55 protein-coding genes and 1 pseudogene (1 of these 56 only partly in view) are annotated in these 55,863 nt (G+C 55.7%); 30 read left to right on the top strand and 26 right to left on the bottom strand.

Features of this window, described 5'->3' with window-relative positions:
- Nucleotides 1-1,085, top strand: the 3' portion of a protein-coding gene (locus DEO48_RS02140) for an EAL domain-containing protein (RefSeq protein WP_109844219.1). 379 nt of this gene lie to the left of the window's left edge; 1,085 of the gene's 1,464 nt are visible here — the last part of the coding sequence; the start codon falls outside the window, past its left edge; it ends in the stop codon at nt 1,083-1,085.
- Between the two features lie 29 nt (nt 1,086-1,114).
- Here the strand turns inward: DEO48_RS02140 and DEO48_RS02135 are convergent, their stop codons facing one another.
- The 3 genes from DEO48_RS02135 to DEO48_RS02125 form a co-directional block, all read right to left on the bottom strand.
- Entirely contained in the window at nt 1,115-1,387 is a 273-nt protein-coding gene (locus DEO48_RS02135) for a YqjD family protein (protein WP_023311651.1), read from the bottom strand.
- 119 nt (nt 1,388-1,506) lie between these two features.
- Nucleotides 1,507-2,175, bottom strand: coding sequence for an epoxyqueuosine reductase QueH (locus DEO48_RS02130; RefSeq protein WP_109844218.1), 669 nt, complete (start codon nt 2,173-2,175; stop codon nt 1,507-1,509).
- Nucleotides 2,176-2,299: 124 nt separating this feature from the next.
- Complete coding sequence (locus DEO48_RS02125) at nt 2,300-2,776, bottom strand: GNAT family N-acetyltransferase (protein ID WP_023311653.1); 477 nt, start codon at nt 2,774-2,776, stop codon at nt 2,300-2,302.
- A 78-nt stretch (nt 2,777-2,854) separates the two neighbouring features.
- Here DEO48_RS02125 and DEO48_RS02120 point away from each other — a divergent pair, with 78 nt between their 5' ends.
- Complete coding sequence (locus DEO48_RS02120) at nt 2,855-3,817, top strand: LysR family transcriptional regulator (protein ID WP_109844217.1); 963 nt, start codon at nt 2,855-2,857, stop codon at nt 3,815-3,817.
- A gap of 139 nt (nt 3,818-3,956) precedes the next feature.
- Nucleotides 3,957-4,850, top strand: a complete 894-nt coding sequence (locus DEO48_RS02115; RefSeq protein ID WP_109844216.1) for a LysR family transcriptional regulator — start codon at nt 3,957-3,959, stop codon at nt 4,848-4,850.
- A gap of 5 nt (nt 4,851-4,855) precedes the next feature.
- On the opposite strand, the gene DEO48_RS02110 is transcribed toward DEO48_RS02115, so the two are convergent.
- The 3 genes from DEO48_RS02110 to DEO48_RS02100 form a co-directional block, all read right to left on the bottom strand.
- Nucleotides 4,856-5,446, bottom strand: coding sequence for a LysE family translocator (locus tag DEO48_RS02110; protein ID WP_109844215.1), 591 nt, complete (start codon nt 5,444-5,446; stop codon nt 4,856-4,858).
- 224 nt (nt 5,447-5,670) lie between these two features.
- Nucleotides 5,671-6,537, bottom strand: a complete 867-nt coding sequence (locus tag DEO48_RS02105; RefSeq protein WP_109844214.1) for a GyrI-like domain-containing protein — start codon at nt 6,535-6,537, stop codon at nt 5,671-5,673.
- Nucleotides 6,538-6,908: 371 nt separating this feature from the next.
- Entirely contained in the window at nt 6,909-7,823 is a 915-nt protein-coding gene (locus DEO48_RS02100) for a LysR family transcriptional regulator (protein WP_109844213.1), read from the bottom strand.
- A 169-nt stretch (nt 7,824-7,992) separates the two neighbouring features.
- Between DEO48_RS02100 and DEO48_RS02095 the strand changes: the two genes are divergently transcribed.
- From DEO48_RS02095 to DEO48_RS02070, 6 genes are all read left to right on the top strand, one after another.
- Nucleotides 7,993-9,315: an amidohydrolase family protein gene (locus DEO48_RS02095; protein WP_109844212.1), complete on the top strand. Its 1,323-nt coding sequence runs from the start codon at nt 7,993-7,995 to the stop codon at nt 9,313-9,315.
- A 66-nt stretch (nt 9,316-9,381) separates the two neighbouring features.
- A complete protein-coding gene (locus tag DEO48_RS02090; protein WP_109844211.1) occupies nt 9,382-10,581 on the top strand; it encodes an arabinose transporter in 1,200 nt (399 codons plus the stop codon).
- Nucleotides 10,582-10,636: 55 nt separating this feature from the next.
- The gene (locus DEO48_RS02085; protein ID WP_109844210.1) at nt 10,637-11,407 is read left to right on the top strand and encodes an SDR family NAD(P)-dependent oxidoreductase; all 771 of its coding nucleotides are present in this window, start codon (nt 10,637-10,639) and stop codon (nt 11,405-11,407) included.
- A gap of 101 nt (nt 11,408-11,508) precedes the next feature.
- Nucleotides 11,509-11,784, top strand: a complete 276-nt coding sequence (locus tag DEO48_RS02080) for a metal/formaldehyde-sensitive transcriptional repressor (protein ID WP_003857256.1) — start codon at nt 11,509-11,511, stop codon at nt 11,782-11,784.
- A 31-nt stretch (nt 11,785-11,815) separates the two neighbouring features.
- Nucleotides 11,816-12,934, top strand: coding sequence for an S-(hydroxymethyl)glutathione dehydrogenase/class III alcohol dehydrogenase (locus DEO48_RS02075; protein WP_109844209.1), 1,119 nt, complete (start codon nt 11,816-11,818; stop codon nt 12,932-12,934).
- Nucleotides 12,935-13,094: 160 nt separating this feature from the next.
- The gene (locus DEO48_RS02070; RefSeq protein ID WP_109844208.1) at nt 13,095-14,786 is read left to right on the top strand and encodes a methyl-accepting chemotaxis protein; all 1,692 of its coding nucleotides are present in this window, start codon (nt 13,095-13,097) and stop codon (nt 14,784-14,786) included.
- An 89-nt stretch (nt 14,787-14,875) separates the two neighbouring features.
- On the opposite strand, the gene DEO48_RS02065 is transcribed toward DEO48_RS02070, so the two are convergent.
- From DEO48_RS02065 to DEO48_RS02050, 4 genes are all read right to left on the bottom strand, one after another.
- On the bottom strand, nt 14,876-17,257 hold the full coding sequence (locus DEO48_RS02065) for a glucose/quinate/shikimate family membrane-bound PQQ-dependent dehydrogenase (RefSeq protein ID WP_109844207.1): 2,382 nt from the start codon (nt 17,255-17,257) through the stop codon (nt 14,876-14,878).
- A 255-nt stretch (nt 17,258-17,512) separates the two neighbouring features.
- A complete protein-coding gene (locus tag DEO48_RS02060) occupies nt 17,513-18,436 on the bottom strand; it encodes a LysR substrate-binding domain-containing protein (RefSeq protein WP_109844206.1) in 924 nt (307 codons plus the stop codon).
- Between the two features lie 181 nt (nt 18,437-18,617).
- Entirely contained in the window at nt 18,618-19,502 is an 885-nt protein-coding gene (locus DEO48_RS02055) for an SDR family oxidoreductase (protein WP_109844205.1), read from the bottom strand.
- A gap of 64 nt (nt 19,503-19,566) precedes the next feature.
- A complete protein-coding gene (locus tag DEO48_RS02050; protein ID WP_039262530.1) occupies nt 19,567-19,956 on the bottom strand; it encodes a YdeI family stress tolerance OB fold protein in 390 nt (129 codons plus the stop codon).
- Nucleotides 19,957-20,094: 138 nt separating this feature from the next.
- On the opposite strand from DEO48_RS02050, the gene DEO48_RS02045 reads away from it, so the two are divergent.
- From DEO48_RS02045 to DEO48_RS02030, 4 genes are read left to right on the top strand one after another with little or no spacing between them, the layout of a single operon-like run.
- Nucleotides 20,095-20,598, top strand: a complete 504-nt coding sequence (locus tag DEO48_RS02045; RefSeq protein ID WP_109844222.1) for a hypothetical protein — start codon at nt 20,095-20,097, stop codon at nt 20,596-20,598.
- A gap of 9 nt (nt 20,599-20,607) precedes the next feature.
- Nucleotides 20,608-21,054 carry a DUF421 domain-containing protein gene (locus DEO48_RS02040; RefSeq protein ID WP_023311671.1) on the top strand — a complete coding sequence of 149 codons (447 nt, stop codon included), beginning with the start codon at nt 20,608-20,610 and terminating at the stop codon, nt 21,052-21,054.
- An 11-nt stretch (nt 21,055-21,065) separates the two neighbouring features.
- Nucleotides 21,066-21,584 carry a 2-oxo-tetronate isomerase gene (locus tag DEO48_RS02035; RefSeq protein WP_109844204.1) on the top strand — a complete coding sequence of 173 codons (519 nt, stop codon included), beginning with the start codon at nt 21,066-21,068 and terminating at the stop codon, nt 21,582-21,584.
- Nucleotides 21,585-21,602: 18 nt separating this feature from the next.
- Entirely contained in the window at nt 21,603-22,589 is a 987-nt protein-coding gene (locus DEO48_RS02030) for an SDR family oxidoreductase (protein ID WP_059445520.1), read from the top strand.
- Here the strand turns inward: DEO48_RS02030 and DEO48_RS02025 are convergent, their stop codons facing one another.
- From DEO48_RS02025 to DEO48_RS01990, 8 genes are all read right to left on the bottom strand, one after another.
- The gene (locus tag DEO48_RS02025; protein WP_109844203.1) at nt 22,590-24,215 is read right to left on the bottom strand and encodes an alpha-amylase family protein; all 1,626 of its coding nucleotides are present in this window, start codon (nt 24,213-24,215) and stop codon (nt 22,590-22,592) included.
- A gap of 8 nt (nt 24,216-24,223) precedes the next feature.
- Nucleotides 24,224-25,234: a cytochrome d ubiquinol oxidase subunit II gene (gene cydB, locus DEO48_RS02020; RefSeq protein ID WP_039262523.1), complete on the bottom strand. Its 1,011-nt coding sequence runs from the start codon at nt 25,232-25,234 to the stop codon at nt 24,224-24,226.
- Nucleotides 25,234-26,637 carry a cytochrome ubiquinol oxidase subunit I gene (locus DEO48_RS02015; RefSeq protein ID WP_023311676.1) on the bottom strand — a complete coding sequence of 468 codons (1,404 nt, stop codon included), beginning with the start codon at nt 26,635-26,637 and terminating at the stop codon, nt 25,234-25,236. Before DEO48_RS02015 ends, cydB begins: the two co-directional genes overlap by 1 nt.
- Before the next feature lie 68 nt (nt 26,638-26,705).
- Nucleotides 26,706-27,578 carry a manganese catalase family protein gene (locus DEO48_RS02010; protein WP_008502274.1) on the bottom strand — a complete coding sequence of 291 codons (873 nt, stop codon included), beginning with the start codon at nt 27,576-27,578 and terminating at the stop codon, nt 26,706-26,708.
- A 15-nt stretch (nt 27,579-27,593) separates the two neighbouring features.
- Entirely contained in the window at nt 27,594-28,100 is a 507-nt protein-coding gene (locus tag DEO48_RS02005; RefSeq protein WP_024908416.1) for a ferritin-like domain-containing protein, read from the bottom strand.
- A 25-nt stretch (nt 28,101-28,125) separates the two neighbouring features.
- Entirely contained in the window at nt 28,126-28,329 is a 204-nt protein-coding gene (locus tag DEO48_RS02000; protein ID WP_008502273.1) for a hypothetical protein, read from the bottom strand.
- 23 nt (nt 28,330-28,352) lie between these two features.
- On the bottom strand, nt 28,353-28,847 hold the full coding sequence (locus DEO48_RS01995; RefSeq protein WP_109844202.1) for a ferritin-like domain-containing protein: 495 nt from the start codon (nt 28,845-28,847) through the stop codon (nt 28,353-28,355).
- Between the two features lie 94 nt (nt 28,848-28,941).
- Nucleotides 28,942-29,127, bottom strand: a complete 186-nt coding sequence (locus DEO48_RS01990) for a general stress protein (protein ID WP_004150795.1) — start codon at nt 29,125-29,127, stop codon at nt 28,942-28,944.
- Between the two features lie 527 nt (nt 29,128-29,654).
- Here DEO48_RS01990 and DEO48_RS01985 point away from each other — a divergent pair.
- On the top strand, nt 29,655-30,998 hold the full coding sequence (locus tag DEO48_RS01985; protein ID WP_109844201.1) for a VOC family protein: 1,344 nt from the start codon (nt 29,655-29,657) through the stop codon (nt 30,996-30,998).
- Between the two features lie 43 nt (nt 30,999-31,041).
- Complete coding sequence (locus DEO48_RS01980) at nt 31,042-32,547, top strand: carboxylesterase/lipase family protein (RefSeq protein ID WP_109844200.1); 1,506 nt, start codon at nt 31,042-31,044, stop codon at nt 32,545-32,547.
- Here DEO48_RS01980 and DEO48_RS01975 read toward each other — a convergent pair.
- Nucleotides 32,534-33,376 carry a LysR family transcriptional regulator gene (locus DEO48_RS01975; protein WP_109844199.1) on the bottom strand — a complete coding sequence of 281 codons (843 nt, stop codon included), beginning with the start codon at nt 33,374-33,376 and terminating at the stop codon, nt 32,534-32,536. The genes DEO48_RS01980 and DEO48_RS01975 overlap by 14 nt on opposite strands.
- 115 nt (nt 33,377-33,491) lie before the next feature.
- Between DEO48_RS01975 and DEO48_RS01970 the strand changes: the two genes are divergently transcribed.
- The 4 genes from DEO48_RS01970 to rimL all read left to right on the top strand — a co-directional run bounded on the left by DEO48_RS01970 (nt 33,492) and on the right by rimL (nt 37,949).
- Entirely contained in the window at nt 33,492-34,661 is a 1,170-nt protein-coding gene (locus DEO48_RS01970) for a pyridoxal phosphate-dependent aminotransferase (RefSeq protein WP_109844198.1), read from the top strand.
- Nucleotides 34,662-34,683: 22 nt separating this feature from the next.
- Nucleotides 34,684-35,457, top strand: a complete 774-nt coding sequence (locus DEO48_RS01965; RefSeq protein WP_025756391.1) for a transporter substrate-binding domain-containing protein — start codon at nt 34,684-34,686, stop codon at nt 35,455-35,457.
- A 242-nt stretch (nt 35,458-35,699) separates the two neighbouring features.
- Nucleotides 35,700-37,355, top strand: coding sequence for a glucan biosynthesis protein D (locus DEO48_RS01960; RefSeq protein ID WP_023311684.1), 1,656 nt, complete (start codon nt 35,700-35,702; stop codon nt 37,353-37,355).
- A gap of 45 nt (nt 37,356-37,400) precedes the next feature.
- The gene (rimL, locus tag DEO48_RS01955) at nt 37,401-37,949 is read left to right on the top strand and encodes a 50S ribosomal protein L7/L12-serine acetyltransferase (RefSeq protein WP_109844197.1); all 549 of its coding nucleotides are present in this window, start codon (nt 37,401-37,403) and stop codon (nt 37,947-37,949) included.
- On the opposite strand, the gene ydcK is transcribed toward rimL, so the two are convergent.
- Nucleotides 37,944-38,924, bottom strand: a complete 981-nt coding sequence (gene ydcK / locus DEO48_RS01950; protein WP_109844196.1) for a YdcK family protein — start codon at nt 38,922-38,924, stop codon at nt 37,944-37,946. The two genes, rimL and ydcK, sit on opposite strands and share 6 nt — an antisense overlap.
- A gap of 132 nt (nt 38,925-39,056) precedes the next feature.
- Between ydcK and tehB the strand changes: the two genes are divergently transcribed.
- Nucleotides 39,057-39,653 (top strand): tellurite resistance methyltransferase TehB, encoded by a 597-nt coding sequence (gene tehB, locus DEO48_RS01945; protein ID WP_109844221.1) that lies wholly within the window; start codon nt 39,057-39,059, stop codon nt 39,651-39,653.
- Here the strand turns inward: tehB and pepT are convergent.
- Nucleotides 39,650-40,879, bottom strand: coding sequence for a peptidase T (gene pepT, locus DEO48_RS01940; protein WP_109844195.1), 1,230 nt, complete (start codon nt 40,877-40,879; stop codon nt 39,650-39,652). The two genes, tehB and pepT, sit on opposite strands and share 4 nt — an antisense overlap.
- A 111-nt stretch (nt 40,880-40,990) precedes the next feature.
- On the opposite strand from pepT, the gene DEO48_RS01935 reads away from it, so the two are divergent.
- Together DEO48_RS01935 and DEO48_RS01930 are read left to right on the top strand one after the other, a co-directional pair.
- Nucleotides 40,991-42,586: an ABC transporter substrate-binding protein gene (locus DEO48_RS01935; protein WP_109844194.1), complete on the top strand. Its 1,596-nt coding sequence runs from the start codon at nt 40,991-40,993 to the stop codon at nt 42,584-42,586.
- Nucleotides 42,587-42,721: 135 nt separating this feature from the next.
- A complete protein-coding gene (locus DEO48_RS01930) occupies nt 42,722-43,396 on the top strand; it encodes a DUF3313 domain-containing protein (protein ID WP_023311690.1) in 675 nt (224 codons plus the stop codon).
- Between the two features lie 34 nt (nt 43,397-43,430).
- Here the strand turns inward: DEO48_RS01930 and DEO48_RS01925 are convergent, their stop codons facing one another.
- Nucleotides 43,431-44,327: a DMT family transporter gene (locus tag DEO48_RS01925; RefSeq protein ID WP_109844193.1), complete on the bottom strand. Its 897-nt coding sequence runs from the start codon at nt 44,325-44,327 to the stop codon at nt 43,431-43,433.
- 174 nt (nt 44,328-44,501) lie between these two features.
- Here DEO48_RS01925 and DEO48_RS01920 point away from each other — a divergent pair, with 174 nt between their 5' ends.
- On the top strand, nt 44,502-45,374 hold the full coding sequence (locus tag DEO48_RS01920) for a helix-turn-helix transcriptional regulator (RefSeq protein WP_109844192.1): 873 nt from the start codon (nt 44,502-44,504) through the stop codon (nt 45,372-45,374).
- Here the strand turns inward: DEO48_RS01920 and DEO48_RS01915 are convergent.
- Nucleotides 45,354-46,520: a benzoate/H(+) symporter BenE family transporter gene (locus tag DEO48_RS01915; RefSeq protein WP_109844191.1), complete on the bottom strand. Its 1,167-nt coding sequence runs from the start codon at nt 46,518-46,520 to the stop codon at nt 45,354-45,356. The two genes, DEO48_RS01920 and DEO48_RS01915, sit on opposite strands and share 21 nt — an antisense overlap.
- A gap of 92 nt (nt 46,521-46,612) precedes the next feature.
- On the opposite strand from DEO48_RS01915, the gene DEO48_RS01910 reads away from it, so the two are divergent.
- Together DEO48_RS01910 and DEO48_RS01905 are read left to right on the top strand one after the other, a co-directional pair.
- Nucleotides 46,613-47,140 (top strand): helix-turn-helix domain-containing protein, encoded by a 528-nt coding sequence (locus tag DEO48_RS01910; protein WP_109844190.1) that lies wholly within the window; start codon nt 46,613-46,615, stop codon nt 47,138-47,140.
- 80 nt (nt 47,141-47,220) lie between these two features.
- Nucleotides 47,221-49,185: a U32 family peptidase gene (locus DEO48_RS01905; RefSeq protein ID WP_109844189.1), complete on the top strand. Its 1,965-nt coding sequence runs from the start codon at nt 47,221-47,223 to the stop codon at nt 49,183-49,185.
- On the opposite strand, the gene DEO48_RS01900 is transcribed toward DEO48_RS01905, so the two are convergent.
- Nucleotides 49,186-49,416, bottom strand: coding sequence for a DUF2554 family protein (locus tag DEO48_RS01900; RefSeq protein ID WP_109844220.1), 231 nt, complete (start codon nt 49,414-49,416; stop codon nt 49,186-49,188). It lies immediately after the preceding gene.
- Between the two features lie 243 nt (nt 49,417-49,659).
- On the opposite strand from DEO48_RS01900, the gene DEO48_RS01895 reads away from it, so the two are divergent.
- The gene (locus DEO48_RS01895) at nt 49,660-50,022 is read left to right on the top strand and encodes a hypothetical protein (protein WP_109844188.1); all 363 of its coding nucleotides are present in this window, start codon (nt 49,660-49,662) and stop codon (nt 50,020-50,022) included.
- Between the two features lie 163 nt (nt 50,023-50,185).
- Here DEO48_RS01895 and DEO48_RS01890 read toward each other — a convergent pair whose 3' ends face one another.
- Nucleotides 50,186-50,722, bottom strand: a complete 537-nt coding sequence (locus tag DEO48_RS01890; protein ID WP_126787331.1) for a dihydrofolate reductase family protein — start codon at nt 50,720-50,722, stop codon at nt 50,186-50,188.
- A gap of 40 nt (nt 50,723-50,762) precedes the next feature.
- Complete coding sequence (ftrA, locus tag DEO48_RS01885) at nt 50,763-51,770, bottom strand: transcriptional regulator FtrA (RefSeq protein ID WP_109844186.1); 1,008 nt, start codon at nt 51,768-51,770, stop codon at nt 50,763-50,765.
- Nucleotides 51,771-51,843: 73 nt separating this feature from the next.
- Between ftrA and DEO48_RS01880 the strand changes: the two genes are divergently transcribed.
- The 4 genes and pseudogenes from DEO48_RS01880 to DEO48_RS01865 all read left to right on the top strand — a co-directional run.
- Nucleotides 51,844-52,257, top strand: coding sequence for a rhodanese-like domain-containing protein (locus DEO48_RS01880; RefSeq protein ID WP_063441515.1), 414 nt, complete (start codon nt 51,844-51,846; stop codon nt 52,255-52,257).
- Between the two features lie 156 nt (nt 52,258-52,413).
- Nucleotides 52,414-53,517 (top strand): cobalamin-independent methionine synthase II family protein, encoded by a 1,104-nt coding sequence (locus tag DEO48_RS01875; protein WP_109844185.1) that lies wholly within the window; start codon nt 52,414-52,416, stop codon nt 53,515-53,517.
- Between the two features lie 202 nt (nt 53,518-53,719).
- Nucleotides 53,720-54,991, top strand: coding sequence for an urea ABC transporter substrate-binding protein (urtA, locus tag DEO48_RS01870; RefSeq protein WP_109844184.1), 1,272 nt, complete (start codon nt 53,720-53,722; stop codon nt 54,989-54,991).
- A 22-nt stretch (nt 54,992-55,013) separates the two neighbouring features.
- Nucleotides 55,014-55,863 (top strand): annotated as a pseudogene (locus tag DEO48_RS01865) (urea ABC transporter permease subunit UrtB); the annotation flags it as partial.

Here is a 55,863-nt window from a genome sequence, read left to right as displayed (position 1 = left end):
TAGCCCGCGTTTCGGATGTCGTCACTGGTTCTCAAACGCACCATCATGTTTTTAAAGATCGTTCGTACTTATTACGCGATCGCTACAAGGATAATTCTTCGCAAGACAACGTAAAATGGCTAACAAAAAGAGAGATTGACGTTTTATTAAATTTCTACCGCGGCATGTCCGTAAAAGAAATGTGCGATGAAATGGGACTTTCTAATAAAACGGTTTATACGCACCGTAAGGAAGGCGTGCTGAAATTACGCTTAATTAAGCGGTGGTTACATGATTCGCACAATTTTAATGCCGAAAGAAGTATCAAGCGGCGGAGTCAAAATACGGAGTTTACGGATAAGGAAGCAGAGATTTTTAATGCATTATATAAAAAAGAGATCTTCCCTGCTTATCAGATCATTACCGATCGTGACAAAAAAGGCGTAGGCTTTGAGATACTGATCCGCTGGAATAAAAACGGTAAAATTGTGAAGCCAGCTAGTTTTCTCACGGATATTTCAAATCATGAGATATGGTTGAAAATTACCGCGCTAGTTATTCATGCCGCCGTGTCCGGGATTAATAAGTATAATGGTAAATACTATTTTTCTGTGAATATTCCGCCTCGTCTGGCTTCCGGGAATGCATTGCCTGATATGGCAAAGAAAGCTATCGACATGCTGCTCAAACCGCAGTGGGCTGAGAAGCTGGTCTTTGAATTCGCCGAAGATATTGACGTGACGAAGGACAAAAGGATCCCTGAAACCATGCGGCATTTGCGTAATACGGGGTGTCGATTGTTCCTGGATGACTGCTTCTCTAATCATCAAACTATGTTCCCGGTGCGGCAGGTGCATTTTGATGGTCTTAAGCTGGATCGGGACATCGTTGAGCATTTTGTGGCAAACGACAATGACTATAACCTGATTAAAGCGATACAGATTTATAGCGACATGACCGGAACGGACTGTATTGCGGAGGGGGTTGATAGTGAAGAAAAGTTTGAAAAATTAGTCGCGCTGGGCGTCAAAAACTTTCAGGGATATTATTTATCGCGGGCCGTAAAAGAGGAAGAGTTAGACCGCATGGTCAGGATTTTTAGCTAAGAAAAAATAAAGCCCCGAAGGGCCTTTTATTATTTTCGACCCAGCAGCAGGCCGAGAACAATACCGACCGCACCCGCTGCGACGAGGCCGGTGAGGGGATTATTTCTGACAGCTTCAGTAACGTCGGAAACGGCATCGCTGGCCTGTGCGGCATATTTTTTAGCCGCACCTTTTACCTGATGCTTTGGTGAATCGACGAATTCACCAAACTGCTGCTGCGCTGAACCTGCAAGCTCGTCAAATTTATTTTTTGCTTTATCTTCAGCAAACTGGGTGTTTTTATCAGTACCGAAATCAGACATTTTTACCTCCTTTTGTTGATAATTAAAGGATAGCCGCTCTTTCTGGATGTGGGAGACATAAGGCTAAATTCGGTACACGTCAGGGCTGTTTTCGGATATATCTCTATACCGGGAACCCGTTATTTCTCATTGTCATCCTGACCGTAATACAGTTTCCCGATACGAATCAGCGGGCGTCCCTGAGACTTACGATGCAGGTTACTGTCCCTGAGTGAATAAACGCACCCGCAGTACTCCTGCTTGTAAAACTGCTCCCGCTTGCTGATCTCAATCATGCGAGAGGAGCCGCCCTGTTTACGCCAGTTATAGTCCCAGTAAACCATACCCGGATAGCGCGCGGCAGCACGCTGGCCGCACTCATTTATCTGCTGCATGTTTTTCCAGCGGGAGATCCCCAGCGAGCTGCTGATGACGCTGAATCCATTTTCTGCCGCATAGAGCGCCGTACGCTCGAAACGCATATCGAAGCACATGGTGCAGCGGACGCCACGTTCGGGTTCCCATTCCATGCCTTTCGCGCGCTCAAACCAGTTATCGGTGTCGTAATCGGCATCAACAAACGGCACGCCGTGCTTTTCCGCAAACCGAATATTTTCCTCCTTCCGAATGAGGTATTCCTTCTGCGGATGGATATTGGGGTTGTAGAAGAAAATCGTGTAGTCAATCCCCGACGCCTGGATAGCCTCCATCACTTCACCCGAGCAGGGGGCGCAGCAGGAATGCAACAGCAACCTGTCGGCACCGTCTGGCAGGGAAAGTTGTGGGCGGATAAAAGGGGGGGTCGTCATGGCGTTCTGCAATATGTTTATGAAATTTATGGAAGGGTAGCATAAATTCAGAATCTGTTGAGGCGGGACAAAGGCAGGACAGAGCGATCCCGCAGGGCGGGATCTTCTCCGGTACCACGTGTCGCTATTCGGCAAATTTCAGCAGCGCGTCGCTATCAAGACGATAGCGAACCCATTCGGACTGCGGCAGCGCGCCTATGCTCAGGTAAAAATCAATGGCGGGCTGGTTCCAGTCCAGAACGCTCCATTCAAGGCGGCCGCACTGCCGTTTTACCGCGAGCTGCGCGATATGTTTCAGCAGCGCTCTTCCCGCGCCCTTACCGCGATAATCCGGAGAAACGTACAGGTCTTCCATATAAATCCCGTTGCGTCCAAGCCAGGTGGAGTAGCTGGTGAAGAACACGGCATAGCCGGCTATCTTTCCGTCAAACTCCGCGATCAACGCTTCGGTTTTTGTGCCTGCGCCAAAGAGCGTTTCCCGGATCTCCTCCGGCGTGGTAACCACTTCTTCCGGCGCTTTTTCATACACCGCCAGCTCGTAGATCATGGCGTATATTGCCGCTGCATCTTCGGGGCGGGCCTGACGAATGGTGATGCTCATTGTTTTTCCTGTGTTTCGATTGATGGCGTTAAGCATACGGAGTATTGTCCGAAGAATTAAGTGCAATGAAATCAACAAATGATGAATATTATGCATCCGGTACTGAGGCGTCTTGATTTAAACCTGCTGCCCGTTTTCGACGCGATTTACCGCCACCGTTCCGTTCGGCTGGCCGCTGACGAGCTGGCGATGAGCACATCGGCACTGAGCCATGCGCTGTCGCGTTTGCGCATCACCCTTAATGACCCGCTCTTTTTTCGCGAAGGGCATCGCATGTCCCCCAGCGTGTATGCCACTCAGCTTGCGCCTTCCATTGCTTCCGCATTGTCGTTCCTCAATCATGAGCTGACCCCGCAGCCGGAGTTTGACCCGGCCAGCAGTACCGAAAGCTTACAAATTGGGATTACGGACTTTACCGCGCTGTGCATTTTCCCGGCGCTGATGCACAAACTGCAGCTTGCTGCCCCGGGTTTGCGTTTCGAATTGCGCTATCTGCCGCACAGCCCGGCGCTGACGGAACTGCTGGCGGGCGAAGTGGATCTCGCGCTGGGGTTCAGCACTCAGGATGATATCCGGCACCCGGAGCTGGAAGAGATCGACTGGTTTGAAGATGAGTATGTGGTCATCAGCAACGCGCGGCGGACGCGTCTGACGCTGGAGGATTATCTCGCGGCCCGACACCTGGTGGTGACGCCATGGAATGAGAAGCAGGGCGTTCTGGACGTGCGGCTGGAACAACTGGGCTATACCCGACAAATCGCGATCAAAACGCCGTCGATGCTGAGCGCGCCGTTTATCGTTGCGGAAAGCGACCTGCTGATGGCGATCCCCCGTTTTGCCGCTGAGAAGCTGGCTGCGGCAGCGGAACTGAGGATTTTTCCTTTACCGTTTTCGATACGCACGTTTGAGGTGAAAATTTACTCGCATAAACGCAGCGGCCAGCGGGGGGCGACCCGCTGGCTTAAGGAGGAGCTGCAAACGCTGGCGCAGGCGCGTCATTCCGGGCTGTCCGGCTCCCAGGAGAGGATGTCGCCGGGTTGACACTGCAGCGCCTCGTAAAATGAGTAGAGCGCTAAAGTCCAAACGATAAAAAGAGATGCGACCGGAGAAGAAAGTACGATATCGTAACTCTATGATTAAACGCCTAGTTCGCAGGAACACCGTCGCAACAGGACGATAAATGATTGATGACATCCGTTATCTGATAGTGTTTGCAAAGATTGCTGAGGCAGGATCCATTTCAGGTGGGGCGGAAGCGTTAGGGCTTACAACCGCAACGGCAAGCGCGCATTTATCAAAGCTGGAAAAAAATCTTGGCTGCGCGTTACTGTACAGAAATACCCGTAAACTCTCTCTGACTCACGATGGCGCCAACTTGCTGGAAACGGCCAAATCGATGCTGGCGCTGTATGAGCAGGGGGTCATTGAATTTAAGCAGCGTTCGATATCAACGGCGAATAAGCTGACTCTTTCTCTTCCTGCCGTTTTTCTGAAGAGTGCGTTTACTCGCCATCTGGCCGATTTTATAAAACGTCATCCGGGCATTTTACTGAATATCTCTTATAGCGATACGCGAAGAGATATTATTGCCGACGGTATCGATGTGGCATTTCGAATCGGCGAGCTTCCGGACAGCTCTCTTAAAGCGCGCCATCTTTTTGTGCTGCCGCGCCAGGTAGTTGCGTCCCGGGAATTGCTCAGCCATTACCCGACGATTACGCATCCTGATGACCTGGCGAAAATGCCATGGATTGGACTCAATATGAGGCAGAATAACCGGGAATTCCGGCATAAAAATGGAGAAGTGGCTGTCGTAACGTATACGCCCACGGTGTATGTAGATAATGTCGAAGCCGCCTATGCCCTTGCCAGACAACAAATTGGTCTCGCAGCACCTCCTCGCTATTTAAGCGAGGAGGATGTTAAGCGCGGAGAAATGCAGGAAATACTTCCTGACTGGTCATTAGATCCGCTGAAAGTCTATGCCGTATGGCCTTCTAATATGTCGACCAGCAGTATTGCCTACAAATTGATTAATGATATTTATAACGCAATTGAGTTTCACGCGTTATAACGGGTTTAAAACGCTAAAAAGAGCATGTAACACGCCGTAATAAGCAGCAGTCCGCCCATCAACACGTTAAACATCCGGAGCTGCCGCGTGCTCCTGAGCAGCACCGATACTTTTTCTCCCATCAATGCCCATGCAGAAAGCGACAGGTAACAGACAAAAAAATAGACCGCGATAAAGACGGATGCTGTCACAGGGGTTGAGGGTTCAGAAAACATCGCAGCCCCTGATGCGCACGCGGTCCATGCTTTGGGGTTGATCCACTGCATGACAAAACCCTGAATAAAACCGGGTGAATCCGTTTTTGTTAATGACATATCGGACCGTGACGACGCTATCTTATAGCCCAGATACATGATAAATAAAGAACCGGCAATATTAAGATACCGGAAAAACACTGGATATTTTTCGATTGCAGCGTAAAAGCCGAAACATATAAAGATAAGTAATAACGTAAAACCTATCGTTGCACCGGAGACAAATGAGAAGGTCTTTCTAAAGCCGTGAACGGCACCAGACGATATAATCACCATATTAACGGGGCCAGGAGAAAATGAAAGCGTCAGTGAAAATATAAACATTGTTAAAAATACCAGCATTTTATCTCCGTGGGTTGGTTTATCTGCATTAGAGGTACTGCGACTATTAAGTTACAACTTTACTCGTCATGTGTCTGAATACTACCTTGTAACGTATGCCAGAATAAGTAGCCTTTATCTAAAGGTGTGTTTGATTTTTTGCACCGATCGCGCAGGCTGGCAGGAGACTGTAGGCCGGGCAAGCGCAATGCCACCCGGCATACATGGCGGTCAATAAGGGAGAGTCAATTTAACGGCAGGTAGATATCCGTTTGCAGCGCATGTTCTGGCACCTCGTGAATGAAGTTGAGGTAGTGGAAAAATACCGGGGCATCGCGTAGCGTTTCGCCGCTGGCCGGTAGCCAGTCGCGAAACATCGCCCACACCGTGGCGGAAATGGTATCCAGAGACCCCGTGTGACGGCCAACAGCGTAACGTCCACCGTCGATTTCGCCACTGCAAACCCCGAATTCATTTTCTGGTATCGCTTCAGAGATACTGCCGCAGATATCGAAACGAAAGGCGTCTGCGGGTGTGGTTGCCGGGTCATCCCAGGCAATGCCAAACGTACTGCTTTCGTGTACTGGCGATAAGCCCGTAGTTTTACGCCATGCAATAAATTTCGCCGCGCTGTCATTAACCCGATCCGGGCTACCACGGTGCTGCAGCATTGCCACTTGGGTCTGTGGGAAATCAACAATTTTAATTTCCATTGTTTTTTGCTCCTGGAAGGTCATTTTCGGTACGCGCTGGTGCCAGTTCAGCCAGTCCGGCTGCTGCCGAAACTGACGCGGGCTTTTTCCAAACGCGTTTCTGAAGGCGCGACTGAACGATTCAGGACTCTGGAACCCGGCATCGAGCGCAATATCAATCACCTTATCCTGAGGATTAAACGCCAGTCGCCAGGACGCACGACGCAGGCGCAACCACTGAATATAGCGATACAAAGGCTGGCCGCTAAACGCCAGGAACTGCCGGTGAAAATGATAAGGCGAACAGCAGGCTAACGCGCTGAGCAACTCCAGCGTAAGCGGTTCATCGAGATGTTGGGCGATATAGTCGCACACCGTCGTGAAGCGCTCGCGGTAAGCCGTTTTGATTTCATCGTTCATTGCATCCTCCTGATGACCTACTTTGCCTCACCGAACGGCCAAAATCCTGACCGATCTTGCTGATTATGGAGAGGGTATACTGGCGGTATATCGTTGTGCGGCAGCAATCGTTACGTCGTACCTAAGATACTGCTGAATGATGAATGAAGACTCACTTCCTGTACTTATATTAGGTTTGTCATAATCAAAATTTTCTAAGCTACAAAATTCTATGAGAGGTAATGATGGAAAAGGATTTAAAGCCAGAACAAATACTATTGAATAAGGAATAAATGAATGGGGTCATGTTTGTGAACAGACAAATTTCGTGAGTATCGCTGAGGCTATCAGCTGCTCGCCGCTAAAGTGTGGCCAACAGCTGATAGTTTTTTTCAGTTCGCTTCATGATTTGCGCAAATTTCAGCGCAAAATTCCATAAAGGCTTCGACAGCAGCGGGGGGCAGTCGACGAGATGGCCGCGTGATATACAGCGGATAGGTTTCGCCTGGCCAATCCGGGAAAAGTTCGACCAGCATTCCGTCAGCGATCAATTGCGTAACGCTGAGTGAAAGTACCTGAGCAATGCCAACACCACTTACGCAGGATTGCACCATCAGGTCTACATCGGTTGTCGTCAAATGACCATGAGTATCAATAGCCAGTACTTCGCGATCACGACGGAATTCCCACTCAAACGGTTTCCCGCGGCGAGGATCGATATACTGGATGCACTCATGCGTAACTAGTTCTTCAGGATGCTCAGGTCGACCATGCCGTTTCAGATATGCCGGTGATGCCACAGTGAGTACGCGCGTCTGAAAGAGCAATTTCGAAGAAATAGTTGAGGGGAGTTGCGGCCCGAAACGCACCGCAACATCTATACCCTCTGTCACAAGATCCCCTACGTCAGGCTGCTGCACTACTGTTAGTTCCAGTTCCGGGTGACGTTCGCGCAAAAGAGGCAGTTTCGGGGCCAAAATATAACGAGCGAAGATTGGATTAACGCTGACCCGTAATGATCCTCGTACAGCAATGGCGGCACCGGATACGTAGCTTGCCGCAACTTCAATACCTTCAAGGTGTGGCGAGGCGCGCTCATACAAAGCCCGGCCTTCGTTCGTCAGGTTCATCGTACGCGTCGTACGGTTTAGCAAGCGCACTCCGAGCCTCTCTTCAAAACGATCTATCGATCTGCTCACGCCAGAAGCGGACAGTCCCAGCACCTCGCCAGCGCGACTGAAACTACCCGCCTCGACAACTGCGGCCAACACGCTCAATCCTGACAGAAGCCTTCCGTCAAAACTCATAGAGACTCACCTTTGAATTTATTCAAATATAATTTGCATAAAACTACCTTTATCAAAAATGGTGCGCAACCTATTGTGTCAGCCAATTCGTTGCCGGGCGCTATTTTACCTGTCTCCGGCTGGGCAAACCTCGCAACGAACGGCATCACTTAACCCTGAGGAATACGAAATGACAACGACGCGCACTCTTTTTAAAGGCGGCATCATCCTTACTCTGGATGCCGATATACCCAACCTCTCCGTGGGCGATGTTCTCGTCCATGGCGACCGTATCGCAGCTGTGGGTCCGGAACTGCAGGCGGATGATGCCCTGCTGATTGATGCAGCTGGCCATATCGTTATGCCCGGCCTGGTGGATGCTCATCACCATATGTGGCTTGGCGTAATGCGCCGCATGATGCCAAATGTCGACGATCTGTTTGATTACATTGATGTGGTCGCAGAGAAACTGGGCAAACATTATCGTCCTCTGGACATGTACCTGAGTACCAGGCTCACGGCACTTGCCTCACTGGATGCCGGTATTACTACCATCATTGATGCCTGCCACAACTCGCGCAGCCCCGAGCATACTGATGCAGCATTAGATGCTCTAAAGGAAAGCGGCATCCGTGCGTTACATATGGTCGGTGCGGCAATGGATAAAGAAGCTTCATCGGCGCATTTGCCTGCCGATTTGGAGCGACTCTCGCGAAGCTGGAATACAAGTGACAGCCTTGTACACGTTGGTCTGTTTGGTCAGCTCAATCTTGACTGGTGGAAGGTCGCTCGCAAACTCGACATGCGTATTCTGACCGAATTCATCGGCGATCTCGCCAATCTCGGCCCTGAGTTTGCCACGCCGGGCGTACTGGGCACACATAACATCTTCAACCACTGTTCAAGGGTTCCTCAGGATACCTGGAAGCTCCTGGCCGATTCAGGAGTGAACATCACGGTCAATCCACGGTCGGATGCGCTATTTGGCTTCGACGATGAAAGTTTTGCCTACCAGCAGGCTGTCGATCGCGGCTTGACCCCGGCACTGGGCATTGACCTTGATACTGCCTTTGGCAGCGATATGTTCGGGGAAATGCACGCTCTGTTCGGGCAACAGCGATCGGCTATGCGCTACCGTCGCTTCCGTGGTGAGGACAATGTGCCGTCACCCATCACGGCCGAGGAGGTCCTGAAAGCGGCAACGGTTAATGGCGCGCGTGCGGCCGGTTTGGAGGACCAGATTGGCACCCTTACGCCAGGCAAGCAGGCCGACATTATCATGGTTCGCACCAGCGGAGCCGCTGTTTTCCCGGTATCTAACGTCATTGGTACCGTCGTGCAGGCGATAGAGCGGTCTGATGTAGATACCGTGATGGTGGCCGGCCAGCTTCGTAAACGTGCGGGCAAATTGATGGATATTGATCTGGCGGCGCTCAGTACAGAGATAACCGCTTCTCGTGATTACCTGCTCAACGCCAGCGGCTTTCACATCGATCTTTTTAAAGCATCCTGATGACAGAGCGGCCTGATACACCGGGCCGTTCAACCCACTTAATCATATTTCATAAAGGATAATGACATGGGAGCCCTCGCCATTAAGCGGCTCGCGGAGGATAACACCCCGCGCGTCCTGCTTCCCCGCCCGGCAACGGGCGTTATTGCCGCACTTTTCTTTGGCTATCTGGCAGTCGGACTGCCACTGCCGGTGATTCCATTGTTCATCCATGGTCATCTCGGCTTCAGCAACCTGGTGGTGGGACTGGTGGTCGGCATCCAGTTTCTGGCCACCGTCCTGACCCGCGGCTATGCCGGACGGGTTACGGACCAGCAGGGCGGTAAACGTTCTGCTCTGCAGGGAGCAATACTTTCAGCGATAGCAGGGGCGCTGTATCTGGTGGCTTCGGTAACGGATTTATCACCTGCTGCAACCCTTTGCATTGTTATCGCAGGTCGTCTGATGGCCGGTTTTGGCGAAAGTCAGTTCGTGACGGGATGTGTGTCATGGGCCATTGCCTCAGTTGGCCCTCAGCGCGCCGGTAAGTCCATGTCCTGGACCGGCATCGCGATGTTCGCGGCGCTGTCGATTGGTGCTCCTGTTGGCATGGCGTTATACCAGCATTACAGCCTCGCTATGGCGATGATTGCCTGTATTGCTGCACCGATGTTGGCCGCTCTGGTCGCATTTTGTACCACATCATATATATCGCCTGGAGGTCCGCGACTGCCATTCCATCGCGTAGTAGGGCGCATCTGGCGCGAAGGGCTGGGATTAATGCTGCAGGGCGTTGGGTTGTCAGGACTAACCGCTTTTGCCTCGCTGTACTTTGCGGCACATCACTGGCAGAACGCCGGCCTGGTGATGACTGCGTTTGGTCTGGGTTTTATTTTCGTTCGCCTCGCCCTGGGGCATCTGCCAGACCAAACAGGCGGCTATCGCGTTGCGGTTTGGTCACTGGTGGTTGAAGCGCTTGGCCAGGCAATGTTGTGGTTGGGTTCAAACGAATGGATGGCTCTTGCAGGTGCTCTGGTTACCGGTCTGGGCTGTGCACTGGTTTTCCCCGCACTGGGCGTTGAAGCCTTAAAACGTGTTCCACAAGCCAACCGCGGCAGTGCAATGGGCGCATTCGTTGCATTTCTGGATGTCGCTTATGGGATCGCCGGGCCGGTAGCTGGCCTGATCGCCGGTCAGTTTAGTTATGCCGCTGTATATCTGTCTGGTGCGGCCTGTGCGCTGCTGGGGGCGCTGATTGCGAGCGCGTCTCGCATGCAGCAATCCTGAATTAATATCCGAGCCGGCAGCGCTTGCTGTCGGTTTAATAATCTGGAGAAATTATATGTCACGCATTTTTATTTCCGGTTCGTCCACAGGCCTGGGTCTGATGGCAGCTGAACTGCTGGTTCAGCAAGGACACCAGGTTGTATTGCACGCGCGTAATGCGAACCGTGCAGAAGAGGCCCACCGTGCCTTACCCCAGGCTGAAGCCGTCGTTGTCGGTGACCTGGAGACAATTGAGGGTGCCAGGCAAACGGCATTACATGTCAACGCCCTGGGACGCTTCGATGCCGTCATCCACAATGCTGCCGTTGGCTACAATGAAGCGTATCGCGTGACCCGCGACGGGCTGCCGCATGTTTTCGCCATCAACACGCTCTCGGCTTACATCCTCACCGCGGTGATTGAACGTCCGCATCGCCTCGTCTACCTGAGTTCGGGTATGCATCATCATGCCAGGGCAAACCTGGATGATATTCTCTGGCGCAAACGTCGCTGGAATGGGGCCGACGCCTATGCGGAGAGTAAATTGCACGACGCTATGCTGGCTTTTGCTCTGGCGCGTCGCTGGCGTGATGTGCGTAGTAACAGCCTCGAGCCTGGCTGGGTGCCGACAAAGATGGGGGGGCCGCATGCCCCGGACGATATGGACCAGGCGCACCTGACCCAGGCCTGGCTTGCCGCCAGCCGTGATTCTGAGACTGACGTAACGGGGAAATATTTCTATCACATGAAGCGCATGACGGCTAATCCGCAGGCGCACGACGTCGCATTGCAGGATCGTCTCATTAATATTTGTACTGAGATTTCAGGGATAGCGCTGCCGGAGTAATACGTAACGTTAACGAAATGCGCATTAACCATAAAAAACAGAGTGTTTACATATCAAGGATAAAATAGGTACCATACCCCCCTATAGTATCAGGAGGGCGTATGCCGCATTCACCCGAAGATAAAAAACGTATTCTTACTCGCGTCCGCCGCATTCGGGGCCAGGTTGATGCCCTTGAACGCGCGCTGGAGTCGGGCGACCCCTGTCTGGCCATCCTGCAGCAAATCGCCGCCGTGCGCGGGGCTGCCAATGGCCTGATGGGCGAAATGGTTGAAATTCACCTCAAAGATGAGCTGGTGACGGGGGAAACCACGCCGGATCAGCGAGCCGTACGCATGGCAGAAGTCGGCCATTTGCTGCGCTCTTATCTAAAATAAACCCACAGACCTGACAATAAGGGAAGACAATATGAAATCTCGCGCTGCAGTTGCATTTGGTCCCGGCCAGCCGCTGAAAATCGTTGAAATCGACGTGGCACCGCCGAAGAAAGGCGAAGTGCTGATCAAAATCACCCATACCGGCGTGTGCCATACCGATGCGTTTACGCTCTCCGGTGACGATCCTGAAGGCGTTTTCCCGGCGGTACTCGGCCACGAAGGCGGCGGGATTGTGGTGGAAGTGGGCGAGGGCGTGACCAGCCTGAAGCCGGGCGATCACGTTATCCCGCTGTACACGGCGGAGTGCGGCGAGTGTAAGTTCTGTAAATCTGGTAAAACCAACCTCTGCCAGGCGGTTCGCGCTACCCAGGGGAAAGGGCTGATGCCGGACGGTACCACCCGTTTCTCCTATAACGGCGAGCCTGTTTATCACTACATGGGCACCAGCACTTTCAGCGAATACACCGTTTGTGCGGAGATCTCGCTGGCGAAGGTAAATCCGCAGGCGCCGCTGGATAAAGTCTGCCTGCTGGGCTGCGGCGTGACCACCGGTATCGGCGCGGTGCATAACACGGCAAAAGTCAAAGAGGGCGACACCGTTGCGGTGTTCGGTCTCGGCGGCATTGGTCTGGCGGTGATTCAGGGCGCGGTGCAGGCGAAAGCCGGTCGTATCATCGCGGTCGACACCAACCCGGAGAAATTCAAGCTCGCGGGTGAAATGGGCGCGACCGATTTCGTTAACCCGAAGGATCACGAAAAACCGATTCAGGATGTCATTGTTGACATGACCGATGGCGGCGTTGACTTCAGCTTCGAATGTATCGGCAACGTGAACGTGATGCGTTCCGCGCTCGAATGCTGCCACAAAGGCTGGGGCGAGAGCATCATCATTGGCGTGGCCGGCGCGGGCCAGGAGATTAAAACCCGTCCATTCCAGCTGGTCACCGGTCGCGTGTGGCGCGGTTCCGCGTTTGGCGGCGTGAAGGGCCGTACTCAGCTTCCGGGTATGGTTGAAGATGCTATGGTCGGCAAGATTCAGCTCGATCCGTTCATTACCCACCGTTTGCCGCTGGAGCAGATCAACGACGCGTTTGATCTGATGCACGAAGGAAAATCCATCCGTACCGTCATTCATTTCGGCGACAAGTAACTCTTCTGCCAGCGGTTTTTCACCGCTGGCGTTTCTTTAATAATCTTCTCTAAAGTGTGACCAGTGCGGCGTTTTTAGCCGTAATCTAAATCTCTGCCGTGCCGATGACTATTTAACAGGCGTGTTTTTACGCATCTTACCTACAAGAGAGTCGACGGTCATGGACAACACTACTTCGATGCAGGCGCAGCACAAGCTGAGCTTCTTGCATCACATCAGGCTGGTTCCGCTGTTTTCCTCCATTCTCGGTGGCATTATTCTTCTGTTCGCCTTGAGCTCGGGTCTGGCGGGGTATTTCCTGCTGCAGGCCGATAACGATCAGCAGGATGTCACATCCGAAATTCAGGTGCGTATGGGGCTGTCGAACAGCTCAAACCATCTGCGAACCGCACGTATCAATCTGATCCACGCCGGTGCGGCAAGCCGTATCGCGGAGATGGATGCGATGAAGCAGAACATCAGCGAGGCGGAAAAGCGCATTAAGCAGTCCCAGGATAGCTTTACCGCCTATATGAACCGTACGGTGCGCACCTCTTCAGACGAAGCGCTGGACGCTGACCTGAAAGCACGCTACGACGCTTATATCGCGGGCATGCAGCCGATGGTGAAATTTGCCAAAAACGGCATGTTCGAAGCGATTATCAACCACGAAAACGAAACGGCGCGTCCGCTGGATGACGCTTACAACGCCGTGCTGCTGAAGGCGATCAAGATCCGTACCGAGCGTGCCAATGCGCTGACGGCGCAGGCGCACAGCCGCACGCAGCTGGGCCTGATGTTTATGGTGGGCGCGTTTGCGCTGGCGCTGGTGCTGACGGCGATGACCTTTGTCGTGCTGCGCCGTACGGTAATCAATCCTTTGCAGCGTGCAGCGAAACGTATCGAGAATATCGCCAAAGGCGACCTGACGATGCCGGACGACGTGGCCGGGCGCAGCGAAATTGGCCGCCTGACGCGCGATCTGCAAACCATGCAGCACTCGCTTGAAAACACCGTGGGCACCGTACGTCAGGGGGCGGAGGAGATCTACCGGGGCACGAGCGAGATTTCTGCCGGTAACACCGATCTCTCTTCGCGCACCGAGCAGCAGGCCGCCGCCATTGAGCAGACCGCCGCAAGCATGGAACAGCTCACCGCGACGGTGAAACAGAATGCCGATAACGCCCATCATGCCAGCAAGCTGGCGGAAGATGCCTCCGGGAAAGCCAGCCGCGGCGGCCAGATGGTCTCCGGCGTGGTCAAAACCATGGGCAATATCTCCACCAGTTCGAAAAAAATCTCCGAGATCACCGCCGTCATCAACAGCATTGCGTTCCAGACCAATATCCTGGCGCTTAACGCGGCGGTAGAAGCGGCGCGGGCGGGCGAGCAGGGGCGCGGGTTTGCCGTGGTGGCTAGCGAAGTCCGAACCCTTGCAAGCCGCAGTGCGAATGCTGCAAAAGAGATCGAAAGCCTGATTAACGAATCGGTCTCGCTGATCGACCAGGGCTCCGGTGAAGTGGTGGCTGCCGGTAACACCATGAATGAAATCGTCGAAGCGGTTAAACGCGTGACCGACATCATGCTGGAGATTGCCGCCGCGTCCGACGAGCAGAGCCGCGGTATTGTCCAGGTGAGCCAGGCGATTTCTGAGATGGATAAAGTGACCCAGCAGAACGCCTCGCTGGTGGAAGAAGCCTCCGCGGCGGCGGCGTCTCTGGAAGAACAGGGCGCGCGTCTGACCGAGGCGGTCGGGGCGTTTCGTCTGAGCGGTGCAAAGTCGGGCCGCGCGGTGACGTCTGCGCCAGTGGCGAAGAACGCGCCGCTGCGTCCGGCGGCGACGGTTTCCGGGGATAACTGGGAGACGTTCTGAGTTGTCGGCAGTGTCGGGTGGCGCTTCGCTTACCCGACCTACAAAATCTGACCTACAAAAAAGGGACCTTTCGGTCCCTTTTTCACATCTTATTGCTTATCGGGTAACGCGTACGCGATAACGTAATCCCCGCGATCCGGAGACTGGCGGGCGCCCCCGGCGTTAATGATGATGTACTGCTTACCGGTTTTCGGCGACACGTAGGTCATCGGGCCGGACTGGCTGCCGACCGGCAGGCGGTCTTTCCAGATCTCTTTCCCGGTGGCGGTATCAAACGCGCGCAGGTAGAAATCCTGCGTGCCGGCGAAGAACAGCAGACCGGACTGGGTAGAGAGCGAAGCGCCCAGCGTCGGCATACCGATTGGGATTGGCATGTGCATACGAATGCCCAGCGGGCCGGTATCTTCCACCGTGCCGACAGGCACCTGCCACACCAGCTTGCCGGTTTTCAGGTCAACGGCCGACATGGTGCCAAACGGCGGCTTCTGGCACGGAATGCCCAGCGGCGACAGGAAGCGTTCGCGCATCGCGCCGAACGGCGTCCCGTCCATCGGTACGATGCCCATCTCGATGCCGCTGGCGTTTTTCGCCACGTTAGCGCGCGGCACCATGTAGTTTGCCAGGCCCAGGCGCATATCGTTGACGAACATCAGGCTGTTGTTCGGGTCAACGGAGACGCTGCCCCAGTTCATCCCGCCGAGTGAGCCAGGGAACTGCAGGGAACGGTCGAGACCCGGCGGGGTGAAGACGCCCTGATGGCGCATCTCTTTAAACTGAATGCGGCACAGCAGCAGGTCGACAGGCGTCGCGCCCCACATGTCGGATTCGGTCAGCGTCTGGTTGCCAATCATCGGCATGCCAACGGAATACGGCTGGGTCGGAGAGTAGCGTTCACCTTCAACGTTACCCGCCGGAACGGGGCGTTCTTCTACCTTCGCCACCGGCTTGCCGGTTTCGCGGTTAAGCATGAAGATCATGCCCTGCTTGCTGGTCTGCACCAGCACAGGCGTGGTGCCACCTTTACCGTCAGGCAGATCGTACAGCAGCGGCTGGGAAGGCAGGTCAAAGTCCCACAGGTCGTGATGGGTTGTCTGGAAATGCCAGCGCACCTGACCGGTGGTCGCGTCGACGGCGACGATCGAGGAACTGTACTTATCATCCAGCGCGGTACGTTCGCCCGCCCAGAAATCCGGGGTGGCGTTGCCGGTTGGCAGGTAGATCAGGTTCAGCTTAGCGTCGTAGGACATCGCTGACCAGACGTTCGGCGTGCCGCGGGTGTAGGTCTGGCCTTCCGGCGGCAGGCCGGTCAGGTTCGGATTACCCGGGTCCCACGCCCACGCCAGCTTACCGGTGTGCACGTCGTAGGCGCGCACCACGCCCGGCGGTTCGCCGGTTGAGTAGTTATCCGCGACGCGACCGCCGACGACGACAACATTGCCAGCGACCAGCGGCGTGGAGGTCTGCTGATAATATCCGGGCTTGATCTCGCCCATGCCGATGCTCAGATCCACGGTGCCATGGTCGCCGAAGTCTTCGCAGACCTTGCCGGTATCCGCGTTGATGGCAATCAGGCGGGCGTCGGTGGTCGGCAGGAACAGGCGGCGAGGGCATGCCGCAGGCTGTGTTTCTGCCTGTGACGTTGTCACGCTGGAATGATCTTCAAAATAGCCCAGACCGCGGCAGCGCTGCCAGTTAGGCGCCGTGGCTTTGGAATCGTAGCGCCATTTTTCTTTGCCGGAATCCACGTCCAGCGCCAGAACTTTACTGTATGGGGTACAGACGTATAGCGTGTCGCCAATCTGCAATGGCGTGTTCTGATCTTCCGCGCCGGAGCCGTTGCTCTGCGGAATATCGCCGGTGTGCGCAACCCAGGCGACCTTCAGGTCGCTGACGTTGTGCTTGTTAATCTGGTCCAGCGCGGCGAAACGGTCGCCGTGGGTGGTATTGCCCCAGTGCTCCCAGTTCTTTTGCTGCTCGCCGGGGGCGACGGGTTTCACCGGAACGGGCTCGTTCGCTGCCACGAGGGTCTGCGGCTTAAACATCCAGCCCAGGCTGACCAGCATCGCCACCGCGAGCACGGCCGCGACGCCAAAAGCGGGAGCCTTGTTCGCGGCGCTGTGGTTTGCCGCGCGCAGGAAAGGCCAGACGATGGCGCAGAGGAAGGCCAGTACGGCAAAGGTAAACAGGCGAGAGAAGAGCGGCCAGAAATCCCAGCCCGCATCGCTTACCGCCCAGAACAGCGAGGCAATAAAGGCGATGCCGTAAAGCACGATCCCGCTGCTGCGATTGAGGAAAATCAGGATCGCGGCAATCACCATCACCACGCCCATTATCAGGAAGTATCCACTTCCGCCTACGGTGACGAGCTTAAAGCCCAGCCCGCCGACTGCCAGACCGATGAGCAACATCAGTCCGGCAAGAAGCCACTGCAGGATACGCGGTATCCCACGTGGCGCGCTGCCAAATGCCATTTCTGTCTCCTTAAGATCCCCCCGTCGTGCTGGGCATGTACCAGTTGGGTAATAAATGCGGAGGGAAGAATGATTAATACGGGTGAATTCGGAGTTACAAAATGCTTTGCGAACCATTTGGTGAATTCGCCGCTATGATAAAACTGTTAAATTGTTTTGCGCAATTGTTAATGATTTATTCCGCATTATTTGATTAACGCACAGGACAGACCCCTCGCCCCTGAGGGGAGAGGGTTAGGGGAGGGGCGAAAGGTTTTAAACCGGCATCGATTTGCGGATGGCGCTCAGAAGCGTATGCGCGCCCGTAGAAAGCGGGGTGTCTACGCGGGTCAAAATGCCGATAGGTTCACCGGGGCCAGGGGAGGTAATCGGCAGGGCGATCAGCGTTCCCTGACGTAAATCATCTTTCACCGCGCCGGAGGGGACGAACCAGACGTAGTCATAATCCAGCGTAAGCTGGCGCGAAAGCGAGGCCGACAGCGTTTCGATACATCCTGAGGGTAGCGTACACCCCTGCATTTGCAGCAAGGTTTCGGCGGTCTGCCGGGGAACGGTCCCTTTCGGGCAAACCACCACCGGCCACTCCATCACGCGGCTTAACGTGACCGTGTCCTGCAGCAGGGGGTGATCGGGACGAACCACCAGCTTCAGAGACTCCAGGAACAGCAGTTCATAGTTGAGGCCGCCCATTAGCTCAGGGTCGGACATGCGACCGATACCGAGATCCAGTTCGCCCGATTTCAGCCCCGCGAGCAGCATGGTGTTATTCATGGTGGCTACCTGAATCGTGGTATGCCGCTGCTGCTTGTGGAACTGGCCGATAACGGGCGGAAGGATGCCCAGCGCCGCGGTAGGCAAAGCCCCCACGCGCACCACCTCACTGGTTTGCTCTTCTTTTCGGTGCAGGGACTGGCCTGCGGTATTGAGCGCATCCAGCACTTTCACGGCGTGCGTGAGGAACTGTTCGCCCACGATGGTAAGCTGCGCCCCCAGCCGGCCGCGGTCAAAAAGGCGGGCACCGGTCAGCTGTTCCAGCTCGTTGAGGGTTTTTGAAAGCGCAGGCTGGCTCAGGTTGAGAGTTTCAGCCGCACGCCCCAGCGTTCCCTGTTGAGCGACGGCCACAAATGTATGCAAATGGCGCAAGCGTATGCGCTGACTGAACAGACCATTTTTTTCCATAGGCGATGTTAAAAACAGAGCGATGCGGGTGACAAGTTAAGTTGTTTAATTTTGATAACCTGATAGCAAAATATTTTTAACATTTGATCTGTTTGAGTTACAACATGTTTTTTGGCGGGGGAATAAAAGCGAACATCCTTGTTCATTTATTGCTCATTGCGGAGGGGGATCGTTTACCGGTTTAGATCACGCCGTCACCGCCATCGGAACACCACACCTGGCCGGACGTGAATGAACATTCATCCGAGGCCAGCGTGACGTACAGCGGGGCTATCTCGACGGGCTGGCCCGGACGTCCCAGCGGGGTGTCGCCACCGAACTCCTTCACTTTTTCCATCGGCTGTCCGCCGCTGGATTGCAGTACCGTCCAGTAAGGGCCAGGGGCAACCGCGTTGACGCGGATGCCTTTCGGACCCAGCTGTTTGGCTAAGGATTTGGTAAACACCGCCAGACAGGCTTTCGTCTGGGCGTAGTCCAGCAGCACGGGACTAGGCTTCACCGCCTGAACGGACGAGGTATTAATGATAACGGACGACGCTTTCAGGTGGCGCAGCGCCGCCTTGGTGATCCAGAAAGGGGCGTAAACGTTGGTTTTAAACGTTGCGTCAAAATCTTCCGTGGTCAGTTCCTCAAGCGATTCACGGTACTGCTGACGACCGGCATTGTTGACCAGAATGTCCAGCCCGCCCAGTTTCGACACGGCTTCTTCGACCAGATTCTGACAGAAGGTTTCGTCCCGGACGTCTCCCGGCAGCGCGATAGCCTTGCGACCTTCGGCTTCAATCAGGTCGATGACCTCAGCGGCGTCTTTTTCCTCTTCAGGCAGGTAGTTAATGGCAACGTCAGCGCCTTCACGAGCATAGGCGATAGCGACCGCGCGACCAATGCCGGAGTCGCCCCCAGTAATCAGCGCTTTTTTGCCGGCAAGTCTGCCATGTCCTTTGTAGCTTTTTTCCCCGTGGTCGGGTACGGGCTGCATTTCGGATGCCAGTCCCGGCGGCGTTTGCGGCTGTTCCGGGAACGGGGGCTGCGGGTAAGCGTTCGTACGTTGTTTAGTATCACTCATAGCTGACTCCTTAAGCCAAGGGGTGAGATTTGATGGATAACTGCAGCGTTAACGCTTCGCTGAATTATTTCTGCAAACGATCGACACGGACGACGGCAGGAGATGATTTTTTATCAAGCGAACCGTTGATACTGATCATCTGGTCGGGTTTTACCGTTCTGCCGTCGAAGACTGCCTGGGGAATAATAACGTCGATTTTTCCGGTTTTATCCTGAAATACAAACTTATCGCCGCTCCCGTCAATAAGATTACCGCGTAATGAAATTGTCGCACCATCATGCAATTCTTTTGCCTGCCTGATGGTCATAATACGCGCGTCGTCGGTTCCGCGATATCCGCTATCAAGCGCGTGGGGAGGCGGTGGCGCTTCGCCTTTTTGTAAACCCCCGTTATTATCTGCCCATGCGGCCGGAACCAAAAATATCAATAAAGCGGAAATAAGTGATAATTTCATCCGATATCCTTCATTTTGCGTGTCTTGACTTATTAAGTATTGTTGCTATTCCTTTATGTGGCAAATGTGATAAGTCCTAAAAACATTCGCGTTAGAAATCAAAATTATCGGATAATAAGCGAAACGGTGACGATGGCCATGAAGCGTGAAAATGAAAAGTTACCCGGGATAGATGAGAGTTACCGTTTGCTGACATTTGAATACGCGTTTCGTCAGGTGGGTTTTATTGTTCTGCTGGGTATTATCGTCGCGGCGATTGCCGGTTTTTTTTCCAGCGGAATGGTCAGTGATACTGTCAAAACGAATTCTGCTAAATCATTGACTATAAACTATGAACGCTTTGGGCGACGGGAGACAGAGACGCGGATGGCGCTCGCGTTTCCGGTGCAAACGGAGGGGAAGTATGTCCTCAGCATGGCCAGCGAGAGCAGCGATGCGTATGAGCCCGGCAGCGTCTGGCCGCAGCCGGATGCTATGTACAGCCGCGGAAAGACCCTCTTTTTTGTCTATAACAACCTGAAAAAAACCGACAGCTTCTCCGTGTTACTCTTCACGACACCTTCCAGAGCCGGTAAATGGAACACCGTCTTCCGCGTCAACAGCGAGCCGGAAATTAACATCTGGCAATTTATTTACCCCTAGGAGGCTGATATGGATATGGTCTTTCGCGCGCTGGCTATTTATCTGTTTCTGGTGGTGGTATTTAAAGTGGCCGGGCGTCGCGCGCTGCTGCAGATGACCAGCTTCGATCTCATTCTGCTCCTTATAATTAGTGAAGCCACGCAGCAGGCGCTTCTCGGACAAGATTTTTCCGTGACCGGCGCGATGATTACTATTACCACGCTGGTGGTAGTGGATATTATTTTCGGGCTGATGAAGAAATATTTCTCGCCGGTTGAGAATATTCTGGATGGCACTCCTGTTATTCTTGTTGAGAACGGCGTGCCGTTAGCCGATAAACTGAAAAAAGTTGACGTGTCCTGTGATGATATTCTGGTGTCCGCGCGTCAAAATAATGGTATTACGGAAATAAGCGACATTAAATATGCCATACTTGAGCGCAATGGCCATATTTCAATCATTCCTTTCGAGAAATAAGAGGCGGCAAGATGAGCAATCTTTTTCACGACAGCAATAATACCGTGGGTGAACTGACGACAAAGCTGGCGAGCAAATTAACCGATCTCGGGCTTCGCTTAACCACCGCGGAATCCTGCACGGGCGGAAAGCTCTCGGTGGCGCTTTGCGCAGAGGAAAACACCGCCGAATTTTATGATGTCGGCCTGGTCGTGTTCAGCGATGAAGCCAAAGCGCGGATCCTCGGCGTGCGCCCTGAGACGCTTGAGCGGTTTACGGCCGTGAGCGAGCAGACGGTAACCGAGATGGCCGCCAGTATCCGCGACATCGCCCAGGCGGATATCAGCATCGCCATCAGCGGCTACGCGGGCCCGGAAGGGGGCGACGACGGCACGGCGGCGGGGACGGTCTGCTTTGCGTGGAACATACGCGGCGAGACGAAGACCCGCACCGTGCTTTTCTCCGGTGACTGTCAGGACGTGGTCGAAAAAGCGGTGCATTACTCGCTGGCTGAACTTGTGACAACGTTGTCGGACGGGATTAACGGATAAAACTCAGTTGGAGGTTCTATGGCTGTCATAGTCATTACCGGCGGGACGGCGGGCGTTGGAAAAGCCACGGCGCTGCACTTTGCAAAGGCGGGTTACGACGTGGGGCTCATCGCCCGCGATGAAGCCAGCCTGCACTCTACCCAGGAGGAATTACGGCGCTTTGGCGTTAATGCCCACGCCGTGCAGGCGGACGTCGCCGACAGCCAGGCGGTGGTGGATGCCGCTAACGAAATTGAGTATCGCCTCGGCGCGATTGATGTCTGGGTGAACAACGCCATGGGGGCCGTTCTGGCACCGTTCCGAACCCTCACGCCGGACGAGTTTCGCCGCGTGACTGAGGTGACGTACCTCGGCTACGTGAACGGCACTCGCGCCGCGCTCGAACTTATGGTTCCGCGCGACAGGGGCGTAATAATCCAGGTGGGGTCCGCGCTGGCCTACCGTTCCATTCCGCTGCAGTCAGCCTACTGCGGGGCAAAAGCGGCGATCCGCGGGTTCACCGACGCGGTGCGTACCGAGCTGATGCATGAGAACAGCCGGGTTCAGCTTTCGATGGTGCAGATGCCCGGGCTCAATACCCCGCAGTTCGAATGGGCGAGGAATAAGTTTGCCTGGGCGATGCGCCCGGTGCCGCCCGTCTTTGAGCCTGAGGTGGCCGCCAGCGCCATCTTCAGGGTGGCGCAAAAACCGGTTCGCGAGCTGTGGGTCGGCAGCAGCACCATCCAGTCAATTGTCGGGCAATTTTTCTTCCCCGGTTTTCTCGACCGGCTGATGGTGAAAAAGGCGTGGGAAGGCCAGATGACCGACGATCTCAACGCGCCGGATCGTCGGGACTATCTCGACCAGCCGGTTAACGATCTGCATAAAATCCATGGCCGCTTTACTAACGAGGCGAAAACCCGCGCACCGTCCGTCACCTCCGGCATGCCGGGTAAGGTGGCGCTGGGCGCCCTCGCGGTGGCGGGAATAGTGCTGACGCGTCTGATAACCCGCCGGAAACCGTAATCAGCGCAGCGCGCTACGGTGCGTCCAGAACCAGCGATAGCCGTAGCCGCCAAGACTGAGCTTTACGGTTTTACCGCAAATCAGCGCGTCATCATAGCGCTTGTCCTCGAGACAGGCGGTCCAGGTGGCGTTGCGGATCCCTTTGGCGGTGAACTGCACCGGCTGGTTGCTGAAGTTGACGAAGGTCAGGATGCTGCGCTCGTCGGTCTCGTAATAGAGCCCCAGCACCGCGTCATCATCGATTGTGATAAGGCGAAAGGGCGCAACGGCAATTTCGGGGAACTCCGAGCGGGTATTGGCAATATCGATGATCCGGTGCAGAAGCGAGTTGTGGTGAAGCAGCGAATCGGCGACGTTGACTTTCTGATAGCGGTAAGGGCCGTGGTCGATAATCGGTGCGATAAATTTTTCAGGGTCGGCTGCAGAGAAACCGCCTCCCTGTGACCCCGCCCACTGCATCGGGGTGCGGACGGCGTAGCGCTCCTCCAGATCCAGGTCGTCACCCATGCCGATCTCGTCGCCGTAGCGCATCACCGGGACACCCGGCAGGGAAAACAGCACCGCGTGGCAGAACGCCAGCCGCTTCCGATCGCCGTTGAGCATCGGGGCCAGGCGACGGCGGATCCCGCGCTGATAGACGTTCATCTCCTCATCAGGGGCGAACGTGTCGAGGACAAACTGTTTGTCTTTCTGACTAATGCCTTCCAGATCCAGCTCGTCGTGGTTGCGCAGCCAGTTGGCAAAACAGCAGGAGTCAGGCGGGACGATCATCTTCTTCACCGCATTGCGCAGCGGGCGGGCGCTTTTGCGGGCCAGGCTGACGTAGAAATACTTGTTGAGCCAGAAATTGAGCACCAGATTCAGGCGGTCGTTTTTGCCGAAGTAGTCTTTATAGGTCTCAACGTCTACGTCAACTTCGCCAAGCAGGATCGCGTCCGGATTGCGCTCTTCGATAAGACGCCGCATATGCTCGAGGATCCACAGACCCTTTTTTTCATCACCGTTCCCTGCCTGGGTGGTGAGGTGGGACGCGGCATCGAGGCGAAATCCCGACACGCCAAGCTTGAGCCAGAAGAGGATGATGTTTTCAATCTCTTTAAGCACTGCGGGCGAGGTGAGGTTCAGATCCGGCTCGTGGCGATAAAACATGTGCCGGTAGTATTGTCCCGCCTCGTCGTCCCAGGTCCAGATGCTCTTTTCCACGCCGGGAAACATGGGGGGCGTATCGTCCTCGTCGTTATCCGACCAGAGGTAGTAATCACGATAGGGTGACGCCGGGTTACGGCGGGCCTGCTGGAACCAGGGATGCGCGTCCGACGTGTGCTGGATCAGCAGCTCGATAATGACCTGCATGCCCAGCTCGCGGGCCTGTTCGATAAAAGCGATGATATCGGCCAGCTTTCCGAAGCGGGGATCCACCTGGAGGTGGTCGCTGACGTCGTAGCCTTCATCGAGAAAGGGCGTGAGGTAAAACGGGGTGATCCAGATGACCGTCGCCCCCATGCGGCGAATATAGCGCAGCTTGGCCGCGATCCCGGCGATGTCCCCGCAGCCATCGCCGTTCAAATCATAAAATAGCGCGGTATCAATCTGATAAATAATGGCTCGTGTATGCCAGTCGGTCATAGCGTTCCTCAGTGATAGCCTTCAGTATCCGACACTTTGCCCCGGAAGACGTAGTAGCTCCAGGCGGTGTACACCAGGATCACCGGAATAATCAGCAACGTGCCTACCAGCATAAACAGCTGGCTGGCAGGCGGGGCCGCAGCTTCCCACAGGGTGATGCGCGGCGGAATAATGTTCGGCCAGAGGCTGATGCCGAGCCCGCTAAACCCGAGGAAAATAAGCCCCAGCGTCAGCAGGAAGGGGCGCGCGTGGCTGGCCGGGTTGCGGGTCAGGCGCCAGATCAGCACGCTGAAAAGCCCGACCAGCAGAGGCACCGGAAGGAACCAGAAGAAGTTGGGCAGGGTAAACCAGCGGTCGGCAACGTACTGCCAGCCGAGCGGCGTCCAGATGCTCACCACAGCGATGACGACCATCAGCGCCAGCAGCACGTGGCGGGTCAGCTCGCGCATGCGGGCCTGCAGCGCGCCTTCACTTTTCATAATGAGCCAGGTGGTGCCCAGCAGCGTGTAGGCCACAACCAGACCGATACCGCAGAAGAGATTGAAGGGGGTGAGCCAGTCAAGGGCGGAGCCAACGAAACGCCGCCCCTCAACGTCGAAGCCGTTAATCACGGCGCCCACCACCACGCCCTGGCTGAAGGTCGCGAGCAGAGAGCCGCCGGCAAAGGAGTAATCCCAGAATTTGCGGTGCGACGGCGTGGCTTTGAAGCGGAACTCAAAGGCGACGCCGCGAAAGATGAGGCCGATCAGCATCGCGGTGAGGGGGATGGTGAGCGCATCAATAATCACCGCATAGGCCAGCGGAAACGCGCCGAACAGCCCCGCGCCGCCGAGCACCAGCCAGGTCTCATTGCCGTCCCAGACCGGCGCCACGCTGTTGACCATCACATCGCGCTCCTTCGCATCGCCCACGAAGTTAAACAGCAGGCCGATGCCCAGATCAAAGCCATCCATGATGATGTACATCAGCGTGGCAAAGACGATGATGGCAAACCAGATAACTGAGATATCGACGCCCATCAGGTTCTCTCCTCTTCAGGAACAGACTCAGCGGCAGACAGCGGACGGGCGGGGGTGCCCGAGGTGTTTGACGTCAGCGTATCGACAGGCTGTGGTCCTTTCTTAATCAGCCGGATGAGGTAAACATAGCCCACCCCAAACACCGACGAGTAGACGACGAAGAACGCCAGCAGGCTGATGCTCATCTGCAGGGTGCTGTGCAGCGATACCGCGTCGATGGTGCGCAGATAGCCGTAAACCACCCACGGCTGGCGGCCCACCTCGGTGGTGACCCAGCCGGCGAGCAGCGCCAGCAGCCCGGCAGGCCCCATACAGAGGGCAAACCAGTGGAACGGGCGAGAGTGGTATAGCCGATGGCGATAGCGCAGCCAGACGCTGATAAGCCCGAGGGTAATCATCAGCAGCCCCATCCCGACCATGACGCGGAACGACCAGAAAACGATGGTTGAGTTTGGCCGATCTTCTTTCGGGAAATCCTTCAGCGCCGGGACCTGCTTATCCAGGCTGTGCGTCAGGATAAGGCTCCCGAGCGCGGGGATCTCCAGCCCGTATTTGGTGCGCTCTTCGTCCATATCCGGCAGACCAAACAGCAGCAGCGGGGTGGCCTCGCCGGGCGGATTTTCCCAGTGTCCCTCAATGGCGGCAATTTTAGCCGGCTGATGCTCAAGCGTGTTCAGGCCGTGCATATCGCCCACGACCGCCTGGATAGGGGCGACCAGCAGCGCCATCCACATCGCCATGGAAAACATGGTGCGGACGGCGGGAGTATCGTTACCGCGCAGCAGGTGCCATGCGCCCGACGCGCCGACAAACAGCGCGCTGCTCAGAAACGCGGCGATAGCCATATGAATCAGGCGGTAAGGGAAGGAGGGATTAAAGACGATCGCCAGCCAGTCCTGCGGGATAACCTGTCCGTTTTCAATAGTGAAGCCCTGCGGCGTATGCATCCAGCTGTTGGACGCGAGGATCCAGAAGGTCGACATCAGCGTGCCGAGCGCCACCATGCAGGTTGAAAAGAAGTGCAGACCCGGGCCGACCTTATTCCAGCCGAACATCATGACGCCAAGGAAACCGGCCTCGAGGAAGAAGGCGGTTAACACCTCATAGGTCAGAAGGGGGCCAGTAATACTGCCCGCGAACTGTGAGAACCCGCTCCAGTTGGTGCCAAACTGGTACGCCATGACCAGCCCGGAAACGACACCCATCCCGAAGTTAACGGCAAATATCTTGAGCCAGAAATGGTACAACGATCGCCAGACGTCGTTTTTGGTGCGCAGCCACATGCCCTCCAGCACCACCAGATAGCTGGCGAGGCCGATGGTAATAGCAGGAAAAAGGATATGAAACGAGACGGTAAAAGCGAACTGAATTCTGGCCAGATGGAACGCGTCGAGTTCGAACATGGTCCGTACCTCTGAAACGATGGGGCACGAGAATTGCCGGGCAGTTTATGGCTGCCCGGCAAAACCGATTACGGTTTAGTCTTACCGGCACCCAGCTCGGCACCGGTCAGCGGGTCGGAATGTGGATCGGACTTCGTGCGGGCAGACATCGCCTTGACCAGGGTTGCCTGTTCGGTCGTGAGCGTGACGCTTGCGCTGCCATCGCCGCCGTCAACCGCAGGCTGGGGGGACTCAACGTAATCGAAATGTTTATCGCTGTTCCAGCTTCCGCGAACCTCTCCACCTTCAGACATATTGTAGTACTTGTTGGTGAATTCCTCGATTGGCGGCAATTTTCCCGGTGGGAAATTATTACGGATGGACTGCAGCGCCTTCTCAAAGGAGAGCTGATGCGCCGCCTCGCGCGTCATCAGGAAAGCCAGAGCATCCTTTACGCCGGGATCGTCGGTTACATTGATCAGCCGTTCATAGATGATTTTCGCTCTGGCCTCTGCTGCCACGTTTGAGCGCAGGTCCGCCGTTGGCTCGCCGATGGTATCGACGTAGGCCGCCGTCCAGGGCACGCCCGCCGAGTTAGTGAGCGGGGTGCCGCCACCGTACAGCAGGGAGGTGATGTGGCTGTCATTGCCGTTTTCGGTCATGGAGCGATACAGCTCGGCCTCGTTTTCCACCCCTTCCGCCAGCGCGCCTTTGGCACCTTTATTAAGCATGCCGACCAGGGTACCGATGATTTCGAGGTGGCTTAGCTCCTCGGTGGCGATATCCATCAGCATATCTTTACGGCCCGGATCGTCATCGCTCAATCCTTGCGTAAAGTACCGGCAGGCGGCAGCCAGTTCGCCCTGTGGCCCACCGAACTGTTCCAGTAAAAGGTTGGCAAGGCCAGGGTTCGGTTCGGCAACGCGAACCGTGTATTGCAGCTGTTTGACGTGTCGGAACATGTTTGTTCTCCCTGATTATTTTTTTGCTTCGACGCCCGATGCGTCTGAACGCAGCAGGAACTGTTCCGTGGTCTGAGGAATATGGCGGATCAGCCAGTCGGCCATTTCGCGTTCTTCAGCCAGAATCGTCTCGATGGCCGGTACCGAGGCGACGTCGCCTGCTTTCTTAGCCGCCGCGAGCAGGGAGGTATAACAGGCTATTTCAAACTGTTCGAAAACATAGCCGCTGATCGAGCCCTTTACGATCTCATCCGACGGGAACATGCCGCCAATGGACTGCCCGAGCGCCGCCATTTTGCTCATCGAATCTTTTAAAACCGAACGAGAAATATCATTACGGTCGAGGATTTCTTCCAGCAATGTAATTTGCCGTTTTGTCTCATTAATATGCTGCTCAATTCTGGCGCGAACATCAGGATAATTATCGATACGGCTCGCCATGGATTCCAGCATAGATTCGGCTTGCTTTTCCATCGCATGGGCATCGCGTAGCCAGTCATGGTAGTGTTCTACGTGATTCATTATTGTATCCTCATTAGGGGTTCGCTTATTTGGTCTCACTTTCAGCAGCCTGATCGGCACGCGCGGCACTGTAGCCAGATAAATGGCCGACAATATTGGCGTAAATACTGATGATAATGACCCATAGTACGCTATTCTTCCACCATATTACGGAGGGGATGGCGAGAATGAACCATATTATGGCTGCCGCTAAATGGCACCGTTTAATTGTCCTTGGACTGATGCTCATTTTATTTAACCTGTATTATTGCGTCATCTCTGCGCTTTTTGGTTAATATTTCCTACGGCCAGGTCGGTGAGTTTAAGGTCGGTCTCTTTTTCTTCTTCCAGCGTTTCGGCAAGAAGCTTAACGGCTTTTTTATAGCCCAGTTGTTCTGCTAATGTGGCAAGGGTACCGTAGCTGGCAATCTCGTAATGCTCGACTTTTTGCGCGGCGGCAATAAGTGCGGCATCACGTACTTCATTTTTTTCCGTACTTTCGATGACTTCGTTGGCTTCTTCAATTAAGCCTTCCATCGCCACGCACTTCATGCGTTTGATCTTAATACCGTCTTCCTGCTCAACGATTTGGTCAATACGTTCAATCTGACCCTGCGTCTCTTCCAGGTGTGCAGTAAAAGCTGCGCTCAGCTTCTCGCTGGAGGCGGCGCGGGCAAGCTTGCTTAACGCTCGGGTTAGCTGCTTTTCTGCGCTGTAGGTATCCGACAGAAGATGAATAAAGACATCCTCGACGCTTTTCATATTCATAATAATTACGCTCCGGTAAAATAAAGAAAGGGTACTGCGAGCTTTTCAGCCCGCAGCATGCTCTCTGGTTTTATTAAAAGAGTATTAAATAAGATCAGGAGTTATCAGATTTACGGCCTCCGCCGTGACTGTTCTGTCCTCCTTTCTTACCCGCTTCAGAAGCGCGTTGCGGATCGTTTTTAAAGTTCCCACCGCTATGCTGGCCACCTTTACGTCCTGCTTCTGATGCTTTTTCACGGTCTTCAGCGAAATTACCGGAACCACCACGATGCTCTGCCATATTAAACCTCATAGTCATATATTGGTTATGTCAGTACGATACGAAAATATTCCGTATCACTCGTCGTTCGAGTAATAACTCTAGTCGCTGCGCGGCACCCGTCAAATGCGTTTTGCTATTTGCGGCTGCGTTATTTTTAAATATTTGTAAATTTACGCTTCGCTTAAAAAGGAAATATGGATAGACAGGAAGGACTTGTAAACAACCATTCAGATTAATCCTAACTTCGAGCTAAAATTTGAAAGGTGAGGATAAAAATAATGGCTTACTCAAATTGGTTAATTGGCATTCAGGAGAGACCCCAAAAATACTCCTTTATAGCTAGAAAGCGGAACTCTAAATAATTATAAGGAAAATCCTGGATAAAAGCGTTCAGGTTAAAAGGGCGGTTCCGTTCGGCGCTCTTCAGGGACCAGTAGCACACGGTTTGACCACTGTCGTCTTAAGATCACAATTCAGAAATTCTTCCCCCCGGAAGGAACGGGTTTCTCTACACTCCAGGTAATATTCACTGGAGGCATGACATCATGGCGAACACCATCACGGCTGATGACATTCGGGAACACTTTTCGCAGGCTATGTCGGCGATGTACCAGCAGGAAGTTCCGCAGTACGGCACCTTGCTTGAACTGGTTGCGGACGTAAACCTGGCGGTTCTGGAAAATAATCCACTATTACATGAACAACTGGCTAACGCCGATGAGCTTGCGCGCCTGAACGTGGAGCGTCACGGGGCGATCCGCGTCGGCACGGCACAGGAACTTTCAACCCTGCGCCGTATGTTTGCCATTATGGGTATGTTCCCGGTCAGCTATTACGATCTCTCCCAGGCGGGGGTGCCAGTTCACTCAACGGCGTTTCGCCCGATCGATGATGCGGCGCTGTGCCGTAATCCGTTCCGCATCTTTACGTCGCTGCTGCGCCTTGAGCTGATTGAAAACGTCGCGCTGCGCGAACGTGCGGCGGAAATCCTCTCTCACCGGAATATTTTCACCCCGCGCTGTCTGGCGCTTCTCGATCTGTATGAATCGGAAGGGCAGTTTACTGACGAGCAGGCGCACGAGTTTGTGCAGGAAGCGCTGGAAACCTTCCGCTGGCACCGTCACGCGACGGTCGATCAGGAAACCTATCTTGCGCTGCACAACGAGCACCGGTTGATTGCCGATGTGGTCTGCTTCCCCGGCTGCCACATTAACCATCTCACGCCTCGCACGCTGGACATTGATCGGGTGCAGGAGCTGATGCCGAAGTACGGTATCGAGCCGAAAATTCTGATAGAAGGCCCGCCGCGTCGCGAGGTGCCCGTCCTGCTGCGTCAAACCAGCTTCAAGGCGCTGGAAGAGCCGGTGCTGTTTGCCGGTGAACATAAAGGCACCCACACCGCGCGCTTCGGTGAGATTGAACAGCGCGGCGTGGCGCTGACCCCGAAAGGCCGTGAACTGTACGATAGCCTCCTCGCCCAGGCCGGTACCGGTAAAGATAACCTGACCCATCAGCTGCATCTGCGGGAGATTTTTAACGCCTTCCCGGACAGCGAAATGCTCATGCGCCGTCAGGAGCTGGCTTATTTCCGCTACCGCCTGACGCCAGCCGGGGAAGCGCATCGGCATGCGTTTCGTCCCGGAGACGATCCGCAGCCGCTGATCGAGCGCGGATGGGTGGTTGCCCAGCCGATCACCTACGAAGATTTCCTCCCGGTCAGCGCCGCGGGGATTTTCCAGTCCAACCTCGGGAACGAAACCCAGGCCCGCAGCCACGGTAACGCCAGCCGCGATGCGTTTGAAGACGCGCTGGGATGCCCGGTGTATGACGAGTTTACGCTCTACCAGGAGGCTGAAACGCGCAGCAAACAGCGTTGCGGTTTGCTCTGAAATCGTTACTCTGCTGGGGTGTGATGGAAAAATTAAGGTCGTTATGCAAAATCCTTCCGTCCCTGTGGTTGAAACGCGCCAGGGCGCACTGTCTGGTTTAACCGATGAAAACGTTCACGTCTGGTGCGGTATTCCCTACGCCGCGCCGCCCGTGGGGGAGTGGCGCTGGCGCTCGCCCCGGCCGCCTGAACGCTGGGATGGCCTGCGCGAGGCCACGGCCTTCTCGCCCTCAAGCTGGCAAAGCAGCGAGTACTGTCAGGAGCTAGGCGGCGGCGATCCGGGCCAGTTTTCCGAAGATTGCCTCTACCTTAACGTCTGGTCTCCCGCAGAGCGCGCCGAGCCGCTGCCGGTTATGGTCTGGCTGCACGGGGGCGGGTTTACGATTGGTGCCGGCGGCCTGCCGCCGTATAACGGCAAAGCGCTGGCCGCGCGCGGCGTGGTTGTGGTCACGATTAACTACCGTCTCGGCCATCTCGGCTTTTTCGCCCATCCCGCGCTGGAAGGCGAGGAAGGGCGCGTGGTGCATAATTTTGCCCTGCTGGATCAGATCGCCGCGCTCGAATGGGTGCGGGATAACATCGCCGGGTTTGGCGGCGATCCCGCCAATGTGACCCTGTTTGGAGAATCCGCTGGCGCGCGCAGCGTGCTCTCACTGCTGGCCTCTCCGCTGGCAGCTGGATTGTTCCATAAGGCGATTGTACAAAGCGGATACACCTTGCCTGACACGCCGCGCGAGCAGGCCCTGCAAAAAGGGGAAGCGCTGGCCGCCCATTTCGGCCTGGAAAATGCGACCGCCGGGCAGCTGCGCGCCATTCCGCCCGAGGCGTTCTGGCCGCTCACCGCGCCGCTGAACGTCGCCCCGGCGCCTATCGCAGGAGACTGTGTTCTGCCGGAAGCCATGCTGGACGTCTTTTTCGCCGCCCGTCAGCATCCGGTGCCGGTAATGATTGGCTCCAACAGCGATGAGGCCAGCGTGATGGCGGTGTTTGGCATCGATCTTGCCGGGCAAATTCAGAAGCTTCGGCGCGAACGCCGCTTCGGGCTCGGGCTGATTAAATTGCTCTATCCGGGCGTGAAAGGCGATGAAGAGCTGGGCAGGCAGGTGTGCCGCGACATGGCGTTTACCACCATGGGCTACGTGGTGATGCAGGCCCAGCAGCGCGTCGGCGGATTGTGCTGGCGCTACTGGTTTGACTATGTTGCAGAGGCGGAACATGCCACGTACATCAACGGTGCCTGGCACGGCAACGAAGTTCCCTACGTCTTCGATACGCTCGGTCAGGTGGAGCCTTCACGTCAGTACGTCAATGAGCGAGATCTGCAGTTTGCTGCCCACGTGGCGGATTACTGGGTGAGCTTTGCGCGTGACGCGGGTCCTCGCGACAGCTTGCCCGGGCCGACGCACTGGCCCGCGTGCCGCAAAGGTCGGGACGTTCTGTTACGCATTGGCGTGAATAAACATGCAGCGTTCAGGCTTGAAAACCGCTTTATGCGCGCCCGTATGAGCCTCTTCAAGCGGGTAATGAAGCACCACGTCAGCCTCGATTAAGCAAACAGGCGCGAAACGCCGCGAGACCATTTTCCTCGCCTGGCGTTTCGCGTAGCACCAGCCGGTAGCTTGCGCCAGTTTTAATGCTTGTCTCATAGGGCCGTACCAGCCTTCCAGCGTGAATATCTTCTGCCACCAGCGTTTCGTCGGCGATGGCGACGCCCAGCCCCTGAATGGCGGCCGTAATGGCGAGATCCATCGTGTCGAAGTGTTGATTTTTGTGCATGGCAAAGCCCGGGCCTTCCTGTTTCGTCAGCCACAGCGACCAGTCCGTCTTATCCCTTGTGGGGTGAAGGAACGTCAGCGATCCCAGCGTTGCCCCCGCCCGCACCGGGCTTATCACCGGGGTTAGCGCCTCTTCGAACAGCAGATCGCCTGCGCTCATGTGCGTGCCGAACACGATGGCCGCGTCGTAAGATTCGGTTTTGAAATTGACGTTGTGATCGGTGGTGGTGGTCAGCGCGATCTGCAGATCCGGATGCTCGCGCTCCACCTCCAGCAGGCGCGGCACCAGCCAGCGCATGGCGCAGGTGGGGGCCTTCAGCCGGATCACCCTGTGCTGGCTGCGGGCCTGGTCGGCCACGGACAGCAGCTGCTCGAAAGCGGACTGCAGCTCCGGAAGCAGGGCGCTGCCCTGCGGTGAGAGGCGCAGCCCGCGCGCGTGGCGTTCAAAAAGCGGAAAGCCAAACCACGCCTCAAGGGAGGCAATCTTGCGGCTCACTGCCCCCTGCGTCAGACACAGTTCGGCGGCGGCATGGGTAAGATTGAGGTGACGCGCGGTGACTAAAAATGCGTCGATGGCATTAAGGGGGAGCGAACGGCGTGACATAAAAATCACCTCAGCTATGCATTTTTCTCATGGCTATTATGACAACAATTCGATTGTCCCGACAGCACAGATGTTGTTTGAATAGTTATGCAATGTCCATGAGAAGGGAAAGAGGATGACTTTACGAACGCCTGTGCAAACGCGCTCCAAACTGCCGGATGTGGGAACCACCATTTTTACCGTTATCGGCCAGCTCTCGGCGCAGCATAACGCGATTAACCTTTCTCAGGGCGCACCGAATTTTTCCTGCGACCCGAAGCTGATTGCGGGCGTCACCCGCGCAATGGAGGCGGGGCATAACCAGTACGCATCGATGACCGGCCTACAGCCGCTCAAAGAACGTATTGCCGATAAAATTGCCACGCTATACGGCACGCAGTACGACCCTGCCAGCGAGGTGCTGGTGACCGCCAGCGCCAGCGAAGGGCTCTATTCGGCGATTAGCGGGCTGGTGCACCCGGGCGATGAGGTGATCTACTTTGAGCCGTCCTTTGACAGCTACGCGCCGATTGTCCGTCTTCAGGGGGCAACCCCGATTGCCATCAAGCTCACCGTGCCGGATTTTGCCGTCAACTGGGATGAGGTTCGCGCCGCGATCACGCCGCGCACGCGCATGATCATCATTAATACGCCGCACAACCCGAGCGGCCAGGTCTTCTCCGCCAATGACCTGCAGCAGCTGGCGGCGCTGACGCGCAATACCGATATCATTATTTTGTCTGACGAAGTGTACGAACACGTCGTTTTTGACGGCGAGCCGCACCACGGGATGGCCACGCACCCGCAGCTGGCGGAGCGCAGCGTGATTATTTCCTCTTTCGGAAAAACCTATCACGTCACCGGGTGGCGCGTGGGTTACTGTGTTGCACCGGCGGTACTGATGGACGAGATTTGTAAAGTCCATCAATTTTTAATGTTTTCTGCCGATACGCCAATGCAGCACGCGTTTGCTGAGCATATGCTCGACCCGCAAACCTGGCTGTCGCTGTCGGCGTTTTACCAGCGCAAGCGCGATCTGCTGCACAGCCTGCTGGCCGATTCGCCGTTTACGCTGCTGCCGAGCGCCGGATCGTTCTTCATGCTGGCGGACTACAGCCAGTTCAGCGACGAGCGCGACAGTGAGCTGGTGAAACGGCTGATCGTTGAGTACGGCGTTGCCACCATTCCGCTGTCGGCGTTTTATGCGGACGGTACGGATAATAAATTGATTCGTCTCTCTTTTGCGAAAGATGAGGCGACGTTACGGGCAGGTGCCCAGGCCCTGTGTCGGGTTAAACCACGCTGAGATAGGCTCTGAGGAGTTGTAGATGAAATTACGCGCGTTAGTTGTCGGCATGGGATTGCTGTGTACTTTTTCTTCCTTCGCGGCTACCGAGCTGCGTTACGGGCTGGAAGCGGAATATCCGCCGTTTGAGAGCCGCAATGCGGCGGGCGAACTGGAAGGGTTTGACGTTGAACTGGGGAATGCCATCTGCAAAGCGGCAGCGCTGAAGTGCAGCTGGGTTGAAACCTCCTTTGATGCGCTGATCCCGGGCCTGGTGGCGAAGAAATTTGACGCCATCAACTCGGCGATGAACATCACCGAGCAGCGCCGCAAGAGCATTGATTTTACCCAGCCGATCTACCGTATTCCGTCGCAGCTGGTCGGCAAGGCAGGTACGGCGGTTGAGGCAACGCCTGAGGGGCTGAAGGGCAAAACCATCGGCGTGCTGCAGGGATCCATCCAGGAAACCTATGCCAAAGAGCACTGGGAAAAGCAGGGTGTCACCGTGGTGTCTTATAAAGATCAGAATATGGCCTGGGGCGATCTGCTGAATGGCCGTATCGACGCCTCGCTGGTCATGTCCGCGGCCGGGCAGGCAGGTTTCCTCAGTAAGCCGCAGGGGAAAGGGTTTGGCTTCATCGGCAAACCGGTGTCTGACGACACTATCCTCGGCAGTGGGATCGGTTTTGGGTTGCGTAAGGGTGACGAGGCCACCAAAAAGCAGCTTGATGCCGCGATCGATAAAGTACGTGCCGACGGCACGATCGCTAAACTCGCTGATAAGTACTTCCCGGGTATCGATGTCAGCGTAAAATAACCGCCTCATTAGCCCCGGCGAACGATGTCGCGCCGGGGCATTTTTCTACACATTTTCCAGGCTTTCTTTACACCACTTTCGGGCCGTTCTGGTCGACAGAAAATATTTCTCACTTTGTTCATATAATCACCGGCCAACAATTGGATTCTTAACCATTTTTGTTTAGGCTGTGCGTTCTTTCTTGCCGTCATTTCGCCGAGCGCGGAACACATTCACACGACCATAAGGACGTTTTTCCAGGCATGAATCGCAGACGTTTTCTAAAAGGCTCGCTGGCAGTGGCAGCCCTGAGCGGCACATCTGGCCTTGCTTCCCTGTTTTCCAAAGCGGCATACGCTGCCGACTCTGACATTGCTGACGGCCAGAGCCGTCGTTTCGACTTCTCCGTACTGCAATCCATGGCGCATGACCTGGCAAAAACCCCGTGGGGTGGCGCGCCGCGCCCGCTGCCGGAGACGCTGGCCACCATGACGCCGCAGGCGTACAACGCCATTCGCTACGATGAAAAACAGTCACTGTGGAACAACATTGAAGGGCGTCAGCTGGACGTGCAGTTCTTCCATATGGGGATGGGGTTCCGCCGCCGCGTGCGGATGTTCTCGCTGGACCAGTCGACCTCTATGGCGCGCGAGATCCACTTCCGTCCGGAGCTGTTCAGCTACGGCGAAACGGGTGTGGATACCAAACAGCTGGAAGGGCAAAGCGATCTCGGCTTTGCGGGCTTCCGCGCCTTTAAGGCACCTGAGCTGGCGCGTCGCGATATCGTCTCTTTCCTGGGCGCGAGCTATTTCCGCGCGGTGGATGACACCTACCAGTACGGCCTTTCCGCGCGCGGTCTGGCGGTAGACACCTTTACCGACACCCCGGAAGAGTTCCCGGACTTTACCTCCTTCTGGTTTGAAACCGTCAAGCCAGGCGACACGACTTTTACCGTCTATACGCTGCTGGACAGCCCGAGCATCACCGGCGCCTATAAATTCGTGATCCACTGCGAGAAGAGCCAGGTGATCATGGAGGTGGAAAACCACCTCTACGCGCGGAAGGACATCAAGCAGCTCGGCATTGCGCCGATGACCAGTATGTTCAGCTGTGGCAATAACGAACGCCGCATGTGTGACACCATTCACCCGCAAATTCATGACTCCGACCGCCTGGCAATGTGGCGCGGCAACGGGGAGTGGATCTGTCGTCCGCTGAACAACCCGCAGAAGCTGCAGTTCAACGCGTATATGGACAAAAACCCGAAAGGGTTCGGCCTGCTGCAGCTCGATCGCGATTTCTCCCACTATCAGGACGTGATGGGGTGGTACAACAAGCGTCCAAGCCTGTGGGTGGAACCGCGTAACGACTGGGGTAAAGGCGCGGTTGGCCTGATGGAGATCCCGACCACCGGTGAAACGCTGGATAACGTGGTCTGCTTCTGGCAGCCGGAAAAAGCAGTCAAAGCGGGCGACGAGCTGGACTTCAAATATCGCCTCTACTGGAGCGCGATGCCGCCGGTGCGTTCTCCGCTGGCCAACGTCTTCGCCACCCGTACCGGCATGGGCGGGTTCCCGGAAGGCTGGGCGCCGGGCGAAAACTACCCGAAAGTATGGGCCCGTCGCTTTGCGATAGATTTTGTCGGCGGCGATCTGAAGGCCGCTGCGCCAAAAGGCATCGAGCCGGTGATTACGCTCTCCAGCGGTGAAGCGAAGCAGGTGGAGATCCTCTACGTTGAACCGTTTGACGGCTATCGCATCCTGTTTGACTGGTACCCAACCTCGGATTCGACGGAGCCTGTGGATATGCGTCTGTTCCTGCGCTGCCAGGGCGACGCCATCAGTGAAACATGGCTGTACCAGTATTTCCCACCGGCGCCGGATAAACGTAACTACGTTGACGACCGGATAATGCGTTAACGATCGATTCCCTCTCCCTCCGGGAGAGGGTTAGGGTGAGGGGCAATGACCGCAGCAAAATCCGAAATTATCCCGGTATCTGACGCTCTCGAGCTTCGCGCCGTCGAAGAGCGCTATACCGCCGATCTGCACAACCTCGTCGTCAAAAACAGAATCTTTCTGCAAACCGCCTTTGACTGGGCGCAGCACGTAGGTAGCGAAGAGGATACCCGCCGCAACGTGCAGAGTAACCAGATGCTGCACCAGCGCGGCTACGCCAAAATGTTTCTGATCTTCAAGGATGATGAGCTGGTCGGCGTGCTGTCGTTCAACACGATTGAACCGACGAACAAGACCGGGTACATCGGCTACTGGCTGGATGAAGGCCACCAGGGGCAGGGGATCCTCTCCCGGTCCCTGCAGGCGTTTATGCGCTACTACGTTGAACGCGGGGAGATCCGCCGTTTTGTGATCAAGTGTCGGGTGGCGAATCAGCACAGCAACGGCGTTGCCGTACGCAACGGTTTTACGCTGGAAGGGTGCCTGCGGGAAGCGGAATACCTGAACGGTCGCTTTGACGATGTGAACATCTACGGGAAGATCTACGCCCTATAACGCCCCCAGCAGCGGGGTGCGGGTGATGCGCTGGTCGCCGTTAATCACTTTTTCGCCGCGCAGGTGAATGCTCTCGCCGGCAAACGCTTCAATGACCGCATCGTCGGTGATTTCAACCCGGTGTTCGATGAGCACATCGCCGCTGATCCGCGCGCGCCCCTGGATCACCACTTTATCATCCAGCATGATCGGCCCGCCGCGCAGCCAGGCCTGACCGCCAATCAGAACGTGGTGCTTGATGACGCAGTTTCCTTCCACCACGGCATTCTCCGCAATCTGAGAGCTGTAGCGCACCGTCGGAATAGCATCGTCGTCATAACCGGCAATCACGCGGGCGTTGCCATAGACCTTTGCGCAGTCGCAGACCCAGACGTTATTTAAGTCGTTACCTTCGAGGATGGCGTTGTCGAATATTTCGGCGCGGTGCTCAACAAACGCAAAATTCACCATCGCCTCGCCGTAGATTTGCGCCTGGTGCACAATGCGCGACTGGCTGACGGTCGCCTTATCGTAGATTTGCAGGATCTGGTCATGGTCCGGCGTCAACCCTTTGGCTGCAATGATAACGCTGTTGTGCAGAATGCGGGCGTCGCCGTAGAGATGACACTCGCCCCGCACGCAGGAGTGCTGAATGGTGACGTTGTCACTTATGCGCGCTCCGTGGCTGACTTCTGCCGCGTCCAGCCAGCAGCTGCCGCTGATATGCGCATCGTGACTAACGATGCACGGCAGGGTAAGACGCGCGTTGCCGGACACGGTTGCACCGGCGAACACCACGCTGTTTTCGTCGTAGATCCAACAGTCGCCGTCCTGCGCGAGGGCGCGCTCATCGTCAACCCAGCCGCCTTTCGTGTCGGCCGTCACGTCGTTAAAATCCACTGTCGCGATGATCTGCCGCAGCGTGACGGAGCGGGTAGTGTCGCCGTTTTTCCATTGCCAGAGGCGTGTTTCGTCGCTAAGGCGATATTTTTTCATCTTTAGGTCTCTGATAAGCGTCTCAACTAAACGTAGCAAATTTTTCGGTCTTCGAACGGCTGGCAACCAGACGGTAAACGCCTTAAAATGGCATTCATAATGCACTTTCAAATTATGCAGGCTCAGGAAAAAATAATGACCGTCGACGAGAATTACTTCACAGAGAAATATGGCTTAACCCGCACCCATTCAGAGGTGCTGTTCAGTGCGGCACAGATTAAACCGGGTAAAACGCTGGATCTGGGCTGCGGCAATGGCCGCAACAGCCTCTATCTTGCAGCCAACGGCCACGATATCACCGCGTGGGATAAGAACCCGATGAGCATTGAGAATATCGAGCGCATCAAGGCGCAAGAAGGGATCGACAACCTCCATACGGCGATTAAAGATCTCAACAATCTGAGCTTTGACGGCGAGTACGATTTTATTCTCTCCACCGTGGTGCTGATGTTCCTGGAGTCAAAAACCATCCCGGGACTTATCGCCAACATGCAGCGCTGCACCATACCCGGCGGCTACAATCTGATTGTTGCCGCGATGGACACGGCGGATTACCCGTGCACCGTCGGCTTCCCGTTTGCGTTCAAAAGCGGTGAGCTGAGCAACTACTACGAAGGCTGGGAGTTGCTCAAATACAACGAAGACGTTGGCGAACTGCACCGCACCGACGAAAACGGCAACCGCATCAAGCTTCGCTTTGCCACGATGCTGGCGCGCAAACCCGCTTAGCGGGCAGCAAGCAGGCAGATCTGCAGGGCCGTGTTGTAAGACGCTTCGAACGACGACAGCGGCAGGAATTCAAACTTCGAGTGGAAGTTATGCGCGCCGGTGAAGAAATTCGGCGTGAGTAGCCCTTTTGCCGAGAGCGCCGCGCCGTCGGTGCCGCCGCGCATGGGCGTCGGCTTCGGCGTGATGCCGAGCGATTCCATCGCCTCGAACATCAGATCGATGGCGCGCCGGTCCTCACCAATCGCATTGCTGATATTGCTGTAGGTATCTTCAATGCGATAGTCCACCCTGGCCGTTGGATACCGGGCGGCAACCAGCGCGGCTACGTCGGCAATCTGCTGCTTGCGGGCGGAAAAGCTGTCCTTGTCAAAGTCGCGGATATTGGCCTTAAGAATGGCCTCGTTTTGCCCGGCCTGAATGCCGTTAAACCAGATATAGCCCTCACGCCCCTCGGTGCACTCCGGCGTTTGCTGGCGGTCAAAATGGTTGATGTAGTCAGTCGCCATCAGCAGGGGATTCACCAGCACGCCTTTGGCGGACATCGGGTGCGCCGTTACGCCGGTAAAGCGGATTTCAGCGGCTGCCGCATTAAAGTTCTCGTAGACAATTTCTCCCAGCTCGCAGCAGTCGATGGTCCAGGCGAAGTCGACGTCAAAGCGCTTAAGGTCCAGCGCTTTTGCACCGTTCAGACCGATCTCTTCGTCAGGCACAAACGCCACGACGATATCCCCGTGCTGATGTTCCGCCGTCAGGTTTTCCAGCACCGTCATGACCACCGTGACCGCCGATTTATTATCCGCGCCCAATACGCTGGTTCCGTCGCTGAAAATAATCTCCTCATTCGGATACGCCAGAATTTCAGGGTGCTCTTTAACCCGCAGCCAGATGTCTTTCTCTTTATTCAAACAGAGATCTTCACCGGTAAACGTTAATATTTGTGGATGAATATCCGGTGATAATCCCACGTCCACGGTATCAATATGGGTAATAAAGCCGATGCGCGGCGCGCCGGGCACGTTGCCTTTTTTTACCGCCGTTACCGTAGCAAATTCATCAATCACAATGTCGTCTAAACCCAGCTGTGTCAGCTCCTGCGCCAGCTCCCGCGCCATGTCGTGCTGGCCCGGCGTTGAGGGCAGGGTTTTGACTTTTGGATCGCTCTGGCTGGTGATAGCGAGATAGCGGAAAAAACGGTGCGTTAATTGTCTGGAAAGCGGCGAGCCCATAGTGATTTGTTCCTTATTTATTTTTCGGGTGTTTGCCACATCACTTTAATGTTATTTATGAAATGGCAAAAGAATTAATTAGCCGTCGAATTAAAAAGACAGGAATAAATGATGAAAAGCAAACTCACAACTTTAGCGCTGGCGCTTGCTGCACTCACGGTCAGTTCCACCGTTGCCGCGAAAACGCTGGTGTATTGCTCCGAAGGATCGCCTGAAAACTTTAATCCTCAGCTATACACCTCGGGAACCAGCGTGGACGCCAGCGCCGTGCCGGTCTATAACCGGCTGGTTGATTTCAAACCCGGCACCACGGAGCTGGTGCCAAGCCTGGCGGAGCGCTGGGAGGTGAGCGACGACGGCAAGGTTTATACCTTCCATCTGCGTAAAGGCGTTAAATTCCAGAACAATAAATCCTTCACGCCGACCCGCGACTTTAACGCAGACGATGTGATTTTCTCATTTATGCGCCAGAAAGACGTGAATCATCCGTATCACAACGTCTCTAACGGCAGCTACTCTAACTTCGAAAGTCTGGAGTTTGGCAGTCTGATTACTGGCATTGATAAGATTGATGACCACACCGTGCGCTTTACCCTGGCGCACCCGGAAGCGCCGTTTGTCGCCGATCTGGCATGGTATTTTGCCTCCATCCTGTCCGCGGAGTATGCCGACGCGATGCTCAAAGCGGGCACGCCGGAGAAGGTGGATATGGAGCCTATAGGCACCGGGCCGTTTAAGCTGGCGCAGTATCAGAAGGATTCGCGGATCCTGTTTACGGCTTTCGACGACTACTGGCAGGGTAAATCGAAGCTGGATCGGCTGGTGTTTAGCATTACACCGGATGCCTCCGTGCGGTTTGCCAAAATCGAGAAGAACGAATGTCAGGTGATGCCGTTCCCGAATCCGGCGGACCTGCCGCGCATGAAGGCGAACAAAGACATCAACCTGATGAGCAAAGCCGGACTGAATACCGGCTTTCTGGCGTTCAATACCCAAAAGCCGCCGCTGGATAACGTAAAAGTCCGTCAGGCGCTGGCGATGGCCATCAATAAGCCGGCCATTATTGATGCGGTTTTCCACGGCACCGGCACTGCGGCGAAGAACCTGCTGCCGCCGGGCGTCTGGAGCGCAGACAGCGAGCTTAAGGATTACGATTACGATCCTGAAAAGGCGAAAGCGCTGCTGAAAGAGGCCGGTTTTGCCAACGGCGTAAGCGTCGACCTGTGGGCGATGCCGGTGCAGCGTCCGTACAATCCGAATGCGAAACGCATGGCGGAGATGATTCAGGCCGACTGGGCGAAAATCGGCGTACAGACCAAAATCGTCACCTACGAGTGGGGCGAATACCTTAAGCGCGTGAAGGGCGGGGAACACCAGGCCGCGCTGATGGGCTGGACGACCGCAACGGGCGATCCCGACAACTTCTTTGGTCCGCTATTTACCTGTACCTCGGCAAACGGTGGCTCAAATTCGGCGAAATGGTGCTACAAGCCCTTCGATAAAATTATTGCGGAAGCAAAATCAACCACCGATCGCGATAAACGCGTGTCGCTGTATAAAGAGGCTCAACAAATGATGCATGATCAAATGCCGGCGGTGATGATTGCGCATTCAACCATTTTCGAACCGGTGCGCAAGGAGGTGACGGGCTATGAAATTGACCCGTTTGGCAAACATCTGTTCTGGCAACTGGATATAAATCAGTAATTTTTCACTGCCCGGCACGCTTCCGGGCAGTCTTTTCGCAATTTGTGCTCTCCGCATCATTTTTTGTCACAACAAACCCGTCGGTCTTTTGCTATAACTTCAAATGCATACTTGCAGATAACATGGAAAACTATCATGCGTACTCAAACTTTTTTTAAAGTTGCAGTGCTTACTGGTCTGTTGGCGTTGGCGGGCTGTTCTTCAAAAGTCGCGGCTCCCGAACAATATTCTGGCTTTTTAAAAGACTATTCAGGCTTGCAGCAGACGACGTCTGCGACGGGAAAACCAACGCTGCGTTGGGTTGATCCTTCTTATAACGAAGCTAATTACGACAGTATTCTCTGGACGCCGATTACTTATTATCCTGCGCCTAAACCGACCACACAAATTGGTCAAAAAACGCTTGATGAGCTGTTGAATTACACCAATAACAAAATGAAAACCGCTATTGGTACCCGTAAGCCAATTGTGACCACGCCGGGTAAACACAGCCTGATTTTCCGCGGTGCAATTACCGGGGTGAGTTCGCAGAAAGAGGGTCTGCAGTTCTATGAAGTGGTGCCGGTCGCGCTGGTAGTAGCGGGTACGCAGATGGCAACCGGGCATCGCACCATGGACACGCATCTCTTCTTTGAAGGCGAGCTGATCGATGCGGCCACCAACAAACCGGTCATGAAGGTGGTGCGTAAAGGCGAAGGTAAAGATCTGAACAACGAAAGTACGCCTATGACCTTTGCGACGCTGAAGCAGGTAGTTGATGACATGGCGACGGACGCCACCATGTTTGATGTGAAAAAGACCGCGAAATAAAATAAAACGGCCTGCGTAATGCAGGCCTTTTTATTTACGCCATTCGTAAGCGTCTGAACCAGGTTTCTGGTTTGGTAAACATCACCATATTTCCCCCCAGAATCAGCACTAATCCCACGATACCGTTGATATGCCAGACGTAGCCTTCATACACCGTGGAGATGGTCAGCGCCACCAACGGGAAGAGCAGCGTACTGTAGGCCGCTTTGCCCGGACCGATGCGTCCCACCAGCGTGAAATAGGCGCCAAAGGCAATCACTGAACCAAATACAGCCAGATAGAGCAGCGCGCCAATGTAGCTGACGGTCCACTCTGGCGCGAAGCTGTCGCCTCTGAACAGGGCAATGCAGCCCATCACCAGCGTGCCGTAGAGCATCGCCCAGGCGTTGGTGGTCATGGTTTCAAGTCCTCTGCGCTGGTGACGCATGCTGATCATATTACCCAGCGAGAAGCCGTAGGTGCCGAGCGCGGAGAGACCAATCCCGGTCAGGAGCGACGCGCTCCAGCCGCTGGCCAGCAGATCGTCCCAGAAGAGGGTGACGATCCCAGTCAGGCCCAGTGCCGCCGCCGTCCAGAAACGCGCGGGCGGGCGCTGCCCGAAGAAAATAAAGCTGTTAATGGCGTTATAGAGTACGGCCATGGAAAAGATCACCGATTCCAGCCCGGTGTTGATGTGCGAGGCTGCGGCGTAAAAACACCAGAAGTTAAAGCAGAAAACGCAGCATCCCTGGAGGATACAAAAAAGGTGATCCCGCAGCGCCAGCTTGCGCAGGCGGCGCAGGGCGATTAACACCACCATCATCGTGAGGCTGGCGACGGCGAAACGCCAGAAAATCGAGACGGGCGCCGCTACGGGACCCTGCTGCAGGAAAATCGCAATCCAGGTGGTTCCCCAGATGACCACCACCAGTCCGTATAATAATGCGTTCATACTTTTTCTCTTCTCAAACCACGGAAGCCCGCAGTATGGCGCCGAGATCGGTCAGGGGCTTTCACCGGCTTGCGGTCGACTTGCAAAATCTTGCGCTTTTTTCTTTCCCGGGGGCTGGCAACGGGAGACAACTCTTCTTAGACTGATATTCCTGTCAATCACGCGCTTACGGTCATGTCTCACGCTTACGATACCTTTGAAACGCTTTGCCAACAGAATGCGGTCCTGCGGGAAACCGTCTCGCTGAATTCGGGCATTCAGCTGGCAACGTGGTACAACAAGCACGATACGATAACGGTAAAAAGTAACCACCATACCCTGAGCCTGTACGTAGCGGATGGCTACGAAAGCTACCAAAAAACGCCGGGCGGCTGGAAGAACGGCGGGGGGCCGGACCGCTTCTGCCTGATGCCCAAAGAGAGCGAATCGACGTGGGATATCCGGGACGACCTGTCGTTTGTGCATCTGTACTGCACCGATGAACACCTGCGCGACGTGGGGGAAAAGATCTGGGACAAGCGCCCGCTTTCGCTGACGCTGGACGAGCGCATTTTTGGTAGCGATCCGAAGATCACCGCGCTGTATCGCCAGTTTTTGCTCGGCTGCGACTGGCAGCAGCACGCCAACCAGCTCACCCTGAGCACGGCCTCTACGCTGCTCCTGACCCATCTGCTGCAAAACTACTCAAACGTTCAGTGGAAGCTGCCGGTCGTCACCGGCGGGCTATCGCCATTCGTGCTGCGCAACGTGCTGGCCTTTATTGAAGAGAACCTCGGGCAACCTCTGACGCTGGCTGAACTGGCGGCGCAGGCCGCCCTCAGCGAATACCATTTTGCCCGCATGTTCCGCCAGTCGACGGGGCTGGCGCCGCATCAGTACGTGATGCAGAGGCGAATGGAAAAAGCGAAGGCCCTTGTGCAGAACACGGCGACGCCGCTAACGGACATCGCCCATGCCTGCGGGTTTAACTCCGCCAGCCACTTCAGCAACCGCTTTCGCAGCGCGACGGGCATGACGCCTTCGCAGCTACGCGCGGCGAGCGCGTGAAAACAGGGCATAGCACACGCCGCCCAGCACCAGCCCCCAGAATGCAGAACCGATGCCCAGGATCGTGACGCCGCTCGCGGTCATCAGGAACGTGACGATGGCCGCATCGCGCTCCGCCTCGTGGCTCAGTGCCTGATATAAACTTCCGCTGATGGTGCCCAGCAGCGCCAGACCGGCCAGCGTCTGGATCCAGCTGAGCGGCAGAGCGGCCATCAGCCCGGTAATCGAGCCGCCGAAAATCCCCGCCAGCAGATAAAACCCTCCGGCTGCGATGGCCGCCAGCCAGCGTTTTGCGGGATCCGGGTGCGCATCCGGGCTTTGACAAATGGCGGCAGTAATGGCTGCGATACAGATAGAAAAGACGCCAAAAGGGGAAAACAGCAGCGCCAGCGCTCCCGTAACGATGATGAGCGGCGAGACCGCCAGCGGGTAACCGGAGGCCTTCATCGTGGCGAACCCCGGCGCGTTTTGCGATGCCATGGTTACCAGGAAGAAGGGCACGCCAATACTCACCAGGCTGGTGAAGGTGAACCTGGGCGCAATAAACTCGGGCATCACAAGCGAGAGCGTGAGTTTATCAGTGACAACGTCACCGCCCGCCCATGCCACGATACCGCCGACCAGCAGCGTGACCACGATGGCGTAGCGCGGCGCCAGCGCTTTTGCGATCAGCCACGCCGCAATCATGCTGCCGCACAGCAGAAAGTGACCCTCAAGATGCGCAAACGCGTGCAGGCCAAACTGCAGCAACACGCCTGCCAGCATGGCGGCAGCAAGCGAATGGGGGATCAGCCTCATCAGACGGGCGAAGAGCCCGGTGATGCCGCAAAGTAAAATGAGCGCGTTAGCAAAGATGAACACGCCGATCGTTTCGGCCAGCGTTACGCCTTGCAGGCTGGTGACGAGCAGCGCCGCGCCGGGCGTTGACCAGGCGGTCAGCACCGGCGCTTTGTACCACCAGGAAAGCGCCAGCGTGCTGACGCCCATTCCAATCCCCAGCGCGGTCATCCAGCCTGCGATCTGCTGTGCGCTGGCACCAGCCGCGGCGGCAGCCTGCCAGATGATGGCGGCCGAGCTGGCGTAACCGACCAGCACGGCGACAAATCCAGCCAGTGCGACTGGAACAAGGTGAGAGGAAGGGCGCATGAAAACTCCTTTGTGCGTTATAACGTCCGATATAAGGTAACACTGTGCGCTATAGCGTACAAGTGGTATGCTGATCGCCATCAGGAGGGACCATGGACATCACACTACACCTTGCAACAACGCTGAAAACGCTGCGCCAGACGCGCGGCTGGAGTTTATCGAAGCTCGCGGACGAGACCGGCGTGTCAAAAGCGATGCTGGGGCAAATCGAGCGCAATGAATCCAGCCCGACGGTGTCGACGCTGTGGAAAATAGCCACCGGGCTGAACGTGCCGTTTTCCGCGTTCATCACGCCAGAGGCGGACCGGCAGGCGGTGTTTGACCCGCAGCAGCAGGCGATGGTGGTCAAACCGCTTTTTCCGTGGGACGAGACGCTCGGGTTTGATTATTTCTCCATCACGCTGGCACCCGGCGCGCTGAGTGAATCCACGCCGCATGAGGCCGGGGTGATTGAACATGTGGTGGTGGTCAGCGGCGAGCTGGAAATGAAGATTGACGGCACGTGGCAGACGATTTCTGCCGATTCGGGCGTCCGTTTCGCCGGCGATAAACCGCACGCCTACCGCAACAGCAGCGACCGGACGGTGCATTTTCACTCCCTGATTCAATATCCCCGCTGACGCTACGCAAAACTGTTTCGCTGACGCATACTTCTGACTACAATAGCCGCCATTTTGACCATAACGGATAACGACGAAGTATGCGCCTGCAATCCCATCATCTTGAACTTTTAAGCCCGGCCCGCGACGCCGCCATTGCCCGTGAAGCGATCCTTCATGGTGCTGATGCCGTCTACATTGGCGGCCCAGGCTTCGGTGCCCGCCATAACGCCAGCAACAGCCTGAGCGATATTGCTGAACTGGTGCCGTTCGCCCACCGTTTCGGGGCGAAAGTGTTCGTGACCCTGAACACCATTCTGCATGATGATGAGCTTGAGCCTGCGCAACGTCTGATTACCGATCTCTACCAGGCCGGGGTGGATGCCCTGATCGTTCAGGACATGGGCGTTCTGGAGCTGGATATTCCGCCCATTGAACTGCATGCCAGTACCCAGTGCGATATCCGCACGGTCGAGAAGGCGAAGTTTCTCTCCGACGTCGGCTTTTCGCAGATCGTTCTGGCGCGCGAGCTGAACCTGAATCAGATCCGCGATATTCACCAGGCGACAGACGCGACGATTGAATTCTTTATCCACGGTGCGCTGTGCGTCGCTTACTCCGGTCAGTGCAATATTTCCCACGCGCAGACGGGCCGCAGCGCCAACCGCGGCGACTGCTCTCAGGCCTGCCGTCTGCCGTATACCCTGAAAGACGATCGGGGCCGCGTCGTGGCGTTCGAAAAACACCTGCTCTCCATGAAGGATAACGATCAGACGGCCAACCTGGGCGCGCTGATCGACGCGGGCGTGCGTTCCTTCAAGATTGAAGGGCGCTACAAAGATATGAGCTACGTGAAGAACATCACCGCGCACTATCGCCAGATGCTGGACGCCATTATCGACGATCGCGGTGACCTGGCGCGCGCGTCGGCCGGGCGCACCGAGCATTTCTTTATTCCGTCGACGGACAAAACGTTCCACCGCGGCAGCACGGACTATTTTGTGAACGCCCGTAAAGGGGATATCGGCGCGTTTGACTCACCGAAGTTTATCGGTTTACCGGTGGGCGAAGTGCTGAAAGTGGCGAAAGATCACCTTGATGTCGAAGTGACGGAACCGCTGGCGAACGGCGATGGCCTTAACGTGATGATTAAGCGTGAGGTCGTGGGCTTCCGTGCCAATACGGTCGAGAAAACCGGCGAGAACCGTTACCGCGTCTGGCCGAATGAAATGCCCGCCGATCTCTACAAGGCGCGGCCAAACGCGGCCCTTAACCGTAACCTCGATCATAACTGGCAGCAGGCGCTGCTGAAAACCTCCAGCGAACGCCGTATCGCCGTGGATATTGAGCTGGGCGGCTGGGAAGAGCAACTGATTCTGACGATGACCTGCGAAGACGGAATTAGCGTGACGCATACGCTCGATGGTCTTTTCGAGGTGGCAAACAACGCCGAAAAAGCGCTTAACAGCCTGAAGGATGGCGTGGCGAAGCTGGGCCAGACGATTTACTACGCGCGCGCTATCGACGTGAATCTGCCGGACGCGCTGTTTGTACCAAACAGCCTGCTTAACCAGTTCCGCCGTGAAACGGCAGAGATGCTGGACGCCGCGCGCCTGGCACAGTATCCGCGCGCTAGCCGAAAAGCGGAAGCCGTCCCTGCACCCGTATACCCGGAGACACATTTATCCTTCCTGGCCAACGTTTATAACCATAAAGCGCGTGAATTCTATCATCGCCACGGCGTGCAGCTGATCGACGCAGCTTATGAAGCGCATGAAGAGAAGGGCGATGTGCCGGTGATGATCACCAAGCACTGCCTGCGCTTTGCGTTTAACCTGTGTCCTAAACAGGCGAAAGGGAACATTAAGAGCTGGAAGGCTACCCCTATGCAGCTGGTAAACGGCGATGAAGTTCTGACTCTCAAGTTCGACTGCCGTCCCTGCGAAATGCATGTGATTGGTAAGATGAAAAACCACATCTTCAAAATGCCGCAGCCCGGCAGTATTGTGGCGTCCGTCAGTCCGGACGATCTGATGAAAACCCTGCCAAAACGCAAGGGCAGCTAATTACCGAACGTGCGTGTCCGGTTTGCGCGACTTCTGCCACAGGTGGTGTTCGCGCAAACCCTCCGCCGACTCTTCTGCAGCGCTTCGCAACTCATCGCAGTCGGCTTCATGACGAAGCTGATGCCCTACATTCTTGACCCATAAATATTCGTGTCCTTTGTGTCCGGCCATAAGCTGCCCTGAAAACAGCGCACAAATAAGCATGACGAAAGATAACCCTTTTTTAATCATGGATTCACCGCTGAAAAACAATGCGGAATAATCATGTCGATTATTTCTTAGCGTTATTATTCAAAAATTAAAATTAGCGCAAAGAAAATGTCAAATAATGTGCGTTCGAAATAGCGGTTAGGACAGTTCCTAAAAACATCTGAATCTTTGTAAACTACCATTTCTGGTCCACAATTGGAGGTATGCATTAAGGATTAATCTTATATAATAGTAATCTTAGGCTAAGGAACAGGTCATTTATAAATGAAAAAAATAATAGCGCTTGCGCTTCTGGTAGTGGCTGTTGGAGTCGCTGCAGGGGTTCGTTATGCAGGTAATGACGAACCAGAATATATTCAATCTGCAGAAATTCGCGTGGGTTCTTATTTAACCAGCGATTATGGTAGCGTTGCCTGCGCCAGCAAAAAAGTGAACGATCAGCGTTGGGAATTAGACTGCACTCATCAGGCGAGAGGAAAAACATTCCAGTTTGCGGTGTATCCCTCTGAAAAAGCACCTTATGGTGTCGCTCGCTCCTTTTATCTGGAAGCCATTAATGACGATGCAAAACAGAGCGCTGAGCAGGGCCTTATGCGTTATTTGCAGATCAATACCCATACTGGTTAATAAGGTTGTTTAGCGTTCGTTAAGACAACAGGTGTTAGGTTGTATGAGATCCGCTGCCCGGCCATGGAGTGTCGGGACGTAGAGACCAAAACACAAATCTATCCATGCAAGCATTTACCGCCATTTTTTGGCGGTTTTTTTTGCGCAGACCGTCGCGATAGGGTTATGGCGTCAGGCGATAATGCGACTGCACCAGGCCCGAAGGGAAGCTGCGGCTTGATACCAGTGTCAAATCAATATCCCGGGACAACGTTCCGAACAGCGGTTTTCCCTCCCCGAGCAGTACAGGTACGGTCGTGATCACCATATCGGCTACCAGTCCTTCGCGCAGGAACGACTGTATCACCTGTCCGCCATCAAGATAGACGCGATGTACGTCCTGCGCAGCGAGATCGTCCAGCACCTCCTTTGGCGTCCGGGATGAAAACTGCACTTTTCCCTTTAGCGCCTCAGGCACGGGCGTACCGGCCAGCTGTCGGGAGAGCACCAGCACGGGACGATCGTAAGGCCATGCGTCAAAGGTCAGTACCTTTTCATAGCTACCCCGGCCCATCACGATCCACTCTTTGTCCGCGATGAATGCCTCATAGCCATGATCTTCCGTTGGATCGTCGCGCTGCAGCAGCCAGTCGATATCGTCATTCTGTCGGGCAATGTAACCATCAAGACTGACCGCGATAAAAACGTGTGTGGTAACCATCAGGTGCTCCGTGTACCAGTGTAGCCCTTAAACTGACGCCTCAGCGTGCAGTACCAGGACGTGAAAATTGTTTGCGATACTGAGCCGGGGAAAGCGCGAACTGCTGGCGAAAATGATGACGCAGTGTCGACGCCTGACCAAACCCGGTCTGTTCAGCGATGCTGTCGATGCTTAACCGGCTGCTTTCCAGATAATCTTTTGCTCTCAGCAGGCGCTCATTGATTAACCAGCGTGCGGGCGTCGTCCCCGTTGCCGCCTCGAAGCGACGAAGGAAGGTGCGCTGGCTCATTCCGACCCGACGCGCGAGGGAGTCGACGCTGTGCGCCTCGATAAGATGCGTGTGCAGAAAATCAAACAGCTGGCCGAGACGCTGGCTTTCCCGCAGCTGGGCTACCGGACGGCTCAGCTGCTGCGGCTGAGAGCCATCCCGGTGAGGGGGAATGACCAGCCGACGCGCCACGCTGTTTGCTGTTTCCATGCCATAATCCCGCCGCACAACGTGCAGACAGAGATCGATTCCCGCCGCGCTGCCAGCGGACGTCAGAATATCGCCTTCGTCCTGGTAGAGTACATCCTCAACCACGTCGATGTCAGGGTAGAGGACTTTTAGCGCGTCAATGTAGCGCCAGTGCGTCGTGGCTTTGCGGCCGTTCAGCAGCCCCGTTGCGGCCAGCGCAAACACCCCAGAGCAGATGGAAAGCAGCCGGCATCCTCGCGCGCTGGCCTGGCGTAGAGCCTCGCAGAGCGCATCCGGAACCGGTGAATCTATCCCCCGCCAGCCGGGAACCACAATCAGGTCCGCAGACGCAAGCAGGCTTAAATCACCATCGGTAACGATGCGGATCCCGCCTGTTGCCCGAAGTTCACCGCAGTCCACGCTCGCCACCGCAAAACGATACCACTCGTCGCCCAGCTCGGGACGCGGCAGGCCGAAGATCTCCACCGCCACGCCAAACTCAAAGGTGCACAGACCGTCATACGCCAGCACCACCACCTGCGGGCGGGCAATTTGTCTTAAGTTTGTCATCTTTTTGCTGTTTTCTGGCATAAGCGAACGCATTCACGGGCTGAATTTGTGGATAGAGTAGTGTTAACACAAACGCCAAAGATGAGGAAGGATCATGAGCTATGTTACTGAATTTCCGGCTGCCGAGCCGCAGGAAGCCGTTACCCATTTTCTGCGCCGCCTGAGCGTTGAAACCGACTGTGCGGATGTGCATCACGCCATCGTCAACCATGAGCAGGACTTCGTGCTGCTACACGTCGTGGGCAGCCCGGAGCAGTTTGCCCGCCGTCACGTACCTGGCGCACTGCACCTGCCGCGGAGCCAGATGACCGCTGAACGCATGGCCGAATGGCCTGAAGGCACGCTGTTCGTCGTTTACTGCGCAGGGCCGCACTGTAACGGCGCGGACAGAGCCGCGCTCAAGCTTGCGCGCCTCGGGCTGCCGGTCAAAATCATGCTCGGGGGGATCACCGGATGGGAGGATGAAAAGTTCGCCTTTGCCAGCAGCGAAACTGCCGTCGCGCTGTGAACGTGAATTTTTTTCAACACCCGTGAAATTTTCTCGTTTGCCGGTGCCAGTGAGGTATGACATTGTTTTTGGACATTTAGACATCCAGAAGTCTAAAGCTTCAAATGATGAATTATCACTGCTGGCAATTATCGTCGGCAGACTGAGGAGATTTCCATGCAACGACAGCACGCCCCGTACCGCGCCGATGTAGTCGGCAGTTTCTTACGCCCGGATGCCATCAAACAGGCTCGCCTGAAGTTCGCCAGCGGCGAAATTGACGCCGGACAGCTTCGCGCGGTAGAGGATGATGCCATCCGCCACGTCGTTGAGCAGCAGTGTGCATGCGGCCTGCATGTGGTCACCGACGGTGAATTCCGCCGTGCCTGGTGGCACTTTGACTTCTTTGACGGTCTGCAGGGCGTTGAGCGATACGATTCACAGCAGGGCATTCAGTTCAACGGGGTACAAACCAAAGCCCACGGCGTGCGCGTCACCGGCAAGCTGGGCTTTGGCGACCATCCGATGCTTGAAGATTTCCGCTACCTGAAAAGCATCAGCGGCAATGCTCAGCCGAAGATGACCATTCCCAGCCCGAGCGTGCTCCATTTCCGCGGCGGGCGTAAAGACATCGATGCGACGGTGTACCCGGATCTAAATGACTATTTCGACGATCTTGCGACCACCTGGCGCGACGCCATCCGCGCATTTTACGACGCGGGCTGCCGTTACCTGCAGCTGGACGACACCGTCTGGGCCTATCTGTGTTCGGACGACCAGCGCCGTCAGATCCGCGAGCGCGGCGATGATGCCGATGAGCTGGCACGCATCTATGCCCGCGTACTGAACAAGGCGCTGGAAGGCAAGCCGGAAGATCTTACTATCGGCCTGCACGTCTGTCGCGGTAACTTCCGTTCAACCTGGATTTCCGAAGGCGGCTACGAGCCGGTGGCGGAAGTGCTGTTCGGCACGGTCAACGTTGACGCGTTCTTCCTTGAATACGATAACGACCGCAGCGGTGATTTCGCGCCATTGCGCTTCATTCGCCCGGGCAAGCAGCAGGTGGTGCTCGGCCTTATCACTACTAAAAACGGCGAGCTGGAGAACCCGGAGGGGATTAAAGCTCGTCTGGAAGAGGCGGCGAAATACGTGGCAAAAGAGCAAATTTGCCTCAGCCCGCAGTGCGGCTTTGCCTCTACCGAAGAGGGCAACAGCCTGAGTGAATCCCAGCAGTGGGACAAAGTCCGTCTGGTCACGCAGATCGCCAGCGAAGTCTGGTAAATCCTCTTCCACAGCGCTGCATTATAAAAGTGCAGCGCTGTGCCATTCTGAGACGTTCTCTTTACATCCTGCGTTCCCCCTCCTGAAATAGCGCTTCCTCCATTCTGGCATCCTTTTTGCTCCTGCTTCGCTGACACATTTTTTTCCGCGTCCACGCCGTAACGGACGTTTTCGCATAGCGTTCTTTTTCAGGAGTGAAAATATGCAGCGTCGTACCTTATTAAAAGCCTTTGCATTATCCGCGTCCGTCGTGGCGATGGGAATGAGTTTTGGCGTGCAGGCGGCCGAGACCATCAAAGTGGGGATCATGCATTCTCTTTCCGGCACCATGGCCATCTCCGAAACGCCGCTGAAAGACGTCGCGCTGATGACCATCGACGAGATCAACGCGAAAGGCGGCGTGCTGGGTAAAAAACTGGAGCCGGTGGTGGTGGATCCCGCCTCAAACTGGCCGCTGTTTGCCGAGAAGGCGCGCCAGCTGTTAAGTCAGGATAAAGTGGCGGCGGTATTCGGCTGCTGGACGTCGGTATCGCGCAAATCCGTGCTGCCGGTCTTCGAGGAGCTGAACGGTCTGCTGTTCTATCCGGTGCAGTATGAAGGCGAAGAGATGTCGCCAAACGTCTTCTATACCGGCGCGGCGCCGAACCAGCAGGCCATCCCGGCGGTGGAATACCTGATGAGCGAAGACGGCGGCGCGGCGAAGCGCTTCTTCCTGCTGGGCACGGACTATGTTTATCCGCGCACCACCAACAAGATCCTGCGCGCGTTCCTGCATTCGAAAGGGGTGGAGGATAAGGACATCGAGGAGGTATATACCCCGTTCGGTCACAGCGACTACCAGACCATCGTCGCCAACATCAAGAAATTCTCTGCGGGCGGTAAAACCGCCGTGGTATCGACCATCAACGGCGATTCCAACGTTCCGTTCTACAAAGAGCTGGCTAACCAGGGTCTGAAGGCGACCGACGTGCCGGTGGTGGCGTTCTCCGTGGGCGAAGAAGAGCTGCGCGGGATCGACACCAAACCGCTGGTCGGCAACCTCGCGGCGTGGAACTACTTTGAATCCGTGGATAACCCGACCAACCAGGCCTTCGTGGCGGATTACAAAGCCTATGCCAAAGCGCACAAGCTGCCTAACGCCGATACCGTGGTGACCAACGACCCGATGGAAGCGACTTACGTGGGGATTCATATGTGGGCGCAGGCGGTGGAAAAAGCGGGTACTACCGACGTGGATAAAGTGCGTGCGGCTATGGCCGGCCAGTCCTTTAAGGCGCCGTCAGGCTTCACGCTCACCATGGATGCCACCAACCACCATCTGCATAAGCCGGTCATGATCGGCGAAATCGAAGGCAACGGTCAATTCAACGTGGTGTGGCAGACGGAACAGCCGGTGCGCGCCCAGCCGTGGAGCCCGTTCATCGCCGGGAATGACAAAAAGCCCGACCAGCCGATGAAAACCGCCAGCAACTAAGCCATCACCAGGGAGAAACGTCATGAACGCCATGCGCATGTTCATCGCTCTTGTATGGCTTTCCGGACTGCTGCCAGGGATGGCGCAGGCATCGGATGCCGATCGTTTTGTTGCCGCCAGCCGCAGCCAGCAGGCGGAGTTGCTGACGCAGTGGGCCGCAGCGCCGGACGCCGCGAGGCTGCCGCTGCTGGAGGCACTGCAAAAAGAAAATCTCTATACCGACAGCCAAAAGCACGCCTTTGCGCAGCGCAGCGGTCAAATGGTGTCGCTCGGTGACGCTAAGTCGATCGAAGGGGCTGCCAAAGCCGTTCGTTTGACCAATCGGCTGCGCGTGCTGGCCGCCACGGCCATCGCTACGCATCAGCTTGTGAGTGACAGTGTCACCGAAAGGCGGGCGGCGGCTCGTCAGCTTCAACGGGATGCCCAGCCCGGAATGCTCGCGTTTCTGGAAAAGCGGGTAAACGATGAAATGGACGCGGTGGCACGTCAGGTGCTATTACTGGCGGTGGCGAATCTCCAGCTAGCCAGCCCGCAGGCAGAGGTGCGCCGCAAGGCCGTCGAGTTATTAGGGCAGTCCGACGATCCGGACGTGGAGTCCAGACTTACCCCGTTTACCCAGGCACAGACAGAGCCGGATGCCGGGGTTCGCGCTGCCGCGCAGGAGAGTCTTAGCCAGATCCAGCATCGATTGATGTGGGGCGATCTGCTGGGCCAGGCGTTTATGGGGCTCTCCCTGGGGTCGGTGCTGCTGCTGGCGGCGTTGGGGCTTGCCATCACCTACGGCCTGCTGGGCGTTATCAATATGGCGCACGGCGAGATGCTGATGCTGGGGGCGTATGCTACCTGGATGGTGCAGCAGGCGATGGCCGGGC

It is taken from the genome of Enterobacter sp. CGMCC 5087 (genome assembly GCF_003144775.1).
In the GTDB taxonomy this organism is placed as follows: domain Bacteria; phylum Pseudomonadota; class Gammaproteobacteria; order Enterobacterales; family Enterobacteriaceae; genus Enterobacter; species Enterobacter cloacae_M.
The sequence above is the reverse complement of the archived record's forward strand: the minus strand, read 5'-3'. Positions and strand labels throughout refer to the sequence as shown.

What these genes read in the sequence shown, in the direction of transcription:
- DEO48_RS02085 (WP_109844210.1), top strand. Translation starts at nt 10,637, where the DNA reads ATGTCACGCATTTTTATTTCCGGTTCGTCCACAGGCCTGGGTCTGATG.
- DEO48_RS01920 (WP_109844192.1), top strand. Translation starts at nt 44,502, where the DNA reads ATGTCTCACGCTTACGATACCTTTGAAACGCTTTGCCAACAGAATGCG.
- ftrA (WP_109844186.1), bottom strand. Translation starts at nt 51,770, where the DNA reads ATGCCAGAAAACAGCAAAAAGATGACAAACTTAAGACAAATTGCCCGC.
- DEO48_RS02000 (WP_008502273.1), bottom strand. Translation starts at nt 28,329, where the DNA reads ATGAGCATCAGTCCAAGGACAATTAAACGGTGCCATTTAGCGGCAGCC.
- DEO48_RS01930 (WP_023311690.1), top strand. Translation starts at nt 42,722, where the DNA reads ATGCGTACTCAAACTTTTTTTAAAGTTGCAGTGCTTACTGGTCTGTTG.
- cydB (WP_039262523.1), bottom strand. Translation starts at nt 25,234, where the DNA reads ATGGGCGTCGATATCTCAGTTATCTGGTTTGCCATCATCGTCTTTGCC.
- DEO48_RS02105 (WP_109844214.1), bottom strand. Translation starts at nt 6,537, where the DNA reads ATGAACGATGAAATCAAAACGGCTTACCGCGAGCGCTTCACGACGGTG.
- DEO48_RS01970 (WP_109844198.1), top strand. Translation starts at nt 33,492, where the DNA reads ATGACTTTACGAACGCCTGTGCAAACGCGCTCCAAACTGCCGGATGTG.
- DEO48_RS01965 (WP_025756391.1), top strand. Translation starts at nt 34,684, where the DNA reads ATGAAATTACGCGCGTTAGTTGTCGGCATGGGATTGCTGTGTACTTTT.
- DEO48_RS02135 (WP_023311651.1), bottom strand. Translation starts at nt 1,387, where the DNA reads ATGTCTGATTTCGGTACTGATAAAAACACCCAGTTTGCTGAAGATAAA.
- DEO48_RS02090 (WP_109844211.1), top strand. Translation starts at nt 9,382, where the DNA reads ATGGGAGCCCTCGCCATTAAGCGGCTCGCGGAGGATAACACCCCGCGC.
- DEO48_RS01890 (WP_126787331.1), bottom strand. Translation starts at nt 50,722, where the DNA reads ATGGTTACCACACACGTTTTTATCGCGGTCAGTCTTGATGGTTACATT.
- DEO48_RS02115 (WP_109844216.1), top strand. Translation starts at nt 3,957, where the DNA reads ATGATTGATGACATCCGTTATCTGATAGTGTTTGCAAAGATTGCTGAG.
- DEO48_RS02070 (WP_109844208.1), top strand. Translation starts at nt 13,095, where the DNA reads ATGGACAACACTACTTCGATGCAGGCGCAGCACAAGCTGAGCTTCTTG.
- DEO48_RS01910 (WP_109844190.1), top strand. Translation starts at nt 46,613, where the DNA reads ATGGACATCACACTACACCTTGCAACAACGCTGAAAACGCTGCGCCAG.
- DEO48_RS01915 (WP_109844191.1), bottom strand. Translation starts at nt 46,520, where the DNA reads ATGCGCCCTTCCTCTCACCTTGTTCCAGTCGCACTGGCTGGATTTGTC.
- DEO48_RS02095 (WP_109844212.1), top strand. Translation starts at nt 7,993, where the DNA reads ATGACAACGACGCGCACTCTTTTTAAAGGCGGCATCATCCTTACTCTG.
- DEO48_RS02065 (WP_109844207.1), bottom strand. Translation starts at nt 17,257, where the DNA reads ATGGCATTTGGCAGCGCGCCACGTGGGATACCGCGTATCCTGCAGTGG.
- DEO48_RS02075 (WP_109844209.1), top strand. Translation starts at nt 11,816, where the DNA reads ATGAAATCTCGCGCTGCAGTTGCATTTGGTCCCGGCCAGCCGCTGAAA.
- DEO48_RS02045 (WP_109844222.1), top strand. Translation starts at nt 20,095, where the DNA reads ATGAAGCGTGAAAATGAAAAGTTACCCGGGATAGATGAGAGTTACCGT.
- DEO48_RS02015 (WP_023311676.1), bottom strand. Translation starts at nt 26,637, where the DNA reads ATGTTCGAACTCGACGCGTTCCATCTGGCCAGAATTCAGTTCGCTTTT.
- DEO48_RS01995 (WP_109844202.1), bottom strand. Translation starts at nt 28,847, where the DNA reads ATGAATATGAAAAGCGTCGAGGATGTCTTTATTCATCTTCTGTCGGAT.
- DEO48_RS02125 (WP_023311653.1), bottom strand. Translation starts at nt 2,776, where the DNA reads ATGAGCATCACCATTCGTCAGGCCCGCCCCGAAGATGCAGCGGCAATA.
- DEO48_RS01985 (WP_109844201.1), top strand. Translation starts at nt 29,655, where the DNA reads ATGGCGAACACCATCACGGCTGATGACATTCGGGAACACTTTTCGCAG.
- DEO48_RS02055 (WP_109844205.1), bottom strand. Translation starts at nt 19,502, where the DNA reads ATGAGTGATACTAAACAACGTACGAACGCTTACCCGCAGCCCCCGTTC.
- DEO48_RS01935 (WP_109844194.1), top strand. Translation starts at nt 40,991, where the DNA reads ATGAAAAGCAAACTCACAACTTTAGCGCTGGCGCTTGCTGCACTCACG.
- DEO48_RS01875 (WP_109844185.1), top strand. Translation starts at nt 52,414, where the DNA reads ATGCAACGACAGCACGCCCCGTACCGCGCCGATGTAGTCGGCAGTTTC.
- DEO48_RS02030 (WP_059445520.1), top strand. Translation starts at nt 21,603, where the DNA reads ATGGCTGTCATAGTCATTACCGGCGGGACGGCGGGCGTTGGAAAAGCC.
- urtA (WP_109844184.1), top strand. Translation starts at nt 53,720, where the DNA reads ATGCAGCGTCGTACCTTATTAAAAGCCTTTGCATTATCCGCGTCCGTC.
- DEO48_RS01905 (WP_109844189.1), top strand. Translation starts at nt 47,221, where the DNA reads ATGCGCCTGCAATCCCATCATCTTGAACTTTTAAGCCCGGCCCGCGAC.
- DEO48_RS02060 (WP_109844206.1), bottom strand. Translation starts at nt 18,436, where the DNA reads ATGGAAAAAAATGGTCTGTTCAGTCAGCGCATACGCTTGCGCCATTTG.
- rimL (WP_109844197.1), top strand. Translation starts at nt 37,401, where the DNA reads ATGACCGCAGCAAAATCCGAAATTATCCCGGTATCTGACGCTCTCGAG.
- DEO48_RS01900 (WP_109844220.1), bottom strand. Translation starts at nt 49,416, where the DNA reads ATGATTAAAAAAGGGTTATCTTTCGTCATGCTTATTTGTGCGCTGTTT.
- DEO48_RS01925 (WP_109844193.1), bottom strand. Translation starts at nt 44,327, where the DNA reads ATGAACGCATTATTATACGGACTGGTGGTGGTCATCTGGGGAACCACC.
- DEO48_RS01895 (WP_109844188.1), top strand. Translation starts at nt 49,660, where the DNA reads ATGAAAAAAATAATAGCGCTTGCGCTTCTGGTAGTGGCTGTTGGAGTC.
- DEO48_RS01880 (WP_063441515.1), top strand. Translation starts at nt 51,844, where the DNA reads ATGAGCTATGTTACTGAATTTCCGGCTGCCGAGCCGCAGGAAGCCGTT.
- DEO48_RS02005 (WP_024908416.1), bottom strand. Translation starts at nt 28,100, where the DNA reads ATGAATCACGTAGAACACTACCATGACTGGCTACGCGATGCCCATGCG.
- pepT (WP_109844195.1), bottom strand. Translation starts at nt 40,879, where the DNA reads ATGGGCTCGCCGCTTTCCAGACAATTAACGCACCGTTTTTTCCGCTAT.
- DEO48_RS01980 (WP_109844200.1), top strand. Translation starts at nt 31,042, where the DNA reads ATGCAAAATCCTTCCGTCCCTGTGGTTGAAACGCGCCAGGGCGCACTG.
- ydcK (WP_109844196.1), bottom strand. Translation starts at nt 38,924, where the DNA reads ATGAAAAAATATCGCCTTAGCGACGAAACACGCCTCTGGCAATGGAAA.
- DEO48_RS02100 (WP_109844213.1), bottom strand. Translation starts at nt 7,823, where the DNA reads ATGAGTTTTGACGGAAGGCTTCTGTCAGGATTGAGCGTGTTGGCCGCA.
- DEO48_RS01960 (WP_023311684.1), top strand. Translation starts at nt 35,700, where the DNA reads ATGAATCGCAGACGTTTTCTAAAAGGCTCGCTGGCAGTGGCAGCCCTG.
- DEO48_RS01975 (WP_109844199.1), bottom strand. Translation starts at nt 33,376, where the DNA reads ATGTCACGCCGTTCGCTCCCCCTTAATGCCATCGACGCATTTTTAGTC.
- DEO48_RS02040 (WP_023311671.1), top strand. Translation starts at nt 20,608, where the DNA reads ATGGATATGGTCTTTCGCGCGCTGGCTATTTATCTGTTTCTGGTGGTG.
- DEO48_RS02050 (WP_039262530.1), bottom strand. Translation starts at nt 19,956, where the DNA reads ATGAAATTATCACTTATTTCCGCTTTATTGATATTTTTGGTTCCGGCC.
- DEO48_RS02035 (WP_109844204.1), top strand. Translation starts at nt 21,066, where the DNA reads ATGAGCAATCTTTTTCACGACAGCAATAATACCGTGGGTGAACTGACG.
- DEO48_RS02080 (WP_003857256.1), top strand. Translation starts at nt 11,509, where the DNA reads ATGCCGCATTCACCCGAAGATAAAAAACGTATTCTTACTCGCGTCCGC.
- DEO48_RS02110 (WP_109844215.1), bottom strand. Translation starts at nt 5,446, where the DNA reads ATGCTGGTATTTTTAACAATGTTTATATTTTCACTGACGCTTTCATTT.
- DEO48_RS02130 (WP_109844218.1), bottom strand. Translation starts at nt 2,175, where the DNA reads ATGACGACCCCCCCTTTTATCCGCCCACAACTTTCCCTGCCAGACGGT.
- DEO48_RS01990 (WP_004150795.1), bottom strand. Translation starts at nt 29,127, where the DNA reads ATGGCAGAGCATCGTGGTGGTTCCGGTAATTTCGCTGAAGACCGTGAA.
- DEO48_RS02010 (WP_008502274.1), bottom strand. Translation starts at nt 27,578, where the DNA reads ATGTTCCGACACGTCAAACAGCTGCAATACACGGTTCGCGTTGCCGAA.
- DEO48_RS02025 (WP_109844203.1), bottom strand. Translation starts at nt 24,215, where the DNA reads ATGACCGACTGGCATACACGAGCCATTATTTATCAGATTGATACCGCG.
- DEO48_RS02120 (WP_109844217.1), top strand. Translation starts at nt 2,855, where the DNA reads ATGATGAATATTATGCATCCGGTACTGAGGCGTCTTGATTTAAACCTG.